Source organism: Paraburkholderia graminis (assembly GCF_003330785.1).
In the GTDB taxonomy this organism is placed as follows: Bacteria; Pseudomonadota; Gammaproteobacteria; order Burkholderiales; family Burkholderiaceae; genus Paraburkholderia; species Paraburkholderia graminis.
In genome coordinates this window covers 2,703,649-2,761,319 of record NZ_CP024934.1, presented here as the reverse complement: position 1 = coordinate 2,761,319, position 57,671 = coordinate 2,703,649, and the positions used below count along the sequence as shown (strand labels likewise).

Annotated in this window: 50 protein-coding genes, 1 pseudogene and 1 riboswitch (2 of these 52 only partly in view); of the genes and pseudogenes, 26 read left to right on the top strand and 25 right to left on the bottom strand. The window is 63.5% G+C overall.

The genetic code is table 11. The features are described 5' to 3' along the window. The 6 genes from CUJ91_RS12210 to CUJ91_RS12185 form a co-directional block, all read right to left on the bottom strand. Positions 1-1,418: the 5' portion of a phosphocholine-specific phospholipase C gene (locus tag CUJ91_RS12210; RefSeq protein ID WP_114156281.1), read on the bottom strand. It extends 694 nt beyond the left edge of the window; the window shows 1,418 of its 2,112 coding nt (coding positions 1-1,418); it begins with the start codon at positions 1,416-1,418; its stop codon lies beyond the left edge, outside the window. An 80-nt stretch (positions 1,419-1,498) separates the two neighbouring features. Beyond that, complete coding sequence (locus tag CUJ91_RS12205) at positions 1,499-1,822, bottom strand: hypothetical protein (RefSeq protein ID WP_114156280.1); 324 nt, start codon at positions 1,820-1,822, stop codon at positions 1,499-1,501. Between the two features lie 184 nt (positions 1,823-2,006). Continuing rightward, complete coding sequence (locus tag CUJ91_RS12200; RefSeq protein ID WP_114156279.1) at positions 2,007-2,837, bottom strand: alpha/beta fold hydrolase; 831 nt, start codon at positions 2,835-2,837, stop codon at positions 2,007-2,009. A gap of 8 nt (positions 2,838-2,845) precedes the next feature. Then, positions 2,846-4,453 carry a benzoate-CoA ligase family protein gene (locus CUJ91_RS12195; RefSeq protein WP_114156278.1) on the bottom strand — a complete coding sequence of 536 codons (1,608 nt, stop codon included), beginning with the start codon at positions 4,451-4,453 and terminating at the stop codon, positions 2,846-2,848. 119 nt (positions 4,454-4,572) lie between these two features. Beyond that, entirely contained in the window at positions 4,573-6,174 is a 1,602-nt protein-coding gene (locus tag CUJ91_RS12190) for a 3,4-dehydroadipyl-CoA semialdehyde dehydrogenase (RefSeq protein WP_114156277.1), read from the bottom strand. An 8-nt stretch (positions 6,175-6,182) separates the two neighbouring features. After that, positions 6,183-6,650, bottom strand: coding sequence for a DUF4863 family protein (locus CUJ91_RS12185; RefSeq protein ID WP_053858489.1), 468 nt, complete (start codon positions 6,648-6,650; stop codon positions 6,183-6,185). Positions 6,651-6,832: 182 nt separating this feature from the next. Here CUJ91_RS12185 and CUJ91_RS12180 point away from each other — a divergent pair, with 182 nt between their 5' ends. From CUJ91_RS12180 to boxA, 4 genes are all read left to right on the top strand, one after another. Further along, a complete protein-coding gene (locus tag CUJ91_RS12180) occupies positions 6,833-7,825 on the top strand; it encodes a helix-turn-helix transcriptional regulator (protein WP_029967599.1) in 993 nt (330 codons plus the stop codon). A gap of 115 nt (positions 7,826-7,940) precedes the next feature. After that, on the top strand, positions 7,941-9,611 hold the full coding sequence (gene boxC / locus CUJ91_RS12175) for a 2,3-epoxybenzoyl-CoA dihydrolase (RefSeq protein ID WP_114156276.1): 1,671 nt from the start codon (positions 7,941-7,943) through the stop codon (positions 9,609-9,611). 46 nt (positions 9,612-9,657) lie between these two features. Beyond that, a complete protein-coding gene (gene boxB, locus CUJ91_RS12170) occupies positions 9,658-11,085 on the top strand; it encodes a benzoyl-CoA 2,3-epoxidase subunit BoxB (protein WP_114156275.1) in 1,428 nt (475 codons plus the stop codon). Between the two features lie 81 nt (positions 11,086-11,166). Then, on the top strand, positions 11,167-12,408 hold the full coding sequence (gene boxA / locus CUJ91_RS12165) for a benzoyl-CoA 2,3-epoxidase subunit BoxA (RefSeq protein ID WP_006052526.1): 1,242 nt from the start codon (positions 11,167-11,169) through the stop codon (positions 12,406-12,408). A 24-nt stretch (positions 12,409-12,432) separates the two neighbouring features. Here boxA and CUJ91_RS12160 read toward each other — a convergent pair whose 3' ends face one another. Beyond that, positions 12,433-13,146 (bottom strand): TetR/AcrR family transcriptional regulator, encoded by a 714-nt coding sequence (locus CUJ91_RS12160; RefSeq protein ID WP_114156722.1) that lies wholly within the window; start codon positions 13,144-13,146, stop codon positions 12,433-12,435. 352 nt (positions 13,147-13,498) lie between these two features. On the opposite strand from CUJ91_RS12160, the gene CUJ91_RS12155 reads away from it, so the two are divergent. From CUJ91_RS12155 to CUJ91_RS12120, 8 genes are all read left to right on the top strand, one after another. Then, the gene (locus tag CUJ91_RS12155) at positions 13,499-14,806 is read left to right on the top strand and encodes a Zn-dependent hydrolase (RefSeq protein WP_181324794.1); all 1,308 of its coding nucleotides are present in this window, start codon (positions 13,499-13,501) and stop codon (positions 14,804-14,806) included. Between the two features lie 120 nt (positions 14,807-14,926). Then, a complete protein-coding gene (locus tag CUJ91_RS12150; protein WP_114156274.1) occupies positions 14,927-16,276 on the top strand; it encodes an NAD(P)-dependent oxidoreductase in 1,350 nt (449 codons plus the stop codon). 58 nt (positions 16,277-16,334) lie between these two features. Further along, positions 16,335-17,663: an NAD-dependent dihydropyrimidine dehydrogenase subunit PreA gene (preA, locus tag CUJ91_RS12145; RefSeq protein WP_114156273.1), complete on the top strand. Its 1,329-nt coding sequence runs from the start codon at positions 16,335-16,337 to the stop codon at positions 17,661-17,663. 112 nt (positions 17,664-17,775) lie between these two features. Further along, positions 17,776-19,287 (top strand): NCS1 family nucleobase:cation symporter-1, encoded by a 1,512-nt coding sequence (locus tag CUJ91_RS12140; protein WP_114156272.1) that lies wholly within the window; start codon positions 17,776-17,778, stop codon positions 19,285-19,287. Positions 19,288-19,367: 80 nt separating this feature from the next. Next, entirely contained in the window at positions 19,368-20,819 is a 1,452-nt protein-coding gene (gene hydA / locus CUJ91_RS12135) for a dihydropyrimidinase (RefSeq protein ID WP_006052532.1), read from the top strand. 351 nt (positions 20,820-21,170) lie between these two features. Beyond that, positions 21,171-21,953 (top strand): amino acid ABC transporter substrate-binding protein, encoded by a 783-nt coding sequence (locus CUJ91_RS12130; RefSeq protein ID WP_114156271.1) that lies wholly within the window; start codon positions 21,171-21,173, stop codon positions 21,951-21,953. A 22-nt stretch (positions 21,954-21,975) separates the two neighbouring features. Then, positions 21,976-22,653: an amino acid ABC transporter permease gene (locus tag CUJ91_RS12125; protein ID WP_006052534.1), complete on the top strand. Its 678-nt coding sequence runs from the start codon at positions 21,976-21,978 to the stop codon at positions 22,651-22,653. Beyond that, positions 22,653-23,420, top strand: a complete 768-nt coding sequence (locus tag CUJ91_RS12120) for an amino acid ABC transporter ATP-binding protein (RefSeq protein ID WP_114156270.1) — start codon at positions 22,653-22,655, stop codon at positions 23,418-23,420. The genes CUJ91_RS12125 and CUJ91_RS12120 overlap by 1 nt, the downstream gene beginning before the upstream one ends. Positions 23,421-23,553: 133 nt before the next feature. Here CUJ91_RS12120 and leuA read toward each other — a convergent pair whose 3' ends face one another. Next, positions 23,554-25,272, bottom strand: coding sequence for a 2-isopropylmalate synthase (gene leuA / locus CUJ91_RS12115; protein WP_114156721.1), 1,719 nt, complete (start codon positions 25,270-25,272; stop codon positions 23,554-23,556). Between the two features lie 308 nt (positions 25,273-25,580). Here leuA and CUJ91_RS12110 point away from each other — a divergent pair, with 308 nt between their 5' ends. Next, the gene (locus CUJ91_RS12110) at positions 25,581-26,144 is read left to right on the top strand and encodes a hypothetical protein (protein WP_114156269.1); all 564 of its coding nucleotides are present in this window, start codon (positions 25,581-25,583) and stop codon (positions 26,142-26,144) included. Between the two features lie 196 nt (positions 26,145-26,340). On the opposite strand, the gene CUJ91_RS12105 is transcribed toward CUJ91_RS12110, so the two are convergent. The 3 genes from CUJ91_RS12105 to CUJ91_RS12095 form a co-directional block, all read right to left on the bottom strand. Further along, positions 26,341-28,266: a glycosyl transferase family 1 gene (locus CUJ91_RS12105; RefSeq protein ID WP_029967584.1), complete on the bottom strand. Its 1,926-nt coding sequence runs from the start codon at positions 28,264-28,266 to the stop codon at positions 26,341-26,343. A gap of 165 nt (positions 28,267-28,431) precedes the next feature. Then, the gene (locus CUJ91_RS12100; protein WP_114156268.1) at positions 28,432-29,724 is read right to left on the bottom strand and encodes a DUF3443 domain-containing protein; all 1,293 of its coding nucleotides are present in this window, start codon (positions 29,722-29,724) and stop codon (positions 28,432-28,434) included. Positions 29,725-29,902: 178 nt separating this feature from the next. Next, complete coding sequence (locus tag CUJ91_RS12095; protein WP_114156267.1) at positions 29,903-30,367, bottom strand: DUF2844 domain-containing protein; 465 nt, start codon at positions 30,365-30,367, stop codon at positions 29,903-29,905. Positions 30,368-30,709: 342 nt separating this feature from the next. Here CUJ91_RS12095 and bamC point away from each other — a divergent pair, with 342 nt between their 5' ends. Then, positions 30,710-31,942, top strand: coding sequence for an outer membrane protein assembly factor BamC (bamC, locus tag CUJ91_RS12090; RefSeq protein ID WP_029967579.1), 1,233 nt, complete (start codon positions 30,710-30,712; stop codon positions 31,940-31,942). A 521-nt stretch (positions 31,943-32,463) separates the two neighbouring features. Here the strand turns inward: bamC and CUJ91_RS12085 are convergent. The 6 genes from CUJ91_RS12085 to CUJ91_RS12060 form a co-directional block, all read right to left on the bottom strand. Continuing rightward, the gene (locus CUJ91_RS12085; RefSeq protein WP_035569836.1) at positions 32,464-33,390 is read right to left on the bottom strand and encodes a DMT family transporter; all 927 of its coding nucleotides are present in this window, start codon (positions 33,388-33,390) and stop codon (positions 32,464-32,466) included. A 300-nt stretch (positions 33,391-33,690) separates the two neighbouring features. After that, positions 33,691-35,289, bottom strand: a complete 1,599-nt coding sequence (locus CUJ91_RS12080) for an L-lactate permease (RefSeq protein WP_006052440.1) — start codon at positions 35,287-35,289, stop codon at positions 33,691-33,693. 198 nt (positions 35,290-35,487) lie between these two features. Further along, a complete protein-coding gene (locus CUJ91_RS12075; protein ID WP_114156266.1) occupies positions 35,488-35,991 on the bottom strand; it encodes a hypothetical protein in 504 nt (167 codons plus the stop codon). Between the two features lie 238 nt (positions 35,992-36,229). Further along, a complete protein-coding gene (locus CUJ91_RS12070; RefSeq protein ID WP_006052442.1) occupies positions 36,230-36,442 on the bottom strand; it encodes a glycine zipper 2TM domain-containing protein in 213 nt (70 codons plus the stop codon). A gap of 261 nt (positions 36,443-36,703) precedes the next feature. Beyond that, positions 36,704-38,635, bottom strand: coding sequence for a phosphomethylpyrimidine synthase ThiC (thiC, locus tag CUJ91_RS12065; protein ID WP_006052443.1), 1,932 nt, complete (start codon positions 38,633-38,635; stop codon positions 36,704-36,706). A 131-nt stretch (positions 38,636-38,766) separates the two neighbouring features. Next, positions 38,767-38,885: riboswitch (TPP riboswitch) on the bottom strand. Between the two features lie 222 nt (positions 38,886-39,107). Further along, positions 39,108-39,527, bottom strand: coding sequence for a GreA/GreB family elongation factor (locus CUJ91_RS12060; protein ID WP_192698845.1), 420 nt, complete (start codon positions 39,525-39,527; stop codon positions 39,108-39,110). 572 nt (positions 39,528-40,099) lie between these two features. Here CUJ91_RS12060 and CUJ91_RS12055 point away from each other — a divergent pair. The 5 genes from CUJ91_RS12055 to CUJ91_RS12035 all read left to right on the top strand — a co-directional run bounded on the left by CUJ91_RS12055 (position 40,100) and on the right by CUJ91_RS12035 (position 44,117). Further along, entirely contained in the window at positions 40,100-40,942 is an 843-nt protein-coding gene (locus CUJ91_RS12055; protein ID WP_114156264.1) for a DUF1223 domain-containing protein, read from the top strand. Between the two features lie 36 nt (positions 40,943-40,978). Then, positions 40,979-41,617 (top strand): cytochrome b/b6 domain-containing protein, encoded by a 639-nt coding sequence (locus CUJ91_RS12050; RefSeq protein WP_107706531.1) that lies wholly within the window; start codon positions 40,979-40,981, stop codon positions 41,615-41,617. A gap of 33 nt (positions 41,618-41,650) precedes the next feature. Beyond that, complete coding sequence (locus CUJ91_RS12045) at positions 41,651-42,442, top strand: molybdopterin-dependent oxidoreductase (RefSeq protein ID WP_107706532.1); 792 nt, start codon at positions 41,651-41,653, stop codon at positions 42,440-42,442. Between the two features lie 113 nt (positions 42,443-42,555). After that, positions 42,556-42,786, top strand: coding sequence for a pentapeptide MXKDX repeat protein (locus CUJ91_RS12040; RefSeq protein WP_006052448.1), 231 nt, complete (start codon positions 42,556-42,558; stop codon positions 42,784-42,786). 401 nt (positions 42,787-43,187) lie between these two features. Then, the gene (locus tag CUJ91_RS12035) at positions 43,188-44,117 is read left to right on the top strand and encodes an EamA family transporter (RefSeq protein ID WP_029967574.1); all 930 of its coding nucleotides are present in this window, start codon (positions 43,188-43,190) and stop codon (positions 44,115-44,117) included. 64 nt (positions 44,118-44,181) lie between these two features. Here CUJ91_RS12035 and CUJ91_RS12030 read toward each other — a convergent pair whose 3' ends face one another. Next, positions 44,182-46,230, bottom strand: a complete 2,049-nt coding sequence (locus tag CUJ91_RS12030; RefSeq protein ID WP_114156263.1) for an NADPH-dependent 2,4-dienoyl-CoA reductase — start codon at positions 46,228-46,230, stop codon at positions 44,182-44,184. Between the two features lie 360 nt (positions 46,231-46,590). Between CUJ91_RS12030 and CUJ91_RS12025 the strand changes: the two genes are divergently transcribed. Then, entirely contained in the window at positions 46,591-47,385 is a 795-nt protein-coding gene (locus CUJ91_RS12025; protein ID WP_006052451.1) for a DUF4397 domain-containing protein, read from the top strand. 246 nt (positions 47,386-47,631) lie between these two features. Here CUJ91_RS12025 and CUJ91_RS12020 read toward each other — a convergent pair whose 3' ends face one another. Together CUJ91_RS12020 and CUJ91_RS12015 are read right to left on the bottom strand one after the other, a co-directional pair. Next, positions 47,632-47,766, bottom strand: a complete 135-nt coding sequence (locus CUJ91_RS12020; RefSeq protein WP_006052452.1) for an entericidin A/B family lipoprotein — start codon at positions 47,764-47,766, stop codon at positions 47,632-47,634. A gap of 198 nt (positions 47,767-47,964) precedes the next feature. Next, complete coding sequence (locus CUJ91_RS12015) at positions 47,965-49,557, bottom strand: sensor histidine kinase (RefSeq protein ID WP_114156262.1); 1,593 nt, start codon at positions 49,555-49,557, stop codon at positions 47,965-47,967. A 206-nt stretch (positions 49,558-49,763) separates the two neighbouring features. Between CUJ91_RS12015 and CUJ91_RS12010 the strand changes: the two genes are divergently transcribed. From CUJ91_RS12010 to CUJ91_RS11990, 5 genes are all read left to right on the top strand, one after another. After that, complete coding sequence (locus CUJ91_RS12010; protein WP_006052454.1) at positions 49,764-49,940, top strand: DUF1328 domain-containing protein; 177 nt, start codon at positions 49,764-49,766, stop codon at positions 49,938-49,940. A gap of 82 nt (positions 49,941-50,022) precedes the next feature. Further along, positions 50,023-50,184 (top strand): DUF1328 domain-containing protein, encoded by a 162-nt coding sequence (locus tag CUJ91_RS12005; protein WP_006052455.1) that lies wholly within the window; start codon positions 50,023-50,025, stop codon positions 50,182-50,184. 82 nt (positions 50,185-50,266) lie between these two features. Then, positions 50,267-50,824 (top strand): ferritin-like domain-containing protein, encoded by a 558-nt coding sequence (locus CUJ91_RS12000; RefSeq protein WP_006052456.1) that lies wholly within the window; start codon positions 50,267-50,269, stop codon positions 50,822-50,824. A gap of 127 nt (positions 50,825-50,951) precedes the next feature. Then, positions 50,952-51,584, top strand: a complete 633-nt coding sequence (locus CUJ91_RS11995) for a response regulator (protein WP_013338705.1) — start codon at positions 50,952-50,954, stop codon at positions 51,582-51,584. A gap of 20 nt (positions 51,585-51,604) precedes the next feature. Beyond that, positions 51,605-52,033: a response regulator gene (locus CUJ91_RS11990; protein WP_035569834.1), complete on the top strand. Its 429-nt coding sequence runs from the start codon at positions 51,605-51,607 to the stop codon at positions 52,031-52,033. A gap of 27 nt (positions 52,034-52,060) precedes the next feature. Here the strand turns inward: CUJ91_RS11990 and CUJ91_RS11985 are convergent, their stop codons facing one another. Further along, the gene (locus tag CUJ91_RS11985) at positions 52,061-53,263 is read right to left on the bottom strand and encodes an MFS transporter (RefSeq protein ID WP_029967567.1); all 1,203 of its coding nucleotides are present in this window, start codon (positions 53,261-53,263) and stop codon (positions 52,061-52,063) included. Positions 53,264-53,449: 186 nt separating this feature from the next. Between CUJ91_RS11985 and CUJ91_RS11980 the strand changes: the two genes are divergently transcribed. Continuing rightward, positions 53,450-53,965 (top strand): DUF2569 domain-containing protein, encoded by a 516-nt coding sequence (locus CUJ91_RS11980; protein ID WP_114156261.1) that lies wholly within the window; start codon positions 53,450-53,452, stop codon positions 53,963-53,965. 20 nt (positions 53,966-53,985) lie between these two features. On the opposite strand, the gene CUJ91_RS11975 is transcribed toward CUJ91_RS11980, so the two are convergent. The 4 genes and pseudogenes from CUJ91_RS11975 to CUJ91_RS11960 form a co-directional block, all read right to left on the bottom strand. Next, positions 53,986-54,813, bottom strand: a complete 828-nt coding sequence (locus CUJ91_RS11975; protein WP_114156260.1) for a phosphodiesterase — start codon at positions 54,811-54,813, stop codon at positions 53,986-53,988. Positions 54,814-54,855: 42 nt separating this feature from the next. Continuing rightward, positions 54,856-55,925, bottom strand: a pseudogene (locus tag CUJ91_RS35200) (ABC transporter ATP-binding protein). Continuing rightward, positions 55,922-56,833, bottom strand: coding sequence for an ABC transporter permease (locus CUJ91_RS11965; protein ID WP_029967561.1), 912 nt, complete (start codon positions 56,831-56,833; stop codon positions 55,922-55,924). The pseudogene CUJ91_RS35200 and the gene CUJ91_RS11965 overlap by 4 nt, the downstream one beginning before the upstream one ends. Before the next feature lie 50 nt (positions 56,834-56,883). Then, positions 56,884-57,671 carry the 3' portion of an ABC transporter permease gene (locus tag CUJ91_RS11960; RefSeq protein ID WP_006052464.1) on the bottom strand. Its footprint extends 37 nt past the window's final position, so 788 of the gene's 825 nt are visible here — the last part of the coding sequence; the start codon falls outside the window, past its right edge — the gene reads right to left on this strand; it ends in the stop codon at positions 56,884-56,886.

Genomic DNA, 57,671 nt, shown 5'->3' with positions numbered 1-57,671 from the left:
GTGCTCGGCAGGCTCGGGAACGCGTCGTTCGGGTTGCTGAAGTTGAACGCCGATGTCAGATCGCCGCACACCGCGCGACGCCACGGCGAAATGTTCAACTCGGCGAGATTGTGCTGCTCGCCAAAGCGCTGTTCGATGAAGCGGATCACCGACGTATGGTCGAACACCTGCGAGCACACGTAGCCGCCTTTGGACCACGGCGAGACGACGAGCATCGGCACACGCGGACCGAGACCGTAGGGCGCGGCAACGTTCTTCGCGTCGCCCGGATAAATCTCGTTGACGGTATCGACAGTGGAAAGACCGTCCGCGTTCGAGCTCGGCGCGCACGGCGGCACCATGTGGTCGAAGAAGCCGTCGTTCTCGTCGTAATTGATCAGGAGTACGGTCTTGCTCCACACATCGGGATTCGACGTGAGAATCTGCAACACCTGGTCGATGTACCACGCGCCGTAATTGGCGGGCCAGTTCGGGTGCTCGGAATAGGCTTCCGGTGCGACGATCCACGAGACTTGCGGCAGCGCGTTGTTCTGTACGTCGCGCTTCAGAACGTCGAAGTAGCCGTCGCCCTTCAATGCGTTGGTGCCCGTGCGCGCGTTGTCGTACAGCGGGTTGCCCGGCTGCGCGTTGCGGTACTGGTTGAAATAGAGCAACGAGTTGTCGCCGTAATTGCCGATGTACGGGTTTTGCGTCCAGCCCCACGAACCTTTGGCGTCGAGTCCCGTGCCGACGTCCTGATAGATCTTCCAGCTAATGCCGGCGTTTTGCAGCACTTCCGGGTATGTCGACCAGCCGTAGCCGAGCTCCGAATTGTCGATGACCGGTCCGCCGCCCGTGCCGTCGTTGCCCACGCCGCCCGCCCACATGTAGTAGCGGTTCGGGTCGGTCGGGCCCATCAGCGAGCAGTGGTACGCGTCGCAGATGGTGAACGCGTCGGCGAGCTGATAGTGGAACGGAATGTCCTCGCGCGTGAGGTAGGCCATCGTCGTCGCGCTTTTGGCGGGCACCCATTGATCGTAGCGGCCGCCGTTCCATGCGGCGTGCGTCGTGTTCCAGTCGTGTGCGAGGTCTTGCAGGAACTGCAGGCCGAGGTTCGGCGCGCTCGGGCGGAACGGCAGCACGTAGCCGGCATCGGCGGCGAGCGGCTGATACCACACCGGCTTGCCGTTCGGCAGGTTGACCGCGCGCGTGTCGCCGAAACCGCGCACGCCGCGCAGCGCGCCGAAGTAGTGGTCGAACGAGCGGTTTTCCTGCATCAGCACGACGATATGCTCGACGTCGCGGATCGTGCCCGTCTTGCTGTTCGCGGGAATCGCGAGCGCGTTGCGAATGCCGGCCGGCAACATGCTCAACGCGGTGAACGAGCCTGCGGCCTGCGCGGCCGAACGTAGAAAATCACGGCGGTTTTTTGAAGTCATGGTATGAGCCTGGGTGTCTTCAGTGGGAGCGCTCCACGCGGCGCGCAAGCATGAGCCGCGCGTCGCGTGAAACGCGGGACTCAGTCAACAGTATGGATCACGGGTGTGGCAAGCGGCGTCGGCGCGGCGGCGGACAATGCCACGTCGGCGTTTGGTGCGGGTAGTGCTGGGCTTTGAATCGTGACGGCGGCAGGCGCGGGCGATACGGAAGACGGATTCGCCGATAGCACCGGATTGGTGCCGTTATCGGCCGCGTTTGCAGCGGAGCTGGACTTGCTCATGTCGGCCGCGTTCGTGTCGTCGTTGCCGCAGGCGGTGAGCAGCGCGCAAAGCGGCAACGCCGTGAGCGCGATCGCCAAACGTTTGCGATGCAGGGCAATGCACGGCTTCCACAGAAAGGACATGGCGATGTCTCCAGCACGGGGAACGCGCGGGCATCGGTATGCCCAGCTCAGCGATGCAAGGAGAATAGCCGCTTACCTGTGTAACTTTTATGAAGTTTTGGAAATTTGAGGATTTGATGAATATTGGGGATTCGCCGTGGGACGACCGCACAGTAGCCGCGGCATAACAGCGGCATAACCGCGGCTACTGGTGTTCCGACACGAACGCGGCAATCACGTCGTTCAGCCGATCCGGCGCGTCGCGATGCGGCGAATGCCCGCACGCGTCGAGTCTTGCGAGTTGCGCATGCGGCACGTAGTCCTGGATCGTATCGATCTGCGCCATCGTGCCGTAGTTGTCGTCATGGCCTTGCACGGCGAGCAGCGGCTTGTCGATCGACGTGAGTTGCTCCGCAATCGACCATTGCCGGAAGGCCGGGTTTAGCCAGACATCGTTCCAGCCATAAAAAGCGGAATCGACGTCCGCGTGATAACGCGAGAGCTTGTCGCGCAGATCGGTGGTTTCGTAAAGCACCTTGGTCTGCGCAATGCTTTGCACGGACACGTCTTCCACGAACAGGTGCGGTGCGATGGCCACGGCACCGGCCAGCGCGTTGGGAAAAAGCGCCGCGTACAGCAACGCGATCGAGCCGCCGTCGCTATGGCCGATCACCCACATGCGCCGGCGTTCGCGCGTGTCGATGTGAAGCGCGTCGAGAAGCGCGGGCAGAACATCGCGCGCCTGGTCGGTCATGAAATGCATCGGCCATTTGACGTGATGCTCTCGCGGTGTCGACCTTCCGTAACCGGGACGCGAATACACGAGCCCACGCATGCCCAGACGCTCGCACAATGTTTGCGGCCAGTCGCGCCACATTGCAATCGAGCCGAGTCCTTCGTGTAGAAACACGGCGATGGGCGCCGCGTTCGCCGCAGCGTTAAGCCAACGATATTCGATGCGCAACGGCCCGTGCGACGCGGTAGCGGGCAGGTCGGCGAATTGACTGGCGGGCGTCTCGACAGCGGGATTCTGCATGTATCACCTTATGATATTTCGCGCAGCTTGAAGCGTTGAATCTTTCCAGTGGCGGTTTTCGGCAAGTCGTCGGCGAACACGATGTCGCGCGGGTACTTATGCGGCGCGAGCCGCTCTTTCACGAATGCCTTCAATTCGTCCGCCAGTATCTCAGAGGCCGCGAACTCGCGCTTCAATACGACGAACGCGCGTGTCTTCACGAGGCCGCCGTGATCGACGCCGACCACCGCCGCTTCGAGCACCGCGTCGTGCTGCACGAGCACCATTTCCACTTCGACCGGCGACACGTATTGACCGCTCACTTTCAGCATATCGTCGCTGCGGCCCGCATACACGTAGCAGCCGTTCGGCAGACGACAGTACTTGTCGCCACTGCGGATCCACTCGCCGAGAAACGTCGCGCGCGATTTTTCCCGGTTGCTCCAGTACATCAGCGCCGCGCTCGGTCCTTTGATGTAGAGGTCGCCCACTTCGCCGTCGCCGACCGCATGACCGGTCTCGTCGCGCAACTCCACTTCATAGCCGGGCACCGGGCGCCCCGTCGTGCCGTATTCGACCGCACCGGCGCGGTTCGACAGAAAGATATGCAGCATTTCGGTCGAGCCGATGCCGTCGAGAATCTCGCAGCCGAAGTGCTTCGTAAAGCGCTCGCCGATTTCGCGCGGCAACGCTTCGCCCGCCGATGTGCACACGCGCATCGCGACATCGTCGCGTGCGGGCAGATTCGGCGACACGAGCATGCTTGCGTAGAGCGTCGGCACGCCATAGAACACCGTCGGACGATGGCGCGTGAGACGGGCGAAGACGGCGTCGGCGGTAGGGCGCTCGGCCATCAGAATGGCGGTCGCGCCCACCGAAAGCGGAAAGGTCAACGCATTGCCGAGTCCGTATGCAAAGAACAGCTTGGCCGCGGAAAACACCACATCGCTTTCGACGATGCCGAGCACCGGCTTCGCATACAGTTCCGCGGTCCAGTAGAGGTTCGCGTGCGTGTGCACGGTGCCCTTCGGTTTGCCGGTCGAGCCCGATGAATACAGCCAGAAGGCGATGTCGTCGCAACCGGTTGCCGCGGGCTTCGCAGCGGGCGCGGCCGCGTCGATGAGCGCTTCCAACTCAGGCGCTGCCGCAAGCGGCGTGCTGTCGGCCGCGGCCGATGCGCGCGTCGAAACGATGAGCTGGCAGCCGTCGTGCTCGGCGGCCTCCATCGCTTGCGTGACGGTTGCCACGAGCGCGCTCGATGCGATCACCGCGCGCGCATGACTGTGCGTGAGCATGTACACATAATCGGCGGGCGTGAGCAGCGTGTTCGCGACGACCGGCACGACGCCGGCGTACAACGCGCCGAGAAACGCGATCGGCAGTGCAACGCTGTCGAGCATCACCAGCAGCACGCGCTCTTCGGGATGCACGCCGAGACCGCGCAACGCGGTCGCGAAGCGTCGCGCGCGTTCTTCGAGTTCGGCGTAGGTCGTGTTGCCGTTGTCGTCGATATAAGCGGTTTTCGCGGCGCGCGACGCGTTCAGCGCGAACAGATGAGCCGCGAAATTGAAGCGCGCGGGCGGCGGCTCGGCCGTCACGGCGGGCTGGCTCGCAGCCGGTTCGAACAGGGCTTCCATATGTCTCCTCCATCGAGTGGGGGCGGTCCGGCTGTTATGTGCTCATGATCCGCTGAATGCTTGCGTGCGCTAGCTGGTGCGTTGGGTCGTGCTCATTTGCGTGTCATGCTTAAAGATGTTCAGGCCGCGGGCAAATGAGTAATTTGCGCGAGTGCTTCAAGTGCCGTTGCCGATGCCTGAATAGCCGAGCGCCGATGATAAAAACCGAGCGCGCGCAGGCCACCGAGTTCTTCGCCGCCGCCCGCGCGGCCAGGTCCGCCGTGCAGCGACATCGGCATCACGTTGCCGTGGCCGGTCTGGCTCTGCTGCACCGAAGGCGATACGGCATGCACGCGCCCATGCGAATCGGCGAGTTCGAGAGCGAGCCTGCCGAGGTGGGCGTCGTCGTTCGAATAGATCGACGCGACGAGCGATCCCTGGCCACGTCGCGCGAGTGCCACTGCATGCGCTTCGGGCAAGCCGGATTCGCCCGCGTTCTGCACAACGCGATACGGCGCGACGCTCGCAACGGGGCCGAACACTTCGAGGTCATGCAACAGCGTCGCGTTATCCGGATCGTTGACCACGAACAGATGCGGCGCGATGCAAGCCGCGATAGTTGCATCGGCATCGATAAGCGGCGCGGACGAACCGTCATACGCGAGCATGGCTTCCTCGCGCAAAGCGGCGATGCCGGCCAGCACGTTCTCGTATTGCGCGCGGCTCACGAGCGAGCCCATGCGCACGGCGTCGTTGCGCGGATTGCCGACGGCCACTTTCGCGAGCTTCGTCTTTAGCGCATCGACCACAGCTTCGAGCATGTTCTCCGGCACGAACGCGCGCCGGATCGCCGTGCATTTTTGCCCGGATTTCACGGTCATTTCACGCGCGACTTCGTTGATGAAAAGCTGAAACGCGGGCGTGTCCGGTGTTGCATCCGCGCAGAGAATCGCGCTGTTCAAACTGTCCGCTTCGACGTTAAGCCGCGCGCCGCGCGCGACAAAAGCCGGATGCGCGCGCAACGTGGCGGCCGTTTCAGCCGAGCCGGTGAACGACACGACATCGAATGCCTGAATCTGATCGAGCAGCCCAGCCGAGCCGCCGCAAATCACCGAGAGCGCGCCGCGCGGCAGAATGCCTGCGTCCACGACATCGGCGACCATGCGTTGCGTGAGCCACGCCGTCGCGGTCGCGGGCTTGACGATGACGGGCACGCCCGACAGCAGCGCGGGCGCCGCTTTTTCCCACAAGCCCCACGACGGAAAATTGAACGCGTTGATAAAAAGCGCGACGCCGCGTGTGGGCGTCAGCACATGCTGAGCGCTGAACGACTGATCCTTGCTCAGCGCGCTTGTGTTGCCGTCGCGCAGCGCATGCACGTCGCCGAGCGACGCGCCGAGCTTCGCGTAATACGACAGCGTGAAAATGCCTCCGTCGATATCGACCGCCGAATCGTTGCGCGTCGTGCCCGAGTTTGCGATTGCGATCGCGTAGTAGTCGTCGCGCTTCGCCTGCAACAGCTTGACGATTTCGGCGAGACGCGCGGCGCGTTGCGCATAGGTCAGCGCGCGCAGCGCGGCGCCGGCCTCATCGCGGGCAAAGCGGAATGCGTGCGCGAGGTCGAGACCTTCGCTCGAGACGCGCACGAGCGCTTCGCCCGTCACCGGGTCGCTTAGCGTCACGCCTTCGCCGGCGCCCGCAACCCATTCGCCCGCGACATGGTTCTTCAATAGTTCGGTCATGGCAGCACTCACGCGGCGGTAAATTCGATTGCGCCTTGCGGCAGGAGATAAAGCACGAGCGCTTCGCCGTTCGCCACCGTCGGGCGATGCGCGGAACCCGGTTCGTAGACGCACCAGCCCGCAGGGTGGCCGTCGAAAGTCGCGCCTTCGGTGAGCGGCATGATCAGGTCGATCTCGCCGTGCGGATGAACGTGATGCGGACCGGCAATGTCTTTCATGTCGACGACGTCGACGGAAAAGCCGTGCGTGTCGGGCAGCGCCTTAAAGATGCGGCCGTAGCGAATGCCGCCGCCTTCGCGGTTGCAGAGCCAACCTTCGGCGACGCCGGCGCGGCAGGCGTCGGCGAGATCGCGAAACGTCTGACTGTCCGCGGGATACGTGACGTTGAGCCACGCGGCGAGGTCGGCGTTTAGCGGCCGGCCGGCCAGTTGCGCCGTGACCTGCGCGATAAGCCGCTGGAAATCGGATGGGGACATGCGAGCCTCCGGACTGTGCGCACGCACGTTAATGCATGTGACGCGCTGCGCGGTCTCCGTGACGCCGCGCGAAAAATCGCGGCAATCTTTGTAAGTGGATCAATGTTCGGCGAAAATTAACCGTTCACGAGGTGTGTGTCAAGCACTATAGTACATGTATCGTGGTTTGGAGGTATAAAAACATGAACCGGAATTACACTGAGTTGCCGCCCGGCGCCCGTCCACCCGATGCCGCCGACGACGAAGCCGGCCGCCCCGAGCGCGCCGAGCGCGGCGGCGAACGCGAGGAGCGCGACCCGTTCCTCACCGCGATGGGCGAACGCGTGCGTCTGTTACGCGCGCGGCGCGGCATGACCCGCAAGACGCTGGCGGCCGAAACGGGCTTGTCCGAGCGGCATCTCGCCAATCTCGAGTCGGGCGTCGGTAACGCGTCGGTGCTGGTGCTGCGGCAGATTGCGGCGACGCTGAACTGTCCGCTCGCCGAAGTGATCGGCGATGAAACCACGGCATCGGCGGAATGGCTGCTGATTCGCGAACTGCTGCACGGGCGCGACCAGGCCGCGTTGCAGCGCGCCCGCATCGCGCTCGCCGAGATGTTCGCGCAGGCGCCGCGCGACCCGCATCGCAAGGACCGGATCGCGCTGATCGGGCTGCGCGGCGCCGGCAAATCGACGCTCGGCCGGATGCTCGCGCAGGAGCGCAAGGTGCCGTTCGTGGAGCTGACGCGGGTCATCGAGCAGCTCGCCGGATGCCCGCCCGCGGAGATTCATTCGCTATACGGAGCGAGCGCTTACCGGCGCTACGAACACCGCGCGCTGGAGGCGGTGATCCAGGAACACGAGCGTGCGGTGATCGCGTCGCCGGGCGGACTCGTGTCGGAGTCCGGCACGTTCAACGCGCTCTTGTCGCACTGCTTTACGGTGTGGCTGCAAGCCACGCCGGAGGAGCATATGCGCCGGGTCGTCGCGCAGGGCGATTTGCGGCCCATGTCCGGCAACAAGGAGGCGATGGACGACCTGAAGCGGATTCTCACGGGGCGCAGCGAGCTGTACGGCCGGGCGGACATGACCTTCGACACGAGCGAGAAGACCTTGGCCGACGCCTATCTGCAACTGCGCGACCGGCTGGCCGCGAGGCTCGCCGCCGAAGCGCCGGACGAAGCACCAGCCGGTTGACGACTGCATTCGGCTTCGGGGTTTACTCGCACATACGCACTAAAGTGCTTTACATGGGTGTGACGATGCACTATTGTTCGATCAACAACTCGCATCGTCCAGTCAGGAGACGCCCATGTCCACAGCAGAAACCGCCATCGCGCCGGTCGACTACCGCACCGATCCCTCGCAATACAAGCATTGGAAGCTGAGCTTCAACGGCCCGGTGGCGACACTCGCTATCGACATCGCGGAAGACGGCGGCATTCGCGACGGCTACAAGCTGAAGCTGAATTCGTACGACCTTGGCGTCGACATCGAACTGCACGACGCCATCCAGCGCATCCGTTTCGAGCATCCGGAAGTCAAGACCGTCGTGTTGACGAGCCTGAAGGATCGCGTGTTCTGCTCGGGTGCGAACATCTTCATGCTCGGTCTTTCGTCGCATGCGTGGAAGGTCAACTTCTGCAAGTTCACGAACGAAACGCGTAACGGTCTCGAAGACTCGTCGCGCCATTCGGGGCTCAAGTTTCTTGCCGCGGTGAACGGCGCGTGCGCGGGCGGCGGTTACGAACTCGCGCTTGCCTGCGACGAAATCTATCTGGTCGACGACCGCTCGTCGTCGGTGTCGCTGCCGGAAGTGCCGCTGCTCGGCGTGCTTCCCGGCACTGGCGGCCTCACGCGCGTCACGGACAAGCGCCGCGTGCGCCACGATCGCGCCGACATCTTTTGCACGGTGGTGGAAGGCATTCGCGGCGAGCGCGCGAAGGCATGGCGTCTCGTCGATGAGGTCGTGAAGCCGAATCAGTTCGACGCGGCCATTCAGGCCCGCGCGCTCGAACTTGCCGCGCAAAGCGATCGTCCTTCCGACGCGCCGGGCGTGAAGCTGACGCGCATCGAGCGCACGGATCGCGAAGACGGCCTGACCTATCAAACGCTGGACGTGACGATCGACCGCGCGAAGCGCATCGCGACGTTCACCGCGAAAGCGCCGCAAACACAGCAGCCGACAACGACTGACGCGATTGTCGCCGCGGGCGCGAACTGGTGGCCGCTGCAATTCGCACGCGAACTCGACGACGCGATTCTCTCGATGCGCACCAACGAACTCGAAGTCGGCACGTGGGTGTTCCGCACCGAAGGCGACGCGCGCAATCTGCTCGCCGTGGATGCCGTGCTGCTGCAGCACAAGGATCACTGGTTCGTGCGCGAGACGATTGGCCTGTTGCGCCGCACGCTCGCGCGCATCGACGTGTCGTCGCGGTCGCTCTTCGCGTTGATCGAGCCGGGCTCGTGCTTCGCCGGCACGTTCGCGGAACTCGCGTTTGCCGCGGACCGTTCGTACATGGCCGCGCTGCCGAGCAACGAAGACGAGGAGCCGGCCATCACGCTGTCGGAAGTCAACTTCGGTCTCTATCCGATGGTCACGCATCAGTCGCGACTCGCACGCCGCTTTTATGAGGAAGCCGAACCAATCGACGCGGTGCGCTCGCTGATCGGTCAACCGGTCAAGCCGGTCGAGGCGGAGCGTCTTGGTCTCGTCACCGCGGCGCCGGACGACATCGACTGGGCCGACGAAATCCGCATTGCGCTGGAGGAACGCGCGGCGATGTCGCCGGACGCGCTGACCGGACTCGAAGCGAATCTGCGTTTCAACGGACTCGAAACGATGGAGACGCGTATCTTCGGCCGCCTCACCGCATGGCAGAACTGGATCTTCAATCGGCCGAACGCTGTGGGCGAGAAGGGCGCGCTCAAGGTGTACGGCAAGGGCAGCAAGGCGCAATTCGACGTCTCGCGCGTTTGACGCCCCGACGCGGGCCTCTCACCTTCAGCATCGCAAGGAACCGACCATGTCAACGATCAACTACAGCGAAAAGATTCCGAACAACGTCAACCTCGCCGACGACCGCGCGCTGCAACGCGCGCTCGAACAGTGGCAGCCGAACTTCCTGTCGTGGTGGGGCGACATGGGCCCGGAAGGCTCGCACGGCTACGACGTGTATCTGCGCACGGCAGTGAGCGTGGACGCGGGCGGCTGGGCGCATTTCGATCACGTGAAGATGCCGGACTACCGCTGGGGCATCTTCCTCACGCCGGGCGACCAGGACCGCAAGATTCATTTCGGCGAGCACAAGGGCGAGGCCGCGTGGCAGGACGTGCCCGGCGAGCATCGCGCGAATCTTCGGCGCATCATCGTGACGCAAGGCGACACGGAGCCCGCTTCCGTCGAGCAGCAACGGCACCTCGGCCTGACCGCGCCTTCCATGTACGACTTGCGCAACCTCTTTCAGGTCAACGTGGAAGAAGGGCGGCACCTGTGGGCGATGGTGTATCTGCTGCATCGCTACTTCGGCCGCGACGGTCGTGAGGAAGCCGAAGCATTGCTCGGCCGCCGTTCGGGCGACGAGGACAATCCCCGCATTCTGGGCGCGTTCAACGAAAAAACGCCGGACTGGCTCGCGTTCTACATGTTCACGTATTTCACCGACCGCGACGGCAAGTTCCAGCTTTCCGCGCTCGCGGAATCGGGCTTCGATCCGCTCGCGCGCACCACGAAGTTCATGCTGACCGAAGAAGCGCATCACATGTTCGTCGGCGAATCGGGCGTGTCCCGCGTGATTCAGCGCACCGCGCAGGTGATGAACGAACTCGGCACCGACGACGTCGCAAAGATCCGCGCTGCAGGCGTGATCGATCTGCCGACCATTCAGCGCTATCTGAACTTCCATTACTCGGTGACGATCGACCTGTTCGGCGCGGATCATTCGTCGAACGCGGCCACGTTCTACAGTTCGGGCCTCAAGGGCCGCTATGAGGAAGGCAAGCGCGACGACGATCATCAATTGAGCGGGCAGAGCTACAAACTGCTCGACGTGCAGGACGGCAAGCTGGTCGAACGCGAAGTGCCGATGCTCAATGCAATGAACGAAGTGCTGCGCGACGATTACATCAAGGATTCCGTGGCGGGCGTGGCGCGCTGGAACAAGGTGCTTGAAAAGGCCGGCATCGACTTTCGCATGACCGTGCCGCACAAGGCGTTCAACCGGCAGATCGGCACCTTTTCCGGCACGCGCGTGTCGCCCGACGGCCGCGTGGTCAGCGAGACGGAGTGGGCTGCGAACGAAGCAAAGTGGCTCGCCACGCCGGAAGATCGCGCGTTCGTTGCTTCGCTGATGGGGCGCGTGGTCGAGCCCGGCAAGTTCGCGAACTGGATTGCGCCGCCTGCGATGGGCGTGAACCGTCAGCCGGTCGATTTCGAGTACGTGCGCTTTAACTGAACGGACGCAAAGTAACGCGAAGTACGCGCGGCATCAACCAGGCGCGGCGCGCCCGTGCAGCACTACATGGTGGAGGAAGTCATGAACGGCCCAGTGTCGATCGAGGTTCTCAGGCAGCATCTGATCGATCCGGAAATCTGCATTCGCTGCAACACCTGCGAAGAGACCTGTCCGATCGACGCGATCACGCACGACGACAACAACTACGTCGTGAAGGCGGATGTCTGCAACGGCTGCATGGCTTGCGTGCCGCCGTGTCCGACAGGCGCGATCGACAACTGGCGCACCGTGCTGAAGGCCGACGCGTATCCGATCGAAGAGCAATTCACGTGGGACGTATTGCCCGAGCAGAACACGATGGCGGTGCCTGCCGCCGACGAATCGCCCACCGCGGGCACGGCTAACGATGCCGCGGCAGACGCAAGCGGCATCGAAGTGGATACCGTTCGCGGCTCGGTCGTGCCGCCGTGGTCCGCTGCGAAGCCGTACGTGAATCTCTACACGCACAAAGCGCCGACCACCGCGACCGTGGTCGGCAATTACCGGCTCACGGACGCATCGACGGAAAGCGACATCCATCACATTGTGCTGGATTTCGGATCGATGCCGTTTCCTGTGCTCGAAGGCCAGTCGATCGGCGTGCTGCCGCCGGGCGCGACCGCCGACGGCCGTCCGCATCACGCGCGCCAGTATTCGATTGCGAGTCCGCGCGACGGCGAGCGGCCCGGCTACAACAACGTTTCGCTGACCGTGAAGCGCGTCTCGCAACAGCATGGCGATTCGATCGACGGCGTCTGCTCGAACTATCTGTGCGACCTGAAAAAGGGCGACGCGGTGACGGTAATCGGTCCGTTCGGCGGCACCTTCCTGATGCCGAACCATCCGAACTCGCATCTGCTGATGATCTGCACGGGCACCGGCTCGGCACCGATGCGCGCGATGACCGAGTACCGCCGGCGCCGTCGCCTGAAGGGCGCGACCGGCAAACTGATGCTGTTCTTTGGCGCGCGAACCAAGGAGGAATTGCCTTACTTCGGGCCGCTAACTAATTTGCCGAAGGACTTTATCGACACCAATCTGGCGTTTTCGCGCACGCCGGGTCAGCCGAAGCGCTATGTGCAGGACGCCATGCGTGAGCGTGCGGTCGACGTCGCGCATCTGCTGAAGGACGACAACACGCATGTCTATGTGTGCGGCCTGAAGGGCATGGAAGACGGCGTGCTGCAAGCGCTCAAGGAGATTGGCGAGCAGCATCAGATGGATTGGGACGCGCTGTGGGCGAGGCTCAAAAAAGAAGGGCGCCTGCATCTGGAGACGTATTGATTCAGGCCAGCCAAAGAAAAAGCCCTATCTTGAAGGGTCCGCGCCTTCTTCGCGCTGTGCGGGCGACACCGCGCCGCACGCGCGAATCACAAGCTGTACGACTTCTTCGGTCGTCGCCTCGAATGACTTCTTCGTCAACGCGCGCTTGCCTTTGAGCGCGCGAATCTGCGCGTCGAAATCGGCGTAGTGCTGCGTGGTCGCCCAGATCATGTACATCAGTGTGCGCGCATCGACGGGCGCCAGCAGTCCTCGCGCAATCCAGTCGTCGATCACCTTCACGCGCGTATCGAGCCACGGCTTGACTCGCTCAGTGAGGATGTCTTCCATGTGCTCCGCGCCGTGGATGATCTCGCTCGCCCACACCTTCGAGCCGAGCGGACGCCGGCGCGACAGTTCCATTTTCGCGCGCACGTATCCGCCGATTGCATCGACGGGGTCGTCGCTGCATTCGAATGTATCGGCCGCGCGATGCCAGTCTTCGAACAGATCTTCGAGCACTCGCCGGTAGAGCGCGAGCTTGGTCGGGAAGTAGTAATGCACGTTGGCTTTCGGTAAGCCTGCGCGCTCGGCGATCATCGCAGTGCTCGCGCCGTCCAGTCCGCGCTCGGCGAAAACCGCCTCCGCACACGCCAGAAGATGCGCTTCATTCGACTCACGAATGTGCGCCTTGCGCCGCCGCAAAGGCGCGCGTGTTTCGTCGTTTTGCGTGATACCCGCAGCCACGTCGTCGTCTCTCATGTTTGCCTTCGGCGGCATGCGTGCCGCGCCGCGCTTCATTCTAGTCGCTCGACGCCGCGCTCACACGCGTATTTGTCACGCGATGCCGCTTCGTGCTGCAACGCAATGGCACGCTTCTCGCTCTCTTTGTCTCCGTGCGAAAGGCATTGATTTGGCGATGTTAATCGTCTACAACCTGTCCAACTGGACAGGATTGAACGAGCGGGGCGCGCATTAGGGTTAGCCCTTGTTCCCGGAGCCAAAGGGCGTATCGAATTTCGCACCGCGACCGTGCGGACACGCCCCATAAAGGCCAACAAATCCGCCGCCGATGCACCAGTTTCATGTCGGTTCACCGAAAGGAGCGAGACGAATGAACGCGGTTACTGAAGCGCTGAAGGGCGCCCCGAAGGCCACTGTCGCCGCGAACGCGGAACAGGTCACGTCGATAAAGGTCGATGGCAAACGTCTATGGGACAGCCTGATGACGATGGCGAAAATCGGCGCAACGCCCAAAGGCGGCGTATGCCGTCTTGCGCTGACCGATCTCGACAAGGAAGGGCGCGACCTGATAGTTAGCTGGGCGAAACAAGCCGGCTGCTCGGTCAGCGTCGATCAGATGGGCAACGTCTTCATGCGCCGCGCCGGGCGCAATCCGGACGCGCTGCCGGTCATGACCGGCTCGCATGCCGATTCGCAGCCGACGGGCGGACGCTTCGACGGCATCTACGGCGTGCTTGGCGGTCTCGAAGTGATTCGTAGCTTGAACGATCACGGCATCGAGACCGAACATCCTGTTGAAGTCGTGATCTGGACCAACGAGGAAGGCTCGCGTTTCGCGCCGGCGATGGTGGCGTCGGGCGTGTTTGCGGGCGTGTTTCCGCTCGAGTACGGTCTGTCGCGCAAGGACGTGGACGGCAAGACGATCGGCGAGGAGTTGCAGCGTATCGGCTATGCCGGCGATGTGCCGTGCGGCGGCCGTCAGTTGCATGCGGCGTTCGAACTGCATATCGAGCAGGGGCCCATTCTCGAAGCCGAGCAGAAAACCATAGGCGTCGTGACGGACGCGCAAGGCCAGCGCTGGTATGAAATCACGCTGACCGGGCAGGAAGCGCATGCGGGTCCGACGCCGATGCCGCGGCGGCGCGATGCGTTGCTGGGCGCGTCGCGCGTCGTCGATCTCGTCAATCGCATTGGGCTCGACAACGCGCCGCTCGCGTGCGCGACGGTCGGCATGATGCAGGTGCATCCGAACTCGCGCAACGTCATTCCAGGCCGCGTGTTCTTTACCGTCGACTTCCGTCATCCCGAAGATGCGGTGCTAGCAAAAATGGATGCCGCGTTGCGCGAAGGCGTCGCGCGAATTGCGAGCGGCATTGGCCTCGAAACAGAACTCGAGCAGATCTTTTATTACGCGCCGGTCGCCTTCGACGAAGCCTGCGTGAAGTCCGTGCGCGCGGCGGCCGAGCGCATTGGTTATTCGCATCGCGACATGGTGTCCGGCGCGGGCCACGACGCCTGTTATCTCGCGCAGGTCGCGCCGACTTCGATGGTGTTCGTGCCGTGCGTCGACGGCATCAGCCACAACGAAATCGAGGACGCCACCTTCGAATGGATCGAGGCGGGCGCGAATGTGTTGCTGCACGCGATGCTCGAGCGCGCATGCGAGCCGGTTTCGTAGCGCGTCGGAATTTGCTTTAGCTGCTTTACCGCAGTGCCAGACAAAACACGCCGTGCGGGCTTCGCTCATGCGAGTGCCGACAGATGCGGCTGCGTCCTCACATCGACAGAAGGAACGTGTATGGCCATCAAGCAAACCGGCGACATCGCCGCGCGGCGCCTGTCGCCCGAACAGCTCTCCTGCGAGTTCTCCGACATTGCGCCGTTGCTCGACGCGAGTGCCGCCGCGGCTGCTGCGAGCCGCTGTCACTACTGCTATGACGCGCCATGCGTGAACGCGTGCCCGACGCAGATCGACATTCCCAGCTTCATTCGCAAGATCGGCAACGGCAATCTGAAGGGCGCAGCCGTGGATATTCTGTCGGCCAATCCATTAGGCGGCATGTGCGCGCGCGTCTGTCCGACCGAGATCCTTTGCGAAGGCGCTTGCGTGCGCAACCATCAGGACGCGAAGCCCGTGGCGATCGGCGCGCTGCAACGTCATGCAACCGACTGGGCGATGGCGCGCGGCGAAGCACTCTTCACGCGCGCACCGGAGACCGGCCGGCATGTTGCTGTGATCGGCGCGGGCCCGGCGGGACTCGCATGCGCGCATCGCCTCGCGCTCGCCGGCCACAACGTGACGATCTACGACGCGCACGAAAAGGCCGGCGGCCTGAACGAATACGGCATTGCGGCGTATAAGACCGTCGACGATTTCGCGCAGCGCGAGGTCGAGTGGCTGTGCTCGGTGGGCGGCATCGAGATCAGGCACGGCGTTGCGCTCGGCCGCGACGTGCAACTCGATGCACTGCGCAATCAATACGATGCAGTGTTCCTCGCGATCGGTCTCACCGGCGTTCGCGCGCTCGCGATGGCGGGCGAGGACCTGAGCGGCGTGATGAACGCCGTCGACTTTATCGAAGCGCTTCGCAGCGCGCGCGACTTCGGCACGGTGCCGGTAGGCCGCCGCGTCGTCGTGATCGGCGGGGGCAATACGGCGGTCGATGCGGCAGTGCAAAGCCGCAAGCTCGGCGCGGCCTCGGTGACGATGGTGTATCGGCGCGGCGTCGAATCGATGAGCGCGACGTGGGCCGAGCGCGACTTCGCGCAGACCAACGGCGTGACGCTCCTCACGCATGCAACGCCGCTGCGCTTGATCGGCGAGAACGGTGTGGTGACCGGCGTCGAGTTCGAACGAAGCTTCAACACCGGTGACGCGGAGCGCTTCGTGATCGAGGCCGACATGGTGCTGAAGGCAATTGGTCAGACGCTCGTGCCCGCAGGCATAGCACGCGAACTGCTGACGCTCGACGGCGGCCGCATTGCCGTCGATGCAAACGGCCAGACCTCGCTCGCGGGCGTGTGGGCCGGCGGCGATTGCGCGGCCACGGGCGGCATCGATTTGACTGTGCAAGCCGTGCAGGACGGCAAGCTCGCCGCCGAAGCCATACACGCTCAATTCGCGCGCGCCGACATCAAGGCCGCCTAGCGCGCATTGTCGCTAGCAACGAGTCACATAAATAGCAGCCGTCCCCAAGGAGCCGAACATGGCCGATCTGCGCTGTACGATTGCCGGCATTACTTCGCCGAATCCTTTCTGGCTCGCTTCCGCGCCGCCGACCGACAAAGCCTATAACGTGAACCGCGCGTTCGAAGCAGGTTGGGGCGGCGTGGTGTGGAAGACGCTCGGCCTCGATCCGCACGTGGTCAACGTGAGTTCGCGCTATGGCGCCGTGCAATGGAACGGCCAGCGCATCGCGGGCTTGAACAACATCGAGTTGATTACCGACCGTCCGCTTGACGTCAATCTGCGTGAGATCGCGCAGGTCAAGCGCGACTGGCCCGAGCGCGCAATGATCGTGTCGCTGATGGTGCCGTGCAACGAGCGCGACTGGAAATGGATTCTGCCGCTCGTCGAAGACACCGGCGCCGATGCGGTCGAATTGAATTTCGGCTGTCCGCATGGCATGAGCGAACGTGGAATGGGCGCGGCCGTCGGTCAGGTGCCCGAGTACATCGAGATGGTCACGCGCTGGGTGAAGGAGGGCACGAAGCTGCCGTGCCTCGTGAAGCTCACGCCGAACATCACCGATATTCGCGTGGGTTCGCGCGCGGCCTACAAGGGCGGCGCGGACGGCGTGTCGTTGATCAACACGATCAACTCGATTGTCGCCGTCGATCTCGACGCGATGTCGCCGTTGCCGATGGTCGACGGCAAGGGCACGCACGGCGGTTACTGCGGCCCGGCGGTGAAGCCGATTGCACTGAACATGGTCGCCGAAATCGCGCGCGATACAGAAACGCCGAACCTGCCGATCTCGGGCATCGGCGGCATTTCGACGTGGCGCGATGCCGCCGAATTCATGGTGCTGGGCGCGGGCAGCGTGCAGGTGTGCACGGCGGCCATGCACTACGGCTTTCGCATCGTGACCGATCTCGCCGACGGCCTATCGAACTGGATGGATGAAAAAGGCTACGCCACGCTCGACGATATTCGCGGCCGTGCGGTGCCCAACGTGACTGACTGGAAGTACCTGAATCTCAACTACAGCATCAAGGCGCGCATCGATCAGGACAAGTGCATCAAATGCGGCCTGTGCCATATCGCGTGCGAAGACACCGCGCACCAGGCGATCACAAAAGAAAAAGATGGCGTCCGGCATTTTGAAGTGGTGGACTCCGAATGTGTCGGCTGCAATCTGTGCATGCACGTGTGTCCGGTCGAGCAATGCATCACGATGGAGCGCGTGGACAGCGGCGAGTATGCGAACTGGACCACGCATCCGAACAATCCGGCGCGCGTGAACGCGGCACAGAGCGAAGCGCAGGAAGCCGCTGCGAGCGCGGAACCGGCGCACGCAGCGAAAGCAGCCTGAAACAAGGGTTTTTTGTCGTTGCGCAGTGTTTGTACATAAGCCGTGTTTCCCTTTAACGCCCGACGCGTTCACAGAAACGCGCGGGCTTCGACGATCAAGTGGAGATCATTCGATGAAGCAGACCGCGAACTCCGTCGATCCGCAAATCGCGGCCGGCGCGCAAGGCAGCAGTCTTTATAACGACGACCTCGCGCCGACCGGCGCCGCGCAGCGCACATGGCGCTGGTATCACTTCGCCGCGCTGTGGGTCGGCATGGTGATGAACATCGCGTCGTACATGCTCGCCGCGGGCCTGACCGAGCAGGGCATGTCGCCGTGGCAGGCCGTGGTGACCGTGCTGCTCGGCAATCTGATCGTGCTGGTGCCGATGCTGCTGATCGGCCACGCCGGCGCGAAGCACGGCATTCCGTACGCGGTGCTGGTGCGCTCGTCGTTCGGCACGCAGGGCGCCAAGTTGCCGGCGATGCTGCGCGCTATCGTCGCGTGCGGCTGGTACGGCATTCAGACGTGGCTCGGCGGCAGCGCGATCTATACGCTGCTCAACATTCTGACCGGCAACGCGCTGCACGGCGCGGCCTTGCCGTTGCTCGACATTTCCGTTGGACAGCTCGCGTGTTTTCTCGCGTTCTGGGCGCTGCAAATCTACTTCATCGTGCACGGCACCGATTCGATCCGCTGGCTCGAAAGCTGGTCGGCGCCGATCAAGATCGTGATGTGCATCGCGCTCGTGTGGTGGGCGACGTCGAAGGCGGGCGGCCTCGGCTCGATGCTGTCCGCGCCGTCGCAGTTCGTGCCGGGCGGCAAGAAAGAAGGCATGTTCTGGGCGACATTCTGGCCGGGCCTCACCGCGATGGTCGGCTTCTGGGCGACGCTCGCGCTGAACATTCCCGACTTCACGCGCTTCGCGAGGACGCAGCGCGATCAGATGATCGGCCAGTCGATCGGCTTGCCTGTGCCGATGGCCTTGCTGTCGGTGATCTCGGTGGTCGTGACTTCGGCGACGGTGGTGATCTACGGCAAAGCGATTTGGGATCCTATCGATCTGACAAGCCGCATGACGGGCATCGGCGTCGGCCTTGCACTCGTGATCCTCACGCTCGATACGATGTGCTGCAACCTGGCCGCGAATCTCGTCGGTCCCGCGTATGATTTTTCGAGCCTGTGGCCGAAGGGTATTTCGTATCGCGCGGGCGGCATGATTACCGCGACCATCGCAATCGTCATGATGCCGTGGAAGATTCTCGCCACCACGCAGGGCTATATCTTCACGTGGCTCGTCGGCTATTCGGCGCTGCTCGGTCCGGTCGCGGGCATTCTGATGGTCGATTACTTTCTGATTCGCGGCACGCGGCTCGATCCGCGCGAACTGTTCGACGAGCGCGGCGAATACAGCTATACGGGCGGCTGGAATATCGGCGCGGTGGTCGCGCTTGTGATCGGCGTGTTGCCGAATCTGCCGGGCTTTTTGCACACCGCGTTTCCCGCTTCGTTCGCCAACGTGCCGTCGATCTTCAATACGCTCTACACGTATGCATGGTTTGTCGGGCTCGCGTTGGCGTCGATCGTGTATAGCGCGTGGATGAAGTTCAGCAAGGGACCGAGCGCACGCGTGGCAAGCGCTTGAAGTCGTAGCATGCGTGGCGCGCGTAGCATGCGTGGCCCAGACGGCAGCGAGATAAGCAAGTCAATTAAGGAGGCGGCAACATGACGACCCTGATTCGCGGCGGCACCGTGATCGATGCGGAAAACACCTACCGTGCCGATGTTTTATGTGCCGATCCGCAAGACGGCGGCACCATTCTGCAAATCGGCGTGGACCTCGAAGCGCCGGCTGACGCTGCAATAGTCGATGCGGGCGGGCAATACGTGATGCCAGGCGGCATCGATCCGCACACGCATATGGAACTGCCGTTCATGGGCACGACCGCGAGCGACGATTTCTATACGGGCACCGCAGCGGGATTGTCGGGCGGCACGACGAGCATCATCGACTTCGTGATTCCGAGCCCGAAGCAGAGCCTGATGGAAGCGTTCAAGGAGTGGCGCGGCTGGGCGGAGAAGGCATCGGCGGATTATGGTTTTCATGTGGCCGTCACCTGGTGGGACGATTCGGTGTATCGCGACATGGGCACGCTGGTGCACGAGCACGGCGTGTCGAGCTTCAAGCATTTCATGGCCTATAAAAACGCCATCATGGCCGACGACGAGGTGCTGGTGAACAGCTTCTCGCGCTCGCTCGAACTCGGCGCGCTGCCCACGGTGCACGCGGAAAACGGCGAACTCGTGTTCCAGTTGCAGCGTCAGTTGCTGGCCAAAGGATTTACTGGTCCCGAGGCTCATCCGCTGTCGCGGCCGCCCGAGGTCGAAGGTGAGGCCGCGAATCGTGCAATACGCATCGCGCAAGTGCTGGGCGTGCCGGTGTATATCGTGCACGTGTCCGCGAAAGATGCCGTCGACGCCATCTCCCGTGCGCGCAGTGAAGGGCTGCGCGTGTTCGGCGAAGTGCTGCCCGGCCATCTCGTGATCGACGAAAGCGTGTATCGCGATCCCGACTGGACGCGCGCCGCGGCGCATGTGATGAGTCCGCCGTTTCGCTCGGCCGAACATCGCGAGGCATTGTGGCGCGGTTTGCAGGCCGGGCAGTTGCATACCACGGCGACCGATCATTGCGTGTTCTGCGCGTCGCAAAAGGCGATGGGCCGCGAGGACTTCACGAAGATCCCGAACGGCTGTGGCGGCGTGGAAGATCGCATGGCGGTGCTATGGCATCACGGCGTCAACTCGGGGCGTCTCACACCGAATGAGTTCGTGCGCATCACATCGACGAATGCCGCGCAGATTTTCAACCTGTACCCGCGAAAAGGCGCAATACGGGTCGGCGCGGATGCGGACATCGTCGTGTGGGACCCGCAGGCAAGCAAGACGATCTCGGTGAAGACGCATCATCAGAAAGTCGACTTCAATGTGTTCGAAGGGATGACCGTGCAAGGCGTGGCGATGCATACGCTCACGCGCGGCGCCCTTGCATGGACCGACGGCGATCTGCGCGCCGTGCGAGGCGCGGGCCAGTATCAGAAGCGCCCGCCGAACCCGGCTTACTTCGACGCGATCCGCGTGTCGAACAAGCTGAAAGAGCCGCACCGCGTCGAGCGGTAGGGCTTCTGCCATCGTAAAAGGCGGCGCGGACATGGAAGCCCGCGCCGCCTTTTCCACGCTGCCGCGCATTCGCCGCGGCACGACCGTCTCGCGTTTTCCCCGATGGCGCCGCGCCCACGTTCCATGTTGCGATGCATGCCGCGTCTTCACATCTGCTGTAGAGTTGAAGTTCATGCGATGGCGGAGGTTACCGCTGCGGCTTAGCACGCATGCGCATATGGATTGGAAAGCTGATCCTTTGTAAAACGGCAAGCCGTTTGCTACAGTCCGCCCACTCCGCCGGGCGTGAGCGCCCGCGCGACTGCCAACAGAAGACCAGGCATACGGCCTGGCCACTTTAGGGAGCCACACATGAAGTCGATTCGTTCCATTTTGCTGGTTGCGCTGCTGCAGGCGGTCGCCGTGAGTTCCGTCTTCGCGGCCGACGAGTTCGCGCAGATCAAGTCCTCGGGCGTGTTCAGGATCGGCACCGAAGGCACCTATGCGCCGTTCACGTACCACGACGAATCGGGCAAGCTGACCGGCTTTGATGTGGAGATCGGCACGCAGATCGCACAGCGCATCGGCGTCAAGCCGCAATTCGTCGAAGGCAAATGGGACGGCCTGATCGCGGGGCTCGACGTGAACCGCTACGACGCGGTGATCAACGAAGTTGCGGTCACGGATGCGCGCAAGGCGAAATACGATTTCTCGGACCCGTACATCACGTCGCACGCGGCGCTGATCGTGCGCTCGGACAACACGACGATCAAGAACTTCGACGATCTGAAAGGCAAGAAATCGGCCAACACGCTGACCAGCAACTTCGGCAAAATTGCCGCGTCGCACGGTGCGGAAGTGATTCCGGTGCAGGGCTTTAACGAGTCCATCGACCTGCTGACCGCGGGCCGCGTCGATGCAACCGTCAACGATTCGCTGTCGTTCCTCGACTTCAAAAAGCACAAGCCGAATGCGAAGGTGAAGATCGCTACGCTGGATACGTCGCCGGAAAGCAGCGACAAGTCCGCTGTGCTGATCCGCAAGGGCAGCCCCGAACTCGTCGCGGCAATCAACAAGGCGCTCGCCGACATGAAGAAAGACGGTACGTACGCGAAGATTTCGCAGAAGTACTTCGGCAAAGACGTCTCCCAGTAAACGCCTTTCGCGAGTCTGAATCATGCCGGCATGGTTGCATCTGATGGCGCAGTCGCTGTGGCCGCTGCTGTATGCGGGGCTCGTGTTCACGGTGCCGCTTACGCTGGCGTCGTTCGCTATCGGGCTCGCTCTCGCGTTTATCGTGGCGCTCGTGCGGCTCTTCGGGCCGAAGTGGGCGGTGGCGGCGGTGCGCTTCTATGTGTGGCTGTTTCGCGGCTCACCGTTGCTCGTGCAACTATTCGTGATCTTCTACGGCTTGCCGAACGTCGGCATCGTGCTCGATCCGTTGACGGCGGCGATCATCGGCTTTTCGCTGAACGTGGGCGCGTATAACTCGGAAGTGATACGCGGCGTGATCGAGTCGATTCCGAAAGGGCAGTGGGAGGCCGCGTATTCGATGGGCATGACGCGCGAACAGGCGCTGCGTCGCGCGATTCTGCCGCAAGCGACGCGTGTCGCGTTGCCGCCGTTGTCCAACTCGTTCATCGCGCTCGTGAAGGACACGTCGCTCGCGGCGGTGCTGACCGTGCCCGAGGTGTTCCAGGCCGCGCAGAGAATTGCTTCGGTTACCTACGAACCGTTGATTCTCTATACCGAAGCCGCACTCGTGTATCTGCTGTTCAGTTCGGTGCTGTCGTCGGCGCAAGTCAGGCTCGAGCGCAAATTCGGCCGTCATGCACTCTTTCAGGCGGGCAACTGATGATCCGACTGGAAAAAATCGACAAGTATTTTTCCGGGCACCGTGTGCTCGATTCCGTCGATCTGCAACTCGCGCAGGGCAACGTGACCGCGCTGATCGGACCGTCGGGCAGCGGCAAAAGCACGCTGTTGCGCTGCGTGAATCTGCTCGAGATTCCCGAGTCGGGTTCGCTCGAAATCGGCGATCAGAAGCTCACGTTCAGTCAGGACGAGCGGCCGTCGCGCGAAACAGTGCTGACGATTCGTCGCCGTACCGGCATGGTGTTCCAGAACTTCCAGTTGTTTCCGCATCTCACGGTACGTCAGAACGTGATGGAGGGGCTGCTCACCGTGCTCAAGTGGGACAAGGAAAAAGCGCGGGCCCGCGCCGATGAATTGCTCGAGAAAGTCGGCATCGCGCACAAGGCCGATGCGTGGCCCGTCACGCTGTCGGGCGGACAGCAGCAGCGCGTGGCGATCGCGCGTGCGCTGGCGCCGTCGCCGGAAGTCCTGCTGTGCGACGAGCCCACGTCCGCGCTCGATCCTGGTCTCGCTGCCGAAGTCGTCGAAGTGCTGAAGCAACTCGCGAGCGAAGGCATGACCATGCTGATGGCGACACATGATTTGCGTCTCGCCGCTACGATCGCGCGCGACGTCGTGTTCCTCAACAACGGTGTGGTGGTGGAGGCGGGGCCGTCGCGCGAGGTCTTCATGCGGCCTCGGCAGGAAGAGACCGCCCGTTTTGTGTCGACGCTCACGCACAGCTTGCCGGAAGCGTGGACGGAGTGAAGCGCGATTGATCAGGTAGGGTGGCTGATTAAACGTGCTGCTTATCTTTGCGAAAAAAGAAGGGGCGCCCCGTCAATTAGCAGGGCGCCCCTTTCTTGTGTAGCCAGGCCTTCGCGGCCTGACTAGCCTCGCCTTATGCTTCCGCGCGCTCGGCTTCGTCGTTGAGCGCCGCGTCGAAGAAGCGCTGCTTCGCGTCGTCGCTCGCGCGAGCATACGCACGGTTCACGCCGCTGATTACCGCGCGAATCGACGCCGTAACCAGATTCGCGTCGATGCCCACGCCGAACGCGCTGCCCGTCAGGTCCGCGCCGGCCATCTCGGCGACGGCCACCGCGCGCGCATCGGCGCCTTGCGTCAACGCGCGCTCTTCGTAATGCTGGATGCGCACCGGCACATCCATCGCGTGCATCAGGGCGTCGAGCGGTCCGTTGCCTTCGCCGTGCAGCACGCGGCGCGTGCCGTTGATCTCGACGGTGAGCTTGATACGCTCGCGTCCGTCCTGCTCGGACAGGCTATGGCCGATGTAATGAACCGGCGCGGCGGTGCGCACGTATTCCTGCTGGAACAATTCCCAGATCTGCGACGGCGTGACTTCCTGGCCGCTCGTGTCGGTGAGGCGCTGCACAGCCGAGCTGAAGTCCACCTGCAAACGGCGCGGCAACACGACGCCGTAGCTCTGCTCGAGCAGATAAGCGATACCGCCCTTGCCGGACTGGCTGTTCACGCGAATCACCGAGTCATAAGTGCGGCCGAGGTCGTTGGGATCGATCGGCATGTACGGCACTTCCCACATCGCGTCGGGCTTCTGCACGGCAAGGCCTTTCTTGATCGCGTCCTGGTGCGAGCCGGAAAATGCGGTGAACACCAGATCGCCGACATACGGGTGACGCGGATGCACGGGCAACTGCGTGCATTCCTCGGCGGTGCGCGCGACTTCGTTGATGTTCGAGAAGTCGAGGCCAGGGTCGACGCCCTGCGTGTACAGGTTCAACGCGAGCGTGACGAGGTCGACGTTGCCGGTCCGCTCGCCGTTGCCGAAGAGACACCCTTCGATGCGGTCCGCGCCCGCCATCACCGCCAGTTCCGCGGCGGCGACGGCCGTGCCGCGGTCGTTATGCGGATGCACGGAGACGATCAGCGAATCGCGGCGCGCGAGGTTGCGGTGCATCCACTCGATCTGATCGGCGTAGACGTTCGGCGTGGCCATTTCGACGGTGGCCGGCAAGTTGACGATGGCCTTGTGATCGGGCGTCGGCTGCCAGATGTCGAACACGGCGTCGCAGACATCCTTCGCAAATTCGAGCTCGGTGCCGCTGAATACTTCGGGGCTGTACTGGAGCGTGAAGTGCGTTTCCGGCGCGGCGTCGGCGAGACGCTTCATCGTGCGCGCGGCTTTTTGCGCGAGTTCCTTGACGCCGTTCTGATCGAGGCCGAACACGATCTTGCGGAATTCCGGCGCCGTGGCGTTATACAAATGGACGATCGCGCGCGGCGCGCCACGCAAGGATTCGAAGGTGCGTTCGATGAGGTCGTCGCGAGCCTGCGTCAACACTTCGATTGTGACGTCGTCGGGAATGTGGCCGCCTTCGATCAGCTTGCGCACGAAGTTGAAGTCGGTCTGCGAAGCCGACGGAAACGCCACTTCGATTTCCTTGAAACCGATCTGCACCAGCGTCTTGAACATGCGCATCTTGCGCTCGCCGTTCATCGGCTCGAAGAGTGCCTGGTTGCCGTCGCGCAAGTCGGTGCTCATCCAGATCGGCGCGCGCGTGATGGTGCGCGATGGCCACTGGCGATCCGTCAAATTGATGGGCTTGAACGAGCGGTATTTCGTAGCGGGATTCTTCAACATTTTCATCGTCCTTGAATTCGACAAGCTGGAAGTCGACCGGACGACAAAAACGCAAAGCAGGGCCGCCGGTCGGGAACCGGGGCTGGGTCAGTTACTGGGAAATTACGCGGTGCTTCGGGTGTTTCAGATTCAGATGGAAGCGCGCAGCAGCAGACCTAGCCCGGTAGAGCGGGCTAGTAGTAGCGATAGGGTGGTCTGGGCGCGGTACATAGTGCGCAATAGGACCATATTATTGGGACTGCGTCAAGCGCAGGCTCGCGCGCAGCGCCCAGGCTACAATTCGCGACGGTTTCAAAAACGGAACGTCAATGAAGAATCGGATTCTCACAATCGCGTGCGTCTCGACCGCTGCGGCGCTGCTCGCGGCCTGTACCGCTGTCTACAAAAACTCGGACGCGTGCGAGCAACTGATGCGCAGCAAGTTTGCGGAAACTTCGTCCGATACGTTGAAGATCGGCCACACGGGCGCCGGTATCGACGGGTCGCGCGTGGTCGTGGAAGGGTCGATTGAACATGTCGTGACGGCCTCCGAAGTCGCGGCGGCGCGGGCTGCTTCGGTGGCGAAGGGCGGGTCGAAGGGGAGCGCGACGGCGGGCGCGATGGGCGGGTCGAAGGGGACGGCGGCGGCGGGCGCGATGGGCGGTTCCGACGCCGCTGCATCGGGTGCGCGGGCGGCTGCGGCTCCGGCTTCGGGTTCGGCGACTTCGGATGGGCAAGCGCTTGCCGTCAAATCAGGCAAGCCGAAGAAGGTCATTCAGGCCGCAGCCGCCGAATGCACGTTTAGTGGCCCGAGTCTCAGCAGCTTTAGCTGGCTCGCTCCGGCGAAACTCGCGGCGCCCTCCGAGCCGGATTCGGACGAAGCGGCCGAGTAAGGCGCTCGCTGTGAACTGAGTGTCGGCGTGGCCCGAGCGGCGGGCGCGCCGATGCATGTGGTCATGGTTATGCTTTTGCCAGGACGTCTCTGCGCACACGCCAACAACGGTTGCAAGCGAGGCGTCTAACGTCGTGCCACGTACCGCAGCACCCGCAGCACCCGCAGCACCCCGGCATCCCTACACCCGCACCCCGTCAATCCACCACTTCCACCTTGCGCCGGCTCCGCTTCTTCTTCATCAAGCCAAGCACGCTTTCTGCAAACGCCTCGGGCCGGCCTTCAAAGCAGCGCTCGACCGCCTTCGTATCGATCAAACGCTGCCGCAATGCGGTGCGTTCGTCGTGCCCGTCGATCATTCGCACCGCCGCTTCGATATAACTTTCGATGGTCTCCGTCGCGGTCCACGGCGGCATGCCCACACGCTCGAACAGCGCGCCGTCGATGCACTCGAACACTTCCGGCCCGCGTTTGCACACGCCCGGCAAACCGAGCGTGAGCGCGTCCACGATGCCATTCGTATTGCCGAACGGGAACGGGCTCAAAAAAAGGTCCGCGCGATTCACACAGTCCAGGTAACTCGCGTATTGATGAAACCCGTGGACGACCGCGCCCGGCAGTGAGCGGCCGATAACGTCGCGCATATGATCGAGCGCGAGCCCGGCGTGCACGCCGCTCATGAAATGAAACTCGACAGGCGTGCGGGCACGCGCGCCGATCTCGCGGCACGCATCGAGAAACGCGGGGTTGAGCTTCATCGCGCTGGCCGTAATGATCACGTGCACCGTGGCGCGCGGCGGCGCAATGATCGGGACGATGACCGGCAGCGCCACCGAGTGACGGTACGGCTGCCCGTCTTTCGGCAACTTCATCAGGCGTTCGCTGAAGCACGCGGGATCGCCGACGTAATCTTCCTCGACGCTGACATAGTCGATCTTGTCGGAGTGCGTGGTAGCCGGATGGCCGAGCCCCGCGATCTGCAGCGGCGCGACCCGCAGATTCGACATGAAGATGGTCATCACGAACATGCCGACGCTCGGCATATACAGCACGTCGGGTTTCTCGCGTTCGGCAAAGTCGCGAATGGTCCGCAGACATTCGCCGATGTACTCGGGCTGCTCGAGTTCGATGAAACGGTCGAACACCGCGCGCCCGATGTCGTCAGTCGCATAGCCGAAGCCGAAGGCCACCACCTCGAAATGCTCGCGCGCGGCTTCGAGCGTGCGCGAGTGCGTGCGGTAGATGGAATGCGCGCCGCCGAACCACTCGAGCACGACCAGCATCAACGGCTTCTTGCGCCGCTTTGCGTTGCCCGCCTGCTTCGCGTTCGCGTTCGCCGTGGCTGCTGCGCGCGGCGCCGCCACGTCGGTCAGGCCCAGTTGCGCGAGCTTGCGGCGCACCAGCACATTGATGTCCCGCTTGATCTCATGACGGCGAGGCGTGTGTGCGTAGCTGCAGAACATGTAGGCGTTATGCAGCAAGGCGGTGGGCAGATCGTCGAGATCGTCTAGCTGTTGCAGCTTGCCGGGCAGCCATTCGATCAACGCCTCACGCTTGACGTGCGCGCTTGCCGAGCCCTTGAAAACCGGCGCAAGCAGGACGAGCGCGAGGCACGCCGCGAGCACCTTGTCGTAAGCCCACAGCGCGGAAAACTCGAGTTCGAGCTCCGATTCGGTCGAATACAGCACGCACAGTTTCTCGACGAAGCTGTCGCCAGCCAGAAACTGCCGGTCTTGCGCACCGCGCGGGTTGAGGTGGCAGGCGACATGATCCGCATTGCCGAACGGCGTGGCGGAGAACACCAGGCCGACCCATTCGTGCAGCGTGAGAAAGAGCCTGAAGCATTCGACGGGCGGCTGGAATTCCGGATCGGCGAACAGCGTTGAAGCCGCGCTCGCGAGCCGCGTGCAGAAGCGCTGCTGTTGTTCCGCGGGCGTCAAGCCGCTCATGCCCGACGCAAGAAAGCTCTCGTCCAGCACGCCGCGCTTGTTCTGAAGCAGCGCGAGCGCGCACAGAAGCTGGATAGACGCCCGGATATGCTGCCGCGTAAAAACGAGCTGCTCGAAATCGTCGAGCGAGAAAGTGGGTTCGGCGGCTTGGCTGGCTTGGGTGGCGTCTTGCATCGGATAGCGATTGGCAGTTATGCATGACTAACTATCTTCAGGAAGCATTCTTGAATGCATTCCTGAAGCGTTAGCCGCGAACGGCGATTATCGCAGCCACCCCATACCGAATTTGCGCTGTCCGTCAGTTTCTGAATTTTCGGCAGTTTAAATGCGGCCTTACCTTCAGAACGCGTAGTACGGACCCGGTCCCGCCGACGTCGCGCGCGAAGCAATCGCCGTGTACACGCGCCGGCCGAAGAAAAACGGTAAGCCCCAGTCGAAGCCGCTCGCAGCCGCACCCGCGATATTGTTGAAGGCGTTATTGCCCGACGCAAAGAGAGCGCGCGAATTGCCGATAGCGAAGGTCACCGTGTTCGACGCGCCGTTCGTTCCGGCGATGCTCGCGCTCGCCGCTTGCGTCGAACTCGGGCAATACCAGAGGCCGCACTGCGGCAGTTGCGTGTCGCGATAGAAGAGTCCGTTCGAACCCGTATCCAGATAGCTTTGCGAAAAGGTCTGGCCGTTATGCGTCGTGCTGACGTAGCCGGTTTGCGAATTTCCCTTGAGCACGCCCGCGCTGCCGAGCGTGTTGTTCGCCTGCGTGTCGATGCCGAAGATCATCGAACCGGACACGGTCAGCGCGCCGCCGTCGGGGATCGCGGGAAGGTCGATCACCACGCCGTTGTTATCGAGCGCGAAGCGGCTGACCGGATTGGCCACCTGCTGCGCGAGCGGCTGGGCGCTTGCCTGGCAGGCGCCGCTCGCGTCGCAGTTGTAGTACCAGCGGGGCAGCGCGGCGTTCGCGCAGGCGCCGCCGCAGTCGGCCGCGAACACGCCGACGCCGAGAATGCCGTTGGCGCGCAGTGTGTCGACGGTGAGCATCGACGGGCCCGAGGCGGCGCAATCCGCGGGGACCGACGGCACCGAAGGGTCGGCGATCAGATGGATCGGGATCGACGCGGCCAGTTGTCCGGCCATGCGCACGTCGGCGCTGCGCACCGCGCCCCATGCATAGCCGCTGCCGAACACCGCGCATTCGCCCGATATGCCGCCCGATATGCCGCCCGACACGCCGCTGCCGGACGGCACGGCGTTCAGCGGCAGGGTCGCCGGCAACGCGGACGCGACAATGCGCAGACCGTGCGAGCCGGTGTCGACCTGAATGTTGTCGATGGTCGCGCAGTTGTCGGTGCCCGGCTGGCAGACCGTGACGCTCGTCGTCAGCATGTTGCGCGTGAGGCGCGGCGCCGCGTGCACGACGATCGGCTGAACGTTCGGCGTATTTGATTGCGGGACCGAGGTGCTGCTTGGGCTCGACGCGGCAGGCGGCGCTGAGGCAACAGGAGCGCTAGCCGTGCCGGCTGGCGCGCTCGCGCCGGAGGCGGTCGCGGTGTTGCCGCCTCCGCCTCCACCTCCGCAAGCCGCGAGGACGGTGCAGACGGAGAGCAGGGCGCAAAGGGAAGGAGTGGGTTTCATGGCGTCAGAAGGTCAGCGGTTGGTTTGTTGTGGTTGTTGCTGCTTGCTGCGGCGCGTTTCGCGGCTCGAGCGCCCGCTCGGAGAGGAAGTCCCCAGGCCCATCCACGCTGCGACAGACCGGCTTTCTCAACGCGGCCGCACCGACCCGCGGACGCATCCAGGCGCGTGCGGATGCCCGTCAGCGAAGATCGTCGGCGGTCACGCCCGGCGGCAACGCGCCCGGCAGCCAGGCGCGGCCCGCGTAGCCGCGCATCGGCCCGCCCGACTCGACGACCACGTCTGGCCGCACGACGCGCGACGCGTGCAGATTCCCGTCCGGCGCCGCTGCCGCCTCCGCGGCCCCCGTGCGGTAAGAGCCGGCGTACTTGCCGAGCAGGCCGGCCAGATCGGGCATCGTCGGCCCTTGCCAGGTGTAGGCGACGATTTCGCCGCCGTTCGTCGCGTACTCGTTGATGGTCGTGTTGCCCGCATCGGTCGATGTGCGCAGTCGCAGCGCGCCGTTCAGCAGGCTTTGTTGTGCGCTCTCGCCTGATTTGGCCGCAATCACAGCGCCGAGCTGCGCGCAAGCGCTCGCGCTGCTGCATAACGCCGTCGCGGCAATCAGAGAGGCGGCGACACGATGAGAACGATGTTTTTTGTACATGATGAGGTCTCCTGCGCGCTGCTTCTGGGTTTTGTTCTACGTCAATTTGAAGATAGCACCCGCGTCGCAAAACTAAGCGTGGTGTGCGTTTCATCGCGTGACGTCATCCCAAAATTGGGCGGAGGCCGAATCGAAAAGTGCCTTTTAAAACAATGTTCTGACGACAAACTTGCAGATGTCTGACAGGCCATTAGGAATAGTTGTGGAACGTTAAATGTGGTCCGGCAACAGAGCGCGCAGAGCGGGCAAACCCCAGTTTTTGCACAGGGCCCGCCGGGATCGGTAAAATGTTGGGTTGATCCACGGAAACTTGCCGTGGCGTAGCGGAAGGATTCCCCGAACATGACTCATCTTCGTCTTACCAAGCGGTTTGCAGTAATGCTGATGGCAGGCGGGCTGGTCGCCGGCTGCGGCACGTCGTCGCCGACCAAAGTCGACTACAAGAGCGACTCGAAATCGAAGCAGGCTTCACTCGCCGTCCCGCCGAACCTGATCGACGAGACGGCCGATCAGCGTTCGCTGCCTCCGCAAGGCGGCGAAACCTCGTTGTCCGCGCTGCGTCAGGTGCAGGCCCAGGCGCCGGCGGCCAACACGGTGTCCGTCGTGCCGGCCGTGAGCGGCATGCACATCCAGCGCGACGGCACGGAAAGCTGGCTCGTGATCGACAGCAAGACGCCGGCTGAGGCGTGGCCGCAAATCCGCCGCTTCTGGCAGGAGCAGGGCTTCCTGCTGGTCGTCGATCAGCGCGACAAGGGCGTGATGGAGACCGACTGGAACGAAACGCACGCGCAAATCAACGACGGGCTGATCCGCAGCACGCTGTCGAAGGCGATGGGCAATAGCTACGTCACGTCCGAGCGCAACAAGTACCGTACGCGCCTCGAAACGGCGCCGAACGGCGGCACGTATGTGTTCATCAGCCAGAAGGGCATGCGCGAGGCGCTGACCGGCACGAACAACGATTCGAGCACGTGGCAGCCCAAGGCGAACGATCCCGGCCTCGAGCAGGAATATCTGAAGCGCCTGATGGCGGCGCTCGCGCTCGCCGATTCGCGCGCGAAGTCGGGGGGCGCCGACACTGCGGCGTTGTCGCCGGCTGGCGCGCAGGTAGCGCCCAATGCCGCGGCGAACGGCGCGAAATCGGCGGCTGCGGCCACGGCGGCGCAGAACGTGATGCTGTCGGCGCAGCAGCCCGTGCGCGATCCGGATGCGGCGAACGGGCCGGGGCAGTTGTCATCGAACGAACTGACGCTTGGCGAACCGTATGATCGCGCCTGGCTGCGCGTGGGCCTCGCGCTCGACCGCAGCAACTTCACGGTCGACGACCGCGATCTGACGCGCGGCCTGTACTTCGTGCGCTATGTCGATCCGAAGGACATGACGTCGGCTGAACAGGGCTTCTGGAGCCAGGTGTTCCACGGCAAGAAGGAGAAGGTCGCCAAGCAGTATCGCGTGAACGTGCGCGCGCTGACGCCGGACCAGACCCGCGTGGCCGTCGTCGACGACAAGGGCGGTCTCGACGAAAGCCCGCAGGCAAAGCAGATCCTGACGCTGATGGCCGATCAGTTGCGCTGAGGCAAGCGCGCCGCTGCGCGGCAGCGGCGGCAAGCTGTATGAAAAAAACCCGTCCGGGACATTCTTGTCCCGGACGGGTTTTTTTATGGCTGTGGCCTATCCCAACACTCTCCCGCGATTCGACGTCACGTTACTCCGCTGACGTTACCCCGGTGACGTAACTCTCCGACGCGTTGCGGCAGCGTGCCGAAGCCATCACACGCCACGAAAAATGCAGCGCAAATTCAACGAGTTACCGCCAACCTCTCGCGTTTAATCCCAACTGGCATACATGCTGCTTTAGAAGTACATGGGGCCGGATTCCCGTGGCCTCACCCAGGCGAAGTCTCTTCTCAATAGCGCTTTTCATTCCATCGAGCATCGGCCGTCAAGCCGATGCCGAGCCCGATGACGGCCGCGCGCTCGACGCGCGGGTCTCGGTGGCCCCGTCGCCTATCCTCGTAGGGCGACGGTTTTTGCCCGCACTCCGGCGGAGTGCGGGCTATTTTTTGCGCCGGTCCACGCAACCGACCCCAACGCGTTCAGGTATCGGCGCGCCGCGTTCCCAGCCACGGCAAGCGCTTGATGACGCCGGTCGCCAACGCCGTGCCCACCAGGATCACGCCGCAGCCTTCGAGCATGCCGGCCGACACGCCTTCGCCGAGAAACAACGCGCCCCACAAAATGCCGAAGATTGGAATCACGAACGTGACGGTGATTGCCCGCGCCGGTCCCGCGACCGCGATCAGGTGGAAGAACAGCATGTAGGCGACGCCCGTGCACGCCACGCCGAGCGCGATCACCGCGCCCCACGCGTGCAGCGAGACGGGCGCGCTCGGCCAGTAGATCACGGCGAGCGGCAACAGCACGATGGTCGCGCCTGTCATGGTGCCGGCCGCGACGGTCAGCGCGTCGACGCCGGTCAGGTAGCGTTTCGTGTAATTGGCCGCGATGCCGTACAGAAGCGTTGCGCCGAGCGCGGCGCCCGCTGCGAGCGCGGTGGTCAGCGGCGTCGCTGCCGAGCCGCTCGGCGTGGCGATCTGATCCCACACCAGCATCAGCACGCCGAGGAAACCGATCGCGAGCCCGAGCGTGCGCAGTCCGGTCAGCCGGTCACGCAGCCACACGAACGCGACGAGGCCGCCCCACAGCGGCGTCGTCGCGTTGATCACCGACGTCACGCCGGCGGACAGCGTCAACTCCGCATACGCGAACAGGCAGAACGGCGCGGCCGAATTCAGAATGCCCACCACGAGAAGCGGGAACGCCCGCGTGCGCAGGATCGTCGCGGATTGTTGCAGCGGACGCCGCGCGAGCAGCACGACGATAAGAAACGCGGCGCCGATGCCGACGCGCAGCGCCATCAACGGAGCAACGCCGAAGTCGGTCACGCCGACGCGGATAAACAGGAATGACGCGCCCCATAAGGCCGCGAGGATCAGCAACTGGAAGAGGTTTTTGGCATTCATTATGGTGGCGTCGCGCGCGGTTGAGTCGAGACGCCTGTGCATCGTAACAGCGCGATTACCCGAAACGTTTCACGTCTGAATGAAACGGCAAGTATCGGGAGAGGACGTCTGACACACGTGATCGTAAGCGTCGCGGCGAGGCGCGCATAGCGAGCAATTCTCACGCTGATGTGAGAAATATTGCGATCACCGGGAGGGAGGAAGATGAGGCGCCGGTGCGACCGGCGCCTCGCTGCTACGAGAAAAGTTTTCGGTTGCATGCCTGACGGCAGAGCAACCGCCAGAGCCGCCCAACAACCGTCAATGCGGAATCATCCCCTGCAGCACGTTCTGCTGCAGCCAGACCAGAATGCCGAGCAGCACGGTCAGCAGAATCGAGTGCTTGAAGGTCTTCGCGAACACCACGCCTTCCTTGCCTTTCAACTCCGTGGTCGCGACGCCCGTCGAAATGTTTTGCGGCGAAATCATTTTGCCCATCACGCCGCCGGACGAATTGGTCGCCGCCATCAGCACCGGATTGAGATTCAACTGATGCGCTGCGACCACCTGCAAATTGCCGAACAGCGCGTTGCCCGATGTGTCGCTGCCTGACAGAAACACGGCAACCCAGCCGAGGAATGCGGACACCAGCGGAAAGAACGGTCCGACGGACGCGACGCCGAGTCCGAGCGTATAAGTGAGACCCGAGTAATTCATCAGATACGCGAGTCCGACGATGGTCGCGACCGTCAGAATCGCGATGCGCGTCTGCACCCACGTATCGGCGATGGCCGCGCCGAATTCGCGCGCGCCGAGTCCGACCACGAGGCTCGTAATGATCGCCGCCACCAGAATCGCGGTGCCGGTCGCGAGCGGCTGGAAGTCCCAGATCGCGCCGTACGGCGTGTTGTACAACGTGATGAACACGGCCTTGTCGAGCCCCGGCCACGGAATTTTCACGTCGCCGATCAGGAAGATTTTCGCCACCGTCCAGACGATCACGACGACGGACACGATGATCCACGGATACCAGCCCTGGCCGCCGCCGATCTTGCTGCGCACTTCGCCGGCCCGGTCGATGTCGATCGCGAACGCCGGGTCGACCGCCGGCTTCCACACGCGCAGGAACGCAATGGTGACGATCAGCGAGACCATCGACGACAACACGTCCGTCAGACTGTAGTTCACATAGTTCGACGAGACGAACTGCGTCAGCGCGAAGCTCGCGCCGGAGATCAGCAGCACCGGCCAGATGCGCAGCATGTTGCGAAAGCCGGCGTACACGGCGATCACATAGAAGGGCAGCAGCAGCGCGAAGAACGGCAACTGGCGGCCGACCATTTTCGCGAGCAAATCGGCCGGCAGATGCGTGACCGCGCCGAGCACCGTAATCGGCACGCCGAGCGCGCCGAATGCGACCGGCGCGGTGTTGAAGATCAGCGTGAAGGTGAGCGCCTCGAGCGTCGGAAAGCCGAGCAGGATCAGCAGCGAACTGGTGATCGCGACCGGCGTGCCGAAGCCCGAAATGCCCTCGAGCAGCGCGCCGAACGAAAAACCCACCACGACGAGCACGACGCGGCGGTCGTTCGGCAGATTGTCGATCATCCACATGCGGAAGGCGGCGAAGCGGCCGGAGCGCTGCGCGATGTTGTACAGCAGGATCGCGGTGAACACGATCCACATGACCGGCCAGCACGCGAACACGGCGCCCGCCGCGACGGAGTCGAGCGCGAGCCCCACTGGAAACTTCCACCCGGCAATGGCGACGATCAGGCCGACGACGAGTCCGGCGAGCGACGCCTGCCACGCAGGCCGGCGCGCCCAGCCGAGCAGCACGAGCACGACGATGATCGGCAACGCCGCGACGAGAAACGACGCGAGCAGCGAATCGCCGATGGGGGTGAGTAGTTGATGAAACATCACGTCTCCTTCGTTGTTGTTCGAAATCGACGCGAGATTGCCAATGACGGGACGCGTCGCTGGTGCAGGACGGATGAGCGCCGCCGGGCACGAAAGCGCCAGGCGGCTCGCTTTTAAACGCTTACTGTGTGAGGCTTAACCAAGCATAGAGCCCGAGGCTCGCGCGTCAAGAAGGGAAACTACGGGAGGAGCGAAAGCTCAGTGATGATGACCGTGCCCGCCGCCGCCCCACGACCAGCCGAAGCCGATCGACACGGCCGGCCCATACCAGCCCGGATAGCCGTAGCCGTACCAGGCCGGATAGACCGGTGGCGGATAGTAGGCGGGATAAGCCGGCGCAACGTACACCGGCGGCTGCGCGACCACATACGCGGGCGGCGAAGCGGCCGCGCCGGGCTGCGGCTGCTGGCCATATTGCGCCTGCGCCGACTGCTGCTGCATGGACTGCGCGCCCTGCGAGTCGCCGGTCGTGCCGAGCGGCACTTCACGCTGGGTAGCGCTCGCGGGCACGGTCGCGTAATACGACGGATAACCCGCGTAATAGCCAGGGTAGTAGCCGTACGGGTAATAGCAGCCCGACAGCAGCAACGCGCTCGCAGCGCCGCTCAACGCGAGCCGGCCGCGGCCGATGCGCCGGCGAGGCGCAACCGTCGCGAACTGCATGCGAATAGTATGAAAAGTGTCGATGACGCGGGACTTCATGGCGCGCTCCAGTTTGCAAACAACGCGGCCGACGCCGTCGTCGGTACGTTATCGCACGAGCTTACGCCGACGGCGCGCGAGGAGGTTTGCAAAACCGTAACGGCGTATTTCGCCTCATTGCAGCCGCGCGTTGCGGCTCTTCATCCTGCGCCGTTTCGATGCGGCACATCCGCATAGATTGTGAGCAAAGCGGACGGGGCATGGCGCCCGGTCCGCTTTGTCCGGTCATACGAGGCGATTACTTGCCGACCTGGTTGCCGATCACGCCGCCGACGGCCGCGCCGCCCAGCGTGGACAGCGCGCTGCCGCCGATCACGGCACCCGCCGCGCCGCCGACGCCCGCACCGATCGCGGTGTCCCGTTGCCGCGTCGTCATACCCTCGCACGCGGAAAGGCTTGCGACAACCGCCACGATCATCGCAAGCGAACCTATCTTACGAATCGATCTCATGATGTTGACTCCCTGTTGTAATTCGAAACCGCCTGTCGTTATTGTTCGTTCGCTTTGATCTTATCGCCGGAACCGGTTTCCAGATGTATGCGGTTGTCAGCAGACTGACGGTTTCGTAATCAAATGTTTCCCTGTTTGCAGCATCGCGTGTGCCTGACCTATGGACGAAAAAAAGCCCGCAAGCGCGGGCTTTTGCGTGGCGGAAGGTTGCGCGCGCATCGAGTGGGCGACGGCATGCGTCCCACGCGATGCGCGAACGCATCACTGCCGCTGATAAATCTCAGCGCCTTTCTTCATGAACTCGATCGACTTCACTTCCATGCCTTTCTTCAGCGCTTCGTCGTCGGTGACGCCTTGCTGCGCGGCGAACTCGCGCACGTCCTGCGTGATCTTCATCGAGCAGAAGTGCGGGCCGCACATCGAGCAGAAATGCGCGACCTTCGCGGAATCTTTCGGCAGCGTTTCGTCGTGGAATTCGCGCGCCTTGTCCGGATCGAGGCCGAGGTTGAACTGGTCTTCCCAACGGAATTCGAAGCGCGCCTTCGAGAGCGCATTGTCACGCACCTGCGCGCCCGGATGACCCTTCGCCAGATCGGCGGCATGCGCGGCGAGCTTGTACGTGATGATGCCGGTCTTCACGTCGTCCTTGTTCGGCAAGCCGAGGTGTTCCTTCGGCGTGACGTAGCAGAGCATGGCCGTGCCGAACCAGCCGATCATCGCCGCGCCGATGCCCGACGTAATGTGGTCGTAACCCGGCGCGATGTCGGTGGTGAGCGGCCCGAGCGTGTAGAACGGCGCTTCGTCGCACCATTCCAGTTGCAGGTCCATGTTCTCCTTGATCAACTGCATCGGCACGTGGCCGGGGCCTTCGATCATCGTCTGCACGTCGTGCTTCCACGCGATCTGCGTGAGTTCGCCGAGCGTCTTCAGTTCGCCGAGCTGCGCTTCATCGTTCGCGTCGTAAATGGAACCGGGGCGCAAGCCGTCGCCGAGCGAGAAGGCCACGTCATACGCCTTCATGATTTCGCAAATGTCTTCGAAATGCTCGTACAGGAAGCTTTCCTTGTGATGCGCGAGGCACCACTTCGCCATGATCGAGCCGCCGCGCGACACGATGCCGGTCATGCGCTTCGCCGTCAGCGGCACGTATTGCAGACGCACGCCCGCGTGAATCGTGAAGTAATCGACGCCCTGTTCAGCCTGCTCGATCAGCGTGTCGCGGAAGATTTCCCACGTCAGGTCTTCGGCCTTGCCGTTGACCTTTTCGAGCGCCTGATAGATCGGCACCGTGCCGATCGGCACCGGCGAATTGCGGATGATCCACTCGCGCGTTTCGTGAATGTGCTTGCCGGTGGACAGATCCATCACCGTGTCGCCGCCCCAGCGGATCGCCCACGTCATCTTGTCGACTTCCTCGCCGATCGAAGACGTCACCGCCGAGTTGCCGATGTTCGCATTCACCTTCACGAGGAAGTTACGACCGATGATCATCGGCTCGCTTTCCGGGTGATTGATGTTGTTCGGAATAATCGCGCGGCCGCGCGCCACTTCTTCGCGCACGAATTCCGGCGTGATTTCGGTGACGCCGTTCGGACCGAACGCGCTTGCACCGAACGCCTGGCCCGGATGCTGGCGGCCCATCATCGCGGCGAGCTTTTCGCCGTTCGGGCCGCTCGTCTTCAGGCTCTCCAGATACTCGGCGCGGCGCTGGTTTTCGCGGATCGCGATGTATTCCATCTCCGGCGTGATGATGCCTTTACGCGCGTAGTGCATCTGCGAAACGTTCTTGCCGGGGATCGCGCGGCGCGGCGTGCGATGCAGGCCCTGGAAGCGCAGGTCGGCGGTGGCCGTGTCGGCCGCGCGTTCGCGGCTGAAGTCGCTCGACAGACCCGTCAACGCTTCCGTGTCGCCGCGTTCCTCGATCCAGCGCTGACGCAGTGCGGGCAAGCCGGCGCGAATGTCGATCTTCGCGTCCGGATCGGAGTAGGGGCCCGACGTATCGTAGACATAGACCGGCGGATTCTTTTCGCCGCCGAAGCTGTCGGGCGTATCCGCCTGGCTGATCTCGCGCATCGGCACGCGGATGTCGGGACGCGAGCCCGTCACGTAGACCTTGCGTGAGTTGGGCAGCGGCGCGACGGCGGCTTCATCGACGTGGGCGTCGGCGGAAAGGAACTTCGGATTGGCGTTCATGCATGTTCTCCGTGTGTCGGCCGGAGTTAAGCGCAATGACGCCTTGCTCCGGTCCCATTCAATGTGGGGCCGCTAAGCAGGAGACGAGATGGAAGTAGTCGGAATTCGCGAGAGGTGAGGCTAGAGACTGGCTGCGAAATCCGTACGCTTCCCTGCGCTGGCATTATCCAGATCAGGTTCAAAGGGTATTTCTCACCCACGTGGCACGGACCTCCGACTTCCGTGCAACGCAGGACCCCCGCGTTAGCAGCGCACACGATACACCGGGCGGGCGCTGCTTGGCAACCCGCGCGCGATGCGTGAGTGCTAATGCGGGGCAGCGCGCGGTGGTTTGCTTCGGCGGCTGCGGGCGGAGAATCGCTGCGCTCTCGCATGCGCGATTTGCGCACTATGCTTGTAGTGACGCGGCATGCAGAACGCAGAACGCAGAATGCAGCACGCTATGACGCGCCGCAGCACCGGCACGGGTTGCTTAACGCGTGAAGTCGTCCGCAGCTTCCGGCTGATACAGGATTTTCTCGAGCTTCAGCACTTTTTCGGCGCCGCTCGGCGGCATGAAGTGAATGTGCTCGCCGCGCTTCGCGCCGAGCAGCGCGAGGCCCACCGGCGAAAAAACATTCAGGCGGCCATGAGCGAAGTCGGCTTCGGGCGGATAGACGACCGTCCACGTCATCTGCTCGCCGCTGCTTTCGTCGACGAGCGTGGCCTGCGAGTTCATCGTGACCACGTTCGCCGGAATTTCGCGGGAGTCCACGATCACGGCGCGCTCCAGTACGTCGTCGAGCATCTCCTGAAAACGGGCGTTCGCGCCGGGCGCGGCGGCGTGCTTCTCAAGACGCGCGACGTCGAGTTCGGTGAGGTAACACTGCTTGGTCCTTCTGGTCGTCTTCACGGCGGCTACTCCAATTCGATCTGCAATCTCTGTACGAGAATAGGTCATGCGGATGGGATCGGCCCGGCGCTCCGACAGTCCCTTGAGGGACGACGCAGCTTCAGGCAAGGAGCAGGCTGCGTCAGTCGGGGTGCCGGGCGGCGAGAAGCGGAACCGTTGCCGGCAGAAGCGTTCGCGACGGTTCGCCGGCCCTTTGCGGCGCGAGTTCCACGCGCGCGCAGCCGGTTGCGCCACGAGGGCGCAAGCGGGTGAAGGCACGGGAAGTCGGGAAGCGCATGAGTGGCCGGCGGTTATCGAATGAAGTGGGTGGCGCGCCGCTTGAAAACAGAGTCATGAGAAGACCACAGCAAAGCGGCGCGATCGACACAAGCATGTTAGCACGGCGTCTTTCAGCGACCTTGGCGGACATTTCGTTGTTGTAAGTCGCAGTGTAGAAAGTTGGCGACATCGCGCAAGCACGCGTGGACGCCGCCGCAAACAACACAAAACAAACGGGCGAAAAAAATTTGCGGCGCGGTGTCATAACCGGCGACGCGCTTCGACAAACGTGCAGATCCTGATCGGAGCACGTCATGCAAACAGTCATCAAACGCCGGGCGCATCGGCCGTTCAAGCGGGCCGTCGCACTCGTTGCCGCGCTCGCGTTGTTGTGCGCGAGCGGCCTCGTGAGCGCGGCGAGTGCGATGTGCAGCGCGCGCAGTCCCGCCCATCGCGTCGCGCTCGTCGAGCTTTACAGCAGCGAAGGCTGCAATAGCTGTCCGCCCGCGGACGCATGGCTCGGTCAATGGAAGAACAGCGGCGCCACGCGAAGCGTCGTGCCGCTGGCGTTGCACGTCGACTACTGGAACGGTCTCGGTTGGACGGACCGTTTCTCGCAGCACCGTTTCACCGAGCGTCAGCAGACGCTTACCGATCTTGCCGGCGGCCACACGATCTATACGCCTGAAGTGTTCGTCGGCGGACGCGAGTTGCGGACGTGGTCGCAGCAGGACAGTTTCCAAAGCCGCGTCGACAAGCTGATCGCCGAGCCGGCGCAAGCCAACATCGCGCTCGACATCAAGCCGCAGCCAGGCGGCGCGTTCGATCTCGCGGCCCGCTTCGACAGCCGGACTGCCGATAGCGCAGCACGGCTCGACGCCTACGTCGCCGTCTATGAAAACGCGCTGAGCTCGCAGGTCGGCGCAGGAGAAAACCGCGGCGCAACCTTGCATCACGAGAGAGTGGTGCGGCAGTGGATCGGGCCGGTGCCGCTCGTCGGCGGCAAGCTGCAGATTCGCCGCGATATACGGCTCGACGGTGCGGATGCGAGCGCAAACGCCAATCCGTCAGTCGATAAATTCGGCGTCGTCGCCTTCGTCGAAAACGCTGCAACGGGCGACGTGCTGCAAGTGGCCGATCTACCGCTCTGCCATTGAACGCACGACGCACGCCGCAAATCACAGGAGAGTCTCATGGCCACGCCTCACGTCGTTCGCGGCAACGCGCCGCCTGCCACGCCCGCGAGCGGCGCAATCCATCCGCTGTGGGTGCGCGTCACGCATTGGCTCAACGCACTCGCCGCGATCGTGATGATGCTGTCCGGCTGGCGCATTTACGACGCGTCGCCGGTCTTCGCCTGGTTTCGTTTTCCGACGGAAATCACGCTCGGCGGCTGGCTCGGCGGCGCGCTGCAATGGCACTTCGCCGCGATGTGGCTGCTGGTCTTCAACGGCCTGATTTATCTCGCGATGAATCTCGCGAGCGGACGCTTCGTGCGCAAGTTTTTCCCGATCTCGCCGCGCGCGGTGTGGCGCGATTTCATCGCCGCGTTGACGGGCAAGCTCTCGCACGCCGACTTGCGGGTCTACAACGCGGTGCAGAGATTGGCCTACCTGTTCGTGGTTGTCGATCTGATCGTGCTGGTGCTGTCGGGCCTCGCGATCTGGAAGTCGGTGCAGTTTCCGCTGCTGCGCGAACTGATGGGCGGCTACGACAACGCACGCATCGTCCATTTCTGCGCGATGGCGCTGATGGCCGCGTTCATCGTCGTGCATCTCGCGATGGTCGCGCTCGTGCCGCGTTCGCTCCTCGCGATGTTGCGCGGCCGCTGAGCCCAACGTTCGAAATGTTACGGATACCGAATCATGGATAAGCCATCTGACAAACTGCCGGCAAAAGCCGCCGGCAAACTGGACCGCGAGTCGATTCTGATTGATGCGAGACGCGAGCTGTCGATTCCGTCGCGGCGTCTGTTCGGCAAGCAGTTGTTGTCGCTCGGCGGATTGTCGCTGCTCACAGGCTGCTCGCTCACCGACGACGACTCCGTCAACAAGTTCCTGACGGCCGTGTCGCGTCTGAACGATCGCGCGCAAGCCGCGCTGTTCGATCCGAAGCAGTTGGCGCCGACGTATACCGAAGCGCAAATCACGCGGCCGTTTCCATTCAACGCGTACTACGGCATCGACGAAGTGCCGCAGGTCGACGCGTCCGGCTACACGCTGAAGATCGGCGGACTCGTCACGGGTCAGCGCGTGTGGACCTTGCCCGAGTTGTACGCGCTGCCGCACGCCGAGCAGATCACGCGGCACATCTGCGTGGAAGGGTGGAGCGCGATCGGCCGCTGGGGCGGCACGCCGTTCGGCGAGTTTCTGCGGCGCATCGGCGCGGATACGAGCGCGAAGTACGTCGGCTTCAAATGCGCGGACGATTACTACGAAAGCATCGACATGCCGACCGCGCTGCATCCGCAGACGCTGCTCACGTTTTCCTACGACGGCGAGCGCCTCCCCGCGAAATACGGCTTCCCGATGAAGCTGCGCATGCCGACCAAGCTCGGCTACAAGAATCCGAAGCACATCGTCGAGATGTTCGTCACCAACACGTATCCTGGCGGCTATTGGGTCGATCAGGGCTACAACTGGTTCGGAGGCTCCTGACGCGCGCGGGTCGCCGCATGCGCCGCGCGCGTGCGCGACCTCGGGCGGCAGAAGCTTCGGAAATACGCCGGCTACAGCCGGTTCGATTCATCAACTACAAACGGAGTTATCCCATGAAAAAGATTGCAATCGCAGCAGCAGCCGTCGCCCTTTTGATGAGCGGCGGCGCCGCGTTCGCCCAGGCGAGCGGCGCCATGTCCAACGATGCGATGTCGCATGACACGATGTCCAAGGATTCGATGTCGAAAGACCACATGAAAAAGGACACGATGAAGCACGACAAGATGAAAAAGGGCGACGCGATGGGCATGAAGCACGAGGCGTCGGGCGCGATGAGCAACTGAGCGCAGGCAGAGGCCCGACGCGCCGACGCGCGTGTCTGGGCCGATGCCCGCTGCATAGCCGCTATACGCGGCGCGATTCTTAGACTGAGAGCCGGGGTGCCGTCTGCCCCGGCTTTTTGTTGCGTGTGCACCAAAAGTTACGATTCTTTCGCCTGGCGCGGTGGGCGCTTACTGCATAATGCGATGCGCGCCGTGCATTTGGCGCGCGAGCCGCGAATCGGCCGGAACTACCGGATCAACCGGACCGGCACCGCGGTTCCCGTATGGCTCTCTCTGTTAGCCAACCATCGTCTTTCGCTCCACCACCATGTCCGCCAGCCTCGCCCGTTTGACCGCATCGCCGATGCGGTGTCCGCCGTCCCCACAGCGGGAAGCTCGAACGGCGCCGGTGCGTTGACGACATGTCGCAGGAACTTCCAGGCTGGTTTTCTCGTGGTTTTCCGATCCGTTTGCCGCAATCGCGCAACGGACAGATCGCGCTCGCGCTCGGCGTCGTCTATCTCGTATGGGGCTCGACTTATCTCGCGGTGCACGTCGCGCTCGGCTCGTTCCCGCCTTTGCTGATGTCCGGCCTGCGCAATCTGTTCGCGGGCGTCGGGCTATTCGCGTTTGCGGCGCGCCGCAATCCGGTGTGGCCGAGCGCCGCCGAAATCCGCAACGCCGGGCTCGTCGGCACGATGCTCGTCGGCCTGTCGAGCGGCATGCTCGCGTATGGCATGCGCACGGTCGGCACCGGCACGGCGGCGGTGATGGTCGCGACCGTGCCGCTCTTCGCGACGGTGATCGCGGCGGTGGCGGGGCGGAAGATCGGCAGAGGCGAGTGGTTCGCGGTGGGGCTCGGGCTCGTCGGCATCGCGATCCTGAGTCACGGCGACGACACGCCCGGCTCGGCGGGCGGCAGTCTCGCGATTCTGTGCGGCGCGCTCTTCTGGGCGGGCGGCGCGCATCTCGCCGGCCGTCTCAAGTTGCCGTCCGACCTGTTTCTATCGACGTCGCTGCAAATCGGCCTGGGCGGCGCGATGTCGACGATGGTCGCGTGGGTCTCGGGCGAACGCATGCTCGAAGTGCATTTTCTGCCGGTGCTGGCGTTCATCTACCTGATGCTGATCGGCACGATGGCGGCCTACGTTGCCTATGGTTTCCTGATACGGCACACGAGCCCGATCATCGCGAGCAGTTGCATGTATGTGAATCCGGTGGTGGCGGTCGCGCTCGGCGCGTTGCTGCTCGGCGAGCCCGTTACGCATTCGACGGTCATCGCGACCGTCGTGATCCTCGTCAGCGTGGGGTTGTCTTTCTGGCTCGATTATCGAAAGAAAGCGCTCGCGTGATGCGCGAGACTGCGCACGAACGGGAGCACGGCGCTTATGGAAAAGCGCGGGCCACGTTGGCGCTTTAAAGCCGCGCGGCCAGTTCAGCGCCTTCGCGAATCGCGCGCTTCGCATCGAGTTCGGTCGCGAGCGCGGCTCCACCGATCACATGAAAACGCGGACCGCCCGCATCCGCCGATTTTTCTCGTGCAGACTCCAGCGGATGCAAATCGCGCAGCGACTCCTGCCCTGCACATACGACGATATGGTCGACCTCCAGCCATTGCTCGACGCCGCCGCGCGCGATCTTCAAACCGCGCGCGCCCGCTTCCAGATACGACACGCCGTCCAGCATCTTCACGCCGTTTCTCGCGAGCGTCGCGCGATGCACCCAGCCCGACGTCTTGCCGAGCCCCGCACCGAGCTTGCCCGCCTTGCGCTGCAGTAACCAGATCTGCCGCGGCGGACGCGCGGGCGCGGGCGGCTTCAGGCCGCCGGGTTCGCTGACAGACAGATCGACGCCCCATTCGTCGAGCCACGCGTCGCGCGGCAGCGGCAGCGGTTCGTCCGCGCGATGCAGCAAAAACTCGCTGACGTCGAAGCCGATGCCGCCCGCGCCGATCACCGCGACGCGGCCGCCCACCGGCGCACCGCGCAGCACGTCGACATACGACAGAACATTGGGCGCGTCGATGCCCGCGATCGCCGGCCGCCGCGGCACGATGCCGGTCGCGATCACGATGTCATCGTAAGCGCCCGCGGCGAGCAGCGCGGCGTCGACGCGCGTGCCGAGCCGCACGTCGACGCGATGCCGCTCGAGCTGGCTCTGAAAATAGCGGATCGTCTCGCTGAACTCTTCCTTGCCCGGCACGCGCATCGCGAGATTGAACTGACCGCCGATGGTTGCGGCCGCATCGAACAGCGTCACGCGATGCCCGCGCGACGCCGCCACCGTCGCCGCCGACAATCCCGCCGGCCCCGCGCCGACCACCGCAATAGAGCGCACTTTCTGCGAACCCGCGAGCGGCCGGTACACGAGTTCGGTTTCGCGTCCGGCGCGCGGATTGACGAGGCAGGTCGCGCGCTGATTCCTGAACGTATGATCGAGACAGGCCTGATTGCACGCGATACAGGTGTTGATTTCGTGCGTGCGTCCCTCGGCGGTTTTCAGCACGAACTCGGGATCGGCGAGCAGCGGTCTTGCCATCGAAACCAGATCGCCCGCGCCGTCGGCGAGCAAGGCTTCGGCGACGTCGGGCGTGTTGATGCGGTTCGAGACGATCACCGGCACTGTCACGGCGGCCTTCAGCCGCGCGCTCAACGCGGCAAACGCGGCGCGCGGCACCGAGGTGACGATGGTCGGCACACGCGCCTCATGCCAGCCGATTCCTGTGTTGAATATCGTCACGCCGGCCGCTTCGAGCGCGCGTGCGACCTGCACGGTTTCATCCCATGTATTGCCGCCTTCCACGAGGTCGATCAGCGAAAGCCGATACACCACGATGAAGCGCTCGCCGCACGTCTCACGCACCCGCTCGACAATCTCGCACGCGAGCCGCATGCGGTTTTCGATGCTGCCGCCGTAACGGTCCGTGCGCCGGTTGGTGCGCGGGCAGAGGAACTGGTTGAGCAGATAGCCTTCGCTGCCCATGATCTCGATGCCGTCATAGCCCGCGCGCTGAGCGAGCCGCGCGCAGCGCGCGTAATCGCGCACGGTCTTCTGAATGCCGGCGATGCTGAGCGCGCGCGGCTTGAACTTCGAAATAGGCGACTTCAATGCCGATGCGGACACAACGAACGGCTGATACCCATAACGTCCTGCGTGCAGGATCTGCAGCGCGATCTTGCCGCCTTCTTCGTGAACCGCTTGCGTAAGCCGCCGATGATTGCGCAGATCGAATACCGAGTTGAGCGTACCGCCGAAGGGCAGCAGCCATCCTTCGCGATTCGGCGAGATGCCGCCGGTGATGATGAGGCCGACGCCGCCCTTCGCGCGCTCGCGGAAGTACTCGGCGAGCTTCGGATAATTCCAGAAGCGGTCTTCCATGCCCGTATGCATGGACCCCATCACGACGCGATTGCGCAAGCGGGTAAAGCCGAGGTCGAGTTCCGCGAGTAAGCGTTGGTAAGACATACAGGCTGCCGTTGTAAGTATGGGGTGCGCACGAACGATACACCGCGCGCTCGGGCTCACCATCTGAGGAAAGCTTCTAATGCTCGCCGCATGTTGCCCCGTAAGACATTCGCGCGCCGCGATAAGCCAATTCGATGATCGCGGCACAGCCATTGCTCATTGGGTGCGTCCATCGACATGGACCGCGCCGCGCCTTTAAAACAGGGCGTTGCGTGCAGGGATAGGAGGGAGTGCTTCGCCGAGGACAGCCAAAACGAGACCGTTCGAATCATTGCCGAACACGGTTTCAGATGGCGGCGTCCAGAGTGTGCGCCCGCATATGAATGGGCCACGAGCCCGACATCGATATAGGTGAACAGAATGAAACTGATTAGAACCATGGCGGCCATGATTGCCGTTGCATCCGTGCTGAGTGCATGCGGCGGAGGCTCCGACGACGTAGGCAAGGAACTGGGTCTGACGAACCCGCAAATCCATTTCGTGCATGCGATCCCGAGCGGACCGGCAGTGGACTTTCTCGTCAACGGCAACGCGCCGTCCGGACAGACGAATATCTCGTACAAGGGCGTGACGAACTTCACGAACATCAACACGGGTTCGACGAATGTTGCTTATGCGGCGACCGGCACCAAGACCGCGCTCGCGAGCGGCAATTTCCCGAACGTCTCGAAGGGCCACGAATATACGGTGCTCGCGTTGCCCGGCACCGCAGCGGCGGACATCGGCCTGATCGACGATCCGTTCGACAAGGGCCTTCTGTCGAACAGCGCGCGCGTGCGCGGCTTCAACGCATCGGGCAACGCGCCGAATCTCGACCTGTATCTCGTGCAGGCGGGCAACACCAACATCAGCACCGTGTCGCCGACCCTGGCGGGCGTCGCGTTCAAGAACGCCGTGCCGGCGAGCGGCCAGGATTCGATCTACGTATCGGGCGGCCAGTATGTGCTGATCGCGACGGCCGCGGGCAGCAAGACGCCGATCTACCAGTCGCAATCGTTCACGCTGTCGAACAACGCCGACTGGCTCATTACGTCGGTGCCGATCGGCGGTGTGCTGAGCCAGCTCGCGGTGGGGCAGATTCATCTGCTGATCGTGCAGAACGGCAATACGAGCACACCGAGTATCGAGTTGTCGAACACGCTGACGGGCGCATAAGCTCGCTAGCCAACCTGCGCGCATCGCAGCGCACGGCATAGCGGCAAGTCCTGGGAGGACGGGGCGGCGATTCACGCAAGTGGATCGCCGCTTTGTTTTGGCAACACGGGCAACGCACAGCTCACGTTCAACAAGCACGCACAACAAAAAGCCCACTGCGGTTTCCCGCAGCGGGCTCGATGATGACGATGCATCCAGCTAAACCACCCTGCGCCGCAAACGCGCAGGGCTTCAAGCAACAGCGATTTACTTCGCCTTCTCAGCCTGATTGGTGAGGGCGTCGCCACCCTTCGAGATGTCCTGGCCGGCACCTGCCATCGTGTTGCAGCCGGCGAGCGCGGCCGTGCCTGCAATGAGGAGCAAAGCGATCAGTCGATTCATGGAAGTTCTCCTTGTCGAGAAGGTATCGGTTGACGTGTCCCGCTAGCGGCTCTGCTAGCTGCCGACCGTGGCTTGCGCCAGTCGATCCGGTCTGATTGCATGGTAAAAAAAGGGCGCATGCGGCGCTGTCGGCTGCGCTGCGATTTTGTTGTAGGTGCGCTCTGGTGTTCGCGTCGGCGCACTCCTACAACGATGTTTTTAGTCGTTCTGCCGCGCGCCTAAGTTTGCGTCCGCGTCGCTGGCCGGTTGCGCGGCCGTGCTCGCGCTCGGCATCACGACATGAATGTCGGTGCCGTTCGGCACGCCGCGCCGTATGTCGAATCGTCCGCCATGCGCGGCGACGCGCTGACGCATGCCGAGCAGTCCATGCGTGTGCGTGCGCTTCAAATCCGCAGGCATGATGCCCACGCCGTTGTCCGCAATGTCGAGCGTCACTTGCCCCTCGCCGATATGCAGACCGATCGACACCTGCGACGCGCGCGCGTATTTCGCCGCGTTCGTCAGCGATTCCTGCGCGACGCGAAAGAGCGCGATTTCGGTTTGCTCGTCGAGCTTGATATCGTCTGCGGGAAGCTGCAGGTTCAATGTCCAGTTGTTGCGCTGGGCGGCTTCGTCGGCGAGCGTGCGCAGCGCGGTCACGAGACCGAAGTTCGCGAGCACCGTGGGCCGCATGTCCTCGATGATGCGGCGCTTGAGCGCGATGCCCTGGTCCAGATTGGCGAGCGCGCGCTGCAGTTTCCCGGCGATCTCGGGAGCGCTGTCCTTCAGCTTGCGGTTCGCCCACGCGACGTCCATCTTGCTCGCGGTCAGAATCGCGCCCAGTTCGTCGTGCAACTCGCGCGCAAGCTGCGTCTTTTCGTTTTCGCTGACAGCCTGCAAATGCCAGCCGAGCGCCTCGAGTTGGCGGGTCCGTTCATTGACGAGCTGATCGAGTTCGCCTTGCTGGGTGATCAATTGACGCTGCACGCGCGCCTGTCTGTCGATCTGAATGCCGAGATTGCGGAACAGCAGAATGAACAACACGATGTTGAGCGCCGAGAGTCCCGCCGCGCACAACGTCGAGATGCGCTGATCGGCGCGGCTCGCGGCGAGCGCATGCTGCGCGCGGCGTTCTTCGTTATCGCGCAGCAGGCTAAGCGTGCTGTCGACGAACGCCGGGTCCACCGCCTGCTCGCTGCTCGTGCTGCCGCACGCGCCAAGCTCCAATGGATGCGGTGCGGCCCGCTGCAACGCCGCCGCGCCCGCGCCGATGCGTGCGTCGATCAGCGCACGAATCTGCGTGAAGCTCGCGAGCTCGGCGCTGTCCGCTTTGGGACTGCGGTAAAAGCGTTCGAGCGGCTCTTCGCTAGCGCGAATGCGTGCGGCCGTCGCACAAAACGCGTGTGCGGCGTCGTCGCGCTTCGTCAGAAGATAATCGCTTTGCTGCGCGCTCAAACGCGATAGCTGGCTCGCCAGTGCACTCAGTTGCACGGTGACGTCGCGGGCTTCGAGCGCGGTCTCATACTCGGCGGCGATGCGCTCGCGCGCGGTCTCCAGAATGACGAGCCCGCCGACGGTTATCACGATTGCGACCGTCATCGCGATCGCCCAGCTTCGGCTGCGCATCCAGTCGCTTAGACGCGCGGCGGCGCGGCGCGGTTGCGCAGCGGCTTGCGGACTGGCTTGCGCTTCTGCTTGCGTTTCGGATTGCGCTTCGGTTTGCGCACGACTTCCAGCCTCGCTTTGCGCTTGCTGCTTCGCGTCATGCGGGACTGCGTTCGGCAAATCAGGCACGTTCTGCACGTTCGACACATTCGGCTCCGTGGACAGCCATCAGTGTAGCGTTCGCCGCCGCCAACGCGCGAGCGCTCGCGTGCGCGAATCGGCTCGTCGTAACGCTGCCGTAATCCAATGTAAGCGGATTCTCACACGAAAACCGGAGTGCGTCGGAATGCGCCCGCCGCCGCCGATGGATAGCATGAACCCTGATCCATTCATCGTTCCAGGAGGAAGCCATCATGCTGAAGTGGGCGTTGGTCTTCGCCGTCATTGCCTTGATCGCCGGCCTTCTTGGCTTTACCGGCATCGCGGCGGGTGCGGCGGCAATTGCGAAGTTCCTGTTCGTCGTATTTGTGATTCTGTGCGTGGTGTTCCTCGTGCTCGGCTTTGTGGTGACGAAAAAAATTGTCGATTAGCGCCGCTTGCATGTTTAGCGGCGCTTGAGGCAACGCCAGCGCACGAGAATTCACGCGGATACCAACAAGAAGGAGAGTCGCCATGCTTCACTATGCCATCGTCTTTTTTGTTATCGCGATCATCGCAGCGGTGTTCGGTTTCACCGGAATCGCGGCGGGCGCGGCCGAAATCGCGAAGATTCTGTTCTATATTTTTCTGGTCGTGTTCGTGGTCACGCTGCTGCTCGGCGTGTTCCGAACGTAGATCTGAGCACGACTCTAACGGCGCGTCGCGGGCATGGTCCGCGATGCGCCCATTCCCTCAATACGGATAAAGGAGAAACTCAATGGCGAACACACCTGGCGCCCAGTCGAGCGACCCGTTCGTGATGGACATTCAAAAGATTCGCGACGACGCCCGCAAGCACATGTCGGACGGACCCGTCACGCAAAGTTATGGCGCCGACCGCGAGACCGTGCTGAAGCTGCTCAACGACGCGCTCGCGACGGAGATCGTCTGCACGCTGCGTTACAAGCGGCATCACTTCATGGCGAAGGGCATCAACTCCGAGGCGGTGGCCGCCGAATTCGCGGAGCACGCAACGGAAGAGCAGGAGCACGCCGACCGCATCGCCGAGCGCATCGTGCAACTGGGCGGCGAGCCGGACTTCGCACCGGACGGCCTGAAAACGCGCGCGCATTCCGAGTACAAGGAAGGCGAGAATCTCACGGACATGATCCGCGAGAACCTGGTCGCCGAGCGCATTGCCATCGACACCTATCGCGAGATCATTCGCTATCTTGGCGAGAAGGACGTCACGACGCGGCGTCTGTTCGAAGAGATTCTCGCCGTCGAGGAAGAGCATGCGGACGACATGGCCGATCTGCTCGAGGGTCGCGAGTGAGTCGGCGCGGCTGTATGAGCTTGCGGCCGGCGGTAGTGGCCGCAACACAGCCGATAACGTCGAACGCCGGCGCGACGTCATTACAATGTCTGCTTTGGAGCGATTCCATCGTACGGACACCAAGCCGATGATTCGAGTGTTGATAGCCGACGATCATGCGATCGTCCGAGGCGGTTTCAGGCAGTTCGTCGCCGACGAGCCGGACATGTGCGTCGCTGCGGAAGCCGCCACCGGCGACGAGACCATCAGCCTCGTGCGCGAGCAGGCATTCGACGTCGTGCTGCTCGACATCGCGATGCCGGACAAGAACGGCATCGACACGCTGCGCGTCATCAAGCAGGTGCGCCCCGAGCAGGGCGTGCTGATCCTCTCCGGCTATCCGGAGAGCCAGTACGCGATCAACCTGCTGCGCGCGGGCGCGAACGGTTATCTGAACAAGGACTGCGAGCCGGACGAGATCGTGCGGGCGATTCGCGCGGTGGCGCGAGGTCATCGCTATTTATCGGAGGCGGTGGCCGACACGCTCGCCGACAATCTCGACAAGCCGGCGGCGGCGCGGCCGCACGAAGCGCTGTCCGAACGCGAGTTCCAGATTTTTTGCAAGCTGGCGGCGGGGCAGATTCCCACGCAGATTGCCGAAGAACTGCATTTGTCCGTGAAAACGGTGAGCACGTACCGGGCTCGCGTGCTCGAGAAGATGCGGCTGGCGAACAATGCCGATCTCACTTATTACGCGATCAAGAACGGCCTGATCGAATAATGGACGATCGAGAGATGCCGATGAACAGCGAATCGAATACCGTTGCCGGATCAGCCAGTCACGCGCCGTTGCGCGTGCTGCTTATCGAGGATTCGCCGCTGATCCGCCGCAGCCTGGTGGAAGCCATCGACGCGTCCGGTTCGCTGCAAGTGGCCGCGTATGCCGATTCCGCCGACGAAGCCATCGCGCTCCTTGGCGACGAAGCGTTCGACGCGGTGATCGTCGACCTGCAACTGAAGCGCGGTTCAGGCGTGCCCGTACTGGCTTATTTGCAGCGCGAAGGCTTGATCGACTCGGTGTTCGCGGCGGTGCTGACCAACCACGCGTTGCCCGCCTATCGCGAGCGCTGCGAGCAGTATGGCGTGCGCCACTTCTACGACAAGTCGTTCGAATTCGATCGCGTGATCGACGCGCTGCACGAATATGCGCTCGCGCGCAGCCACGGCTGAGCGCTCGCCACACAGCAACAAGCGCAATCAATCTTTTGCGGTACGAGCCTGCAGCGCCAGATGATTCCATGCGGCCAGGCCCGCGAACACCAGACCCGCGACGCTCACGCCCACCCATCCGAACACCGGCCATACAGCGGCGCCCACAGCGGAACCGAGGGCTCCGCCGATGAAATACGCGACCATGTACACCGTATTCACGCGGCTGCGCGCGTCGGGCTTCAGCGCATAGATGCGTGACTGATTCGAAATCTGCGCGGCCTGCACGCCCACGTCGAGCACGATCACGCCGATCACGAGCCCCGCGATGCTCTTCGCGGAAAAGCCGAACACGACAAACGAAATCGCCACCAGCACGATGGACAACGTGATGATCGCGCGCGGTCCGCGACGGTCGGCGAACTTGCCCGCGAGCGGCGCAGCGAGCGCGCCGGCCGCGCCGACGATGCCGAACAGGCCAGCGGCCTGCGGTCCGAGATGAAAGGGCGGCCCGGCCAATAGCAGCGCGAGCACCGACCAGAAGATGCTGAATCCGGCGAAGAGCGCGGCGCCCGTCAGCGACGCTTCACGCAACGCGCGATGTTCGACGACCAGATGCCACATCGACACCAGCAGCTTGCCGTACGACAGCGTGGAAGTCGGCTTGCTCTTCGGCAGACGCAGCACGATCACCACGGCGAGCGCGAGCAACGCGAGCACCGACACCGCGAATACCGCGCGCCAGCCGAAGTATTCCGCGACGAAGCCCGCTGCGGTTCGCGCAAGCAGAATGCCGAGCAGCAGGCCGCTCATCACCGTGCCCACCGCATGACCGCGCTGCGACGGCGGCGCGAGTTCGGCGGCGAACGGCACCGCCTGCTGCGCGATGGTGGCGAGCACGCCGATCGCGAGACTCGCGGCAACCAGCACCGGCAGCGCCGGCGCGGCGGCGGCCACGACGAGCGCGATGCACATGCCCGCGGTTTGCAGCAGGATCAGTGCACGCCGGTCGAAGCGGTCACCGAGCGGCGCGAGCAACAGCATGCCGGCCGCGTAGCCGAGCTGCGTGACGGCCGGCACCACGCCGACCCACGACGCGCTTGCCGGAAACGACTGCCGGAAGTTGTCGAGCAGCGGCTGGTTGTAATAGATGTTCGCGACCGCGACACCGGCGATGGTGGCGAGCAGAAGCAGCAGGCCGCGCAGCGATGGATCGGCGGAAGCGGGGGCGGACGCGTTGGACGTGGACATGAGAGAGGGCGGTCGGCGGACCGGCCCATGCGCGGTCCTCAAGCGTGCCGATCATACCGGAGCGTGTCGGATCGTGCTGACCCGCCGCCATTCGGATGCACGGCTCGTTTGTGACAAAAATGCGAGATTTGATGCGGTGGGGTTCGTAGAATCGGCGGGCTATTTCTGCCCACCTCGCACGATCCGATGAAACAACGCACTGTGTGTTTGAGCCGACGTCACGCGCAAGCTGAGCTTGCGCCGCGGCGAATTGGCGGATGTCTGCTGGTCGCGCTGATGTGCCTCGCCGCGTGGGCGTTCGTCACTGCGATCGCGTTGCGCGATCCGCTCGAAATGATGCTCGAATGGGAGTTGCTCGCCGTGTTCGTTCGCGCCGCGACGCATGGCTGGTATCGCGCGGTGATCGCGATGGTCGGCATGGACGTGGCGATCGGCGCGTTCATGGTCGCGGGCATCGGATGGTTCGCGCTGCTCGCGTGGCGCAAATCGGCGCGCTTGCCGCGGCACGTGCAGGCGTGGCTCGGCGCGATTCTCGCGATGCGAACTGGCGCATATCTGCTGAGCGATTACATGACGCACGCAATCGGTATCGACATCGCGATTCCGTTCGATGGCCTGATGCAGGCGATCGTCGCGGCCGCGTTGGGAATACCTTATTTCCGCATGTCGCGGCGCGTGCGTCAGACCTTCGTGAACCGCTGAGCTTTACACACAGTACGCGTTCAGTCGATCAACGCGCCTTCCGGCTCATAAAACGGATATGGACCGTCGGCGGCATCGACATACGCGTGATGCGTGACGATGCCCGTCGCCGGATCGTAGCGATGCAGCGCATACGCGGGCGGCTCCATCATGAATGCCGACGGTGCCTCGTCGCGAAGATCGAGCGCGACCTGATGCGCGGGCGCCGGCACCGCGGACGCGATCGTGCCGCCAAAGCGCACGAACATCGAGCGATGCACGTGTCCGCAGATCACGCGCTCCACGTTCGGATAACGCGCGATCAATGCGGCGAGCTTGTCGGCGGCGAGCGGATCGAGCCGCAACGCATCCATATGTCCGATGCCGCACGCAAACGGCGGATGATGCAGCGCGATCACGGTCGGCTTGCCGTTCGCCGCATCGAGTTGCGCGGCGAGCCACGAAAGCCGCGCGTCGCACAGCGTACCGGCGCTTTGACCCGGCACCATCGAATCGAGTGCGATCAGCCGTAGCGGACCGATGTCGGCCGCGTACTGCACGAACGCATCGCCGCCGTGCAATTCCGCTCGATCGGGAAACGCGGCGCGCAATGCGGCGCGGTCGTCGTGATTGCCGACGAGCAGAAAGTAGGGGATTTGAAGCGGCGCGAGCAGCGTTTTCAGGTGCTCGTACTGTTGCGGTTCGCCCTGATCGACGAGGTCGCCGGTCATGATGACGACGTCCGGCCGAGGGTTCAACGCGTTCAGCGCGGCGACGCAGCGCGCGAAGTGCGCGGCCGTATCGACGCGGCGATAGGCGAGCGCGCCGGGCCGCTTGATATGCAGGTCGCTAACTTGAGCCAGCAGCATGGGTAGTCCTTTGTGTTGCGCGCGGTTTAATGCGCGGCTTCGTTACGATAGCGCAATCAGCGCGTCGTGCCCGATCGAAATGCCGACCGGCGTGCCGCGCGCCAGTTCGACGCGGCCCGCGACATCGACGAAGAGCGCATCGGGCGCGGCGCCGCTAATCGTCAAGCGCGTGCGCTCACCGAGAAACGCACTGCTTTCGATGAGGCCGCGCAACTGCGCGTGATCGGGATCGGCGAGGAATGCGTCTTCGGGACGGAAGAAAATTTCGTGCGTCGAGTCCGACTGCGCCGATAGATCCCGATGCGCCGAAGGCAGCGGCACTGCGCCGCCGATGGTCGTCAGCATGCCGCCGCGCCGCTCGCCGGCAACGCGATTGATCGTGCCGACGAATTGCGCGACCGCACGATTAGCAGGCCGATAGTAGATGTCGCGCGGCGAGCCGATCTGCTCGATACGTCCCGCACTCATTACGACGATGCGGTCGCCGAGTTCCATTGCTTCGGCCTGATCGTGCGTCACATAGACGGTCGTGATGCCGAGGTCGCGCAGCAGCGTGTTCATGTCGCTGCGCAACGCGTCGCGCAGGCGCGCGTCGAGCGCGGTAAGCGGTTCGTCGAGCAGCAGCACGCGCGGCTCGACGGCCAGCGCGCGAGCAAGTGCGACGCGCTGACGCTGACCGCCCGACAGTTGATCGATCGGTTTATCGGCGTGGTCGGTCAGACGCATCATCGCGAGCAATTCGTCGATGCGTCGCCGTGCGTTTTCCGCAGGCACGCGTTTGATCTTCAGGCCATAGCCGATGTTGCCGCTACCGTCAGATTCGGAAACAGCGCATAGCTCTGAAACACCATGCCCACCTGGCGTTTTTCGATAGGCAGGGCCGTCACGTCGTCGTTGCCAAATGCGATGCGGCCTCCGGCGTCGGGCGTTTCGAGTCCGGCGATCATGCGCAGCGTAGTGGTCTTGCCGCAACCGGACGGGCCGAGCAGCACGAGCGTTTCTCCTGCTTCGATGCGCAGATCGACCGGTTCGAGCACACGTGTGCCGCGAAACGTTTTCGCGCACTGCGTCAGCGTGATAGGAATAGAAGCAGGAATAGAAGCGAGTGTCATGGCGTCGTGATGGACTTCGTAGCGGAAGCGGCGCCGCGTTTTTTCGCCGCGCTGCGCTGGCCGGTCGCATCGACGCCGAGCCATTGCATTGCGACGAGCAGCGGCATCGTCATGATGAAAAAGAGAATCGTGTAGGCGCTGCCGATTTCAATGCGCAACGACGCGTAGGTGTCGGCGAGACCGACCGGCAGCGTCTTCGTGTCGGGCGTGTGCAGCATCCACGTCAGATTGAATTCGCCGATGGAAAGCGTGAGCACCGCGAGCGCGCCCGCCACGATGCCCGGCCTCGCATTAGGCAGTACGATGGTCACGAAGCGCTGCATGAAGCTCGCGCCGAGACTCGCCGCGCCTTCCTCGAGCGTGCGCAGATCGCTGCTCGCACACACCGCCGCGACCGCGCGCACCATGAACGGCAGCGTGAACACCACATGCCCGACGACGATAAACGCAACGCTCATGCGAAACATCGTGAAGCCGCCATACACGACGAGCAGCGCCAGCGCGGACGCGAGCCCAGGCAGCGCGATCGGCAGCACAAGAAACTCTTCGATGACGCGCGACAGCCGCGTCTTGCTGCGCGCGAGCACGTAGCCTGCAGGCACGCCGGTCAACAGCGTAATAAAGAGCGTGGCCGCCGCGACTTCGAGCGAGAGAAACACCGAGCCGTGATACTGGGTCCACACCTCGCCGAGCCAGCGCAGCGTGAAGCCGCTCGAGATGCCCTTGAAGTAATTCACCGTGAGACCCGCGAGAATCGACATCACGACCGGCACGATCAGAAATGCGCACAGCAGCAGCGTGACGAGCCACTGGCCCGCCGCGAGCCATGCTCGGCTATCGGGCAAGCGCAGTCGCGAGCGCGGCTTTTTGCCGGCCGCAGCCTGTGAAGAAACAGTGATCGAATTCATGGAGAAGTCCTGCTTACCGTTTTCGCCGGCGTCATGTTCGACGACGGCGCTCATGCGCTCGCCGCCACAGCGGAACCGCTCACGCTGCGCGCCAATGCGAGCACGGCCCACGTGACGATGCCGAGCACGATCGAAAGTCCGGCCGCGGTGATCATGTTCGCGTTGAGCGTGAACTCGGTGTAGATGGTCATCGGCAATACGTCGATGTCGGTGGCGAGCGTGAAGGCGGTGCCGAATGCGCCCATCGCGGTCGCGAAGCACACCGCGCCGGCCGCGATCAAACCGGGCGAGAGCGCAGGCAACACGACATCGCGCGTGATGCGCCACGGCGATGCGCCGAGCGAACGCGCGGCTTCCTCGAGCGACGCATCGAGCTTCGTCGCCGAGGCCATCACCGTGACGATCACACGCGGAATCGAGAAGTACAGGTAGCCGAGAAAGAGACCGCTCATCGAGTACGCGAACACCCAGCGGTCGCCGGTGAGTTTGAGTGAGAGCGCGCCGATCAGCCCTTGCCGTCCCGCGAGCATGATGACCATGAAGCCGACCACGACGCCGGGAAACGCGAGCGGAAACGTCAGCAATGCGAGCAGCGTGCGCTTGAACGCGAACTCGCGGCGCGCGAGCAGCAGACCGGCGATCACCGAAAGCACCAGCGTTGCCGCCGTGACGGCTGCGGACAGCATGACCGTTGCGCCGAGGCTCGACATGTAGCGCGGATTCGTCAGCATCGCGCGATAGGTGGCGAACGCGTGGCCGTCGCCGCTCAGTTGCGCGAGCGCGCCCATCGGCAACAGCCAGAACGCGATGAAAACCGCGAGCGCCGGCGCGAGCAATG

Coding starts and splice junctions, on each gene's coding strand:
- CUJ91_RS12205 (WP_114156280.1), bottom strand. CDS start 1,822: ATGTCCTTTCTGTGGAAGCCGTGCATTGCCCTGCATCGCAAACGTTTG.
- CUJ91_RS12200 (WP_114156279.1), bottom strand. CDS start 2,837: ATGCAGAATCCCGCTGTCGAGACGCCCGCCAGTCAATTCGCCGACCTG.
- CUJ91_RS12195 (WP_114156278.1), bottom strand. CDS start 4,453: ATGGAAGCCCTGTTCGAACCGGCTGCGAGCCAGCCCGCCGTGACGGCC.
- CUJ91_RS12190 (WP_114156277.1), bottom strand. CDS start 6,174: ATGACCGAACTATTGAAGAACCATGTCGCGGGCGAATGGGTTGCGGGC.
- CUJ91_RS12185 (WP_053858489.1), bottom strand. CDS start 6,650: ATGTCCCCATCCGATTTCCAGCGGCTTATCGCGCAGGTCACGGCGCAA.
- CUJ91_RS12180 (WP_029967599.1), top strand. CDS start 6,833: ATGAACCGGAATTACACTGAGTTGCCGCCCGGCGCCCGTCCACCCGAT.
- boxC (WP_114156276.1), top strand. CDS start 7,941: ATGTCCACAGCAGAAACCGCCATCGCGCCGGTCGACTACCGCACCGAT.
- boxB (WP_114156275.1), top strand. CDS start 9,658: ATGTCAACGATCAACTACAGCGAAAAGATTCCGAACAACGTCAACCTC.
- boxA (WP_006052526.1), top strand. CDS start 11,167: ATGAACGGCCCAGTGTCGATCGAGGTTCTCAGGCAGCATCTGATCGAT.
- CUJ91_RS12160 (WP_114156722.1), bottom strand. CDS start 13,146: ATGAGAGACGACGACGTGGCTGCGGGTATCACGCAAAACGACGAAACA.
- CUJ91_RS12155 (WP_181324794.1), top strand. CDS start 13,499: ATGAACGCGGTTACTGAAGCGCTGAAGGGCGCCCCGAAGGCCACTGTC.
- CUJ91_RS12150 (WP_114156274.1), top strand. CDS start 14,927: ATGGCCATCAAGCAAACCGGCGACATCGCCGCGCGGCGCCTGTCGCCC.
- preA (WP_114156273.1), top strand. CDS start 16,335: ATGGCCGATCTGCGCTGTACGATTGCCGGCATTACTTCGCCGAATCCT.
- CUJ91_RS12140 (WP_114156272.1), top strand. CDS start 17,776: ATGAAGCAGACCGCGAACTCCGTCGATCCGCAAATCGCGGCCGGCGCG.
- hydA (WP_006052532.1), top strand. CDS start 19,368: ATGACGACCCTGATTCGCGGCGGCACCGTGATCGATGCGGAAAACACC.
- CUJ91_RS12130 (WP_114156271.1), top strand. CDS start 21,171: ATGAAGTCGATTCGTTCCATTTTGCTGGTTGCGCTGCTGCAGGCGGTC.
- CUJ91_RS12125 (WP_006052534.1), top strand. CDS start 21,976: ATGCCGGCATGGTTGCATCTGATGGCGCAGTCGCTGTGGCCGCTGCTG.
- CUJ91_RS12120 (WP_114156270.1), top strand. CDS start 22,653: ATGATCCGACTGGAAAAAATCGACAAGTATTTTTCCGGGCACCGTGTG.
- leuA (WP_114156721.1), bottom strand. CDS start 25,272: ATGTTGAAGAATCCCGCTACGAAATACCGCTCGTTCAAGCCCATCAAT.
- CUJ91_RS12110 (WP_114156269.1), top strand. CDS start 25,581: ATGAAGAATCGGATTCTCACAATCGCGTGCGTCTCGACCGCTGCGGCG.
- CUJ91_RS12105 (WP_029967584.1), bottom strand. CDS start 28,266: ATGCAAGACGCCACCCAAGCCAGCCAAGCCGCCGAACCCACTTTCTCG.
- CUJ91_RS12100 (WP_114156268.1), bottom strand. CDS start 29,724: ATGAAACCCACTCCTTCCCTTTGCGCCCTGCTCTCCGTCTGCACCGTC.
- CUJ91_RS12095 (WP_114156267.1), bottom strand. CDS start 30,367: ATGTACAAAAAACATCGTTCTCATCGTGTCGCCGCCTCTCTGATTGCC.
- bamC (WP_029967579.1), top strand. CDS start 30,710: ATGACTCATCTTCGTCTTACCAAGCGGTTTGCAGTAATGCTGATGGCA.
- CUJ91_RS12085 (WP_035569836.1), bottom strand. CDS start 33,390: ATGAATGCCAAAAACCTCTTCCAGTTGCTGATCCTCGCGGCCTTATGG.
- CUJ91_RS12080 (WP_006052440.1), bottom strand. CDS start 35,289: ATGTTTCATCAACTACTCACCCCCATCGGCGATTCGCTGCTCGCGTCG.
- CUJ91_RS12075 (WP_114156266.1), bottom strand. CDS start 35,991: ATGAAGTCCCGCGTCATCGACACTTTTCATACTATTCGCATGCAGTTC.
- CUJ91_RS12070 (WP_006052442.1), bottom strand. CDS start 36,442: ATGAGATCGATTCGTAAGATAGGTTCGCTTGCGATGATCGTGGCGGTT.
- thiC (WP_006052443.1), bottom strand. CDS start 38,635: ATGAACGCCAATCCGAAGTTCCTTTCCGCCGACGCCCACGTCGATGAA.
- CUJ91_RS12055 (WP_114156264.1), top strand. CDS start 40,100: ATGCAAACAGTCATCAAACGCCGGGCGCATCGGCCGTTCAAGCGGGCC.
- CUJ91_RS12050 (WP_107706531.1), top strand. CDS start 40,979: ATGGCCACGCCTCACGTCGTTCGCGGCAACGCGCCGCCTGCCACGCCC.
- CUJ91_RS12045 (WP_107706532.1), top strand. CDS start 41,651: ATGGATAAGCCATCTGACAAACTGCCGGCAAAAGCCGCCGGCAAACTG.
- CUJ91_RS12040 (WP_006052448.1), top strand. CDS start 42,556: ATGAAAAAGATTGCAATCGCAGCAGCAGCCGTCGCCCTTTTGATGAGC.
- CUJ91_RS12035 (WP_029967574.1), top strand. CDS start 43,188: ATGTCGCAGGAACTTCCAGGCTGGTTTTCTCGTGGTTTTCCGATCCGT.
- CUJ91_RS12030 (WP_114156263.1), bottom strand. CDS start 46,230: ATGTCTTACCAACGCTTACTCGCGGAACTCGACCTCGGCTTTACCCGC.
- CUJ91_RS12025 (WP_006052451.1), top strand. CDS start 46,591: ATGAAACTGATTAGAACCATGGCGGCCATGATTGCCGTTGCATCCGTG.
- CUJ91_RS12020 (WP_006052452.1), bottom strand. CDS start 47,766: ATGAATCGACTGATCGCTTTGCTCCTCATTGCAGGCACGGCCGCGCTC.
- CUJ91_RS12010 (WP_006052454.1), top strand. CDS start 49,764: ATGCTGAAGTGGGCGTTGGTCTTCGCCGTCATTGCCTTGATCGCCGGC.
- CUJ91_RS12005 (WP_006052455.1), top strand. CDS start 50,023: ATGCTTCACTATGCCATCGTCTTTTTTGTTATCGCGATCATCGCAGCG.
- CUJ91_RS12000 (WP_006052456.1), top strand. CDS start 50,267: ATGGCGAACACACCTGGCGCCCAGTCGAGCGACCCGTTCGTGATGGAC.
- CUJ91_RS11995 (WP_013338705.1), top strand. CDS start 50,952: ATGATTCGAGTGTTGATAGCCGACGATCATGCGATCGTCCGAGGCGGT.
- CUJ91_RS11990 (WP_035569834.1), top strand. CDS start 51,605: ATGAACAGCGAATCGAATACCGTTGCCGGATCAGCCAGTCACGCGCCG.
- CUJ91_RS11985 (WP_029967567.1), bottom strand. CDS start 53,263: ATGTCCACGTCCAACGCGTCCGCCCCCGCTTCCGCCGATCCATCGCTG.
- CUJ91_RS11980 (WP_114156261.1), top strand. CDS start 53,450: ATGAAACAACGCACTGTGTGTTTGAGCCGACGTCACGCGCAAGCTGAG.
- CUJ91_RS11975 (WP_114156260.1), bottom strand. CDS start 54,813: ATGCTGCTGGCTCAAGTTAGCGACCTGCATATCAAGCGGCCCGGCGCG.
- CUJ91_RS11965 (WP_029967561.1), bottom strand. CDS start 56,833: ATGAATTCGATCACTGTTTCTTCACAGGCTGCGGCCGGCAAAAAGCCG.